A 57671-nucleotide genomic window follows, 5' to 3' on the forward strand; every position below is an offset into this window, starting at 1 on the left:
GCTCGTCGGGCTCATAACCCGAAGGTCGTCGGTTCAAATCCGGCCCCCGCAACCAACACTTCTAAAAACAATAAACACCCTTCAGGGTTTTTTTTTGTATCTGCGGTGTGTGAAACTGCCGGGCGTTTACCCGGCGCACTCAACTACCCAAGCCTTGCCAGCGTCGCCCCATCTGAGAAATACGCCCGGATCCCTGCCAGAATCGACTCTGCCACTTCCTGCTGGAATTTTGCCGTCCTGAGCTTACGCTCCTCTTCCACGTTACTGATAAACGCGGTCTCGACCAGAATCGACGGAATATCCGGGGCCTTCAGCACCGCGAACCCGGCCTGTTCAACGCTGTTTTTGTGCAGCTTATTAACATTGCCTAGCTTGCCCAGCACCGCTTTACCAAATTTCAGGCTGTCAGTGATGGTCAGCGACTGCACCATATCAAACATGGTGTGGTCGACATAGCGGTCGCCACTTTTGCTCACGCCGCCAATCAGGTCCGAGGCGTTCTGAGAGTCAGCCAGGAATCTTGCGGCGGTGCTGGTTGCCCCTTTAGTCGAGAGCGCAAACACCGACGAACCGCTCGGCTGGCGGCTGGTAAACGCATCGGCATGGATCGAGACGAACAAGTCTGCACGCTGCTTCTGGGCTTTCGCCACGCGGACTTTCAGTGGAATAAAGACATCTTCGTTTCGCGTCATATAGGCGCGCATATTGCCTTCTTTATCGATCAGCGCCTTCAGCCGGCGGGCGATTTGCAGCACCACATCTTTTTCCCGGGTACGATATTTCCCCACTGCGCCCGAGTCTTCGCCGCCATGGCCAGGATCAAGCATGATCACAATCGGGCGATCGCGCCCTGCTTTTCCGGGCTGCGGACCGCTCTGGGCCGGTGGCACCTGCTTCTCCAGGTTGCCCTGGTTGTAGTCTTCCAGTAATGCCAGCAGCGGATCCTGAATATCCGTCGCATTCGCCGGATAGAGATCCATGACCAGACGCTCTTTGAACGTCGCAACAGGTGCCAGGGCAAACAGCTGCGGTTTAACGTTTTGCTTCAGCTCAAACACCATGCGCACGGTTTGCGGATCAAACTGACCCACGCGCGCCGATTTGATAAACGGATCGTCGCCGCGGATCTGCGCCGCCATTCCCTTAAGCACAGAGTTGAGGTTAACACCTTCGAGATCCACCACCACACGCTCAGGATTGCTGAGGGCAAATTGCTTATATTTCAGCACCCGATTGGATTCTACCGTGACACGTGTATAGGTCGACGACGGCCAGACGCGCACCGCCACCACCTGACTGGTGGCGGCAAGACCCACCTGGCTGACGCTAAGCAACCACATCGCCCCTGCCCCTTTTAACAACCGGCGGCGGCTTATTGCTGAATTGGATCCCGACATGCTTCTCCCGAGCAAGAAAAGTGACTGATTTACAAAATCGCTAAATTGACCGAAAACTTTAACGAATGACGCATAAACTGTCATCTATAAAAGGGTAAACATTCATACGCTAACGCACGGATTACTTATCAATTTCTGTGGGTCGCAGAAAATTTAGGCTTGCACACACGGCCACAATCGAATAAAAATACAGAAATTACGAATAAACATTCATTAAGGGTTGTGTCATGGTGAAGGAACGTAGAACCGAACTGGTCCAGGGATTCCGCCATTCTGTTCCCTATATCAACGCCCATCGGGGAAAAACGTTTGTCATCATGCTCGGCGGCGAAGCCATTGAGCATGAAAACTTTTCCAGCATCGTCAATGACATTGGCCTGCTGCACAGCCTCGGGATCCGCCTGGTTGTGGTGTATGGCGCGCGCCCGCAGATTGATGCCAACCTGGCCGCGCATCACCACGAGCCGATTTACCATAAACATACCCGCGTCACGGATGCGAAAACCCTTGAGCTGGTGAAACAGGCGGCGGGTCTGCTGCAGCTGGATATCACCGCTCGCCTGTCGATGAGCCTTAACAACACACCGCTGCAGGGCGCGCACATCAACGTTGTGAGCGGCAATTTTATCATCGCTCAGCCTCTCGGCGTGGACGATGGCGTGGACTATTGCCATAGCGGACGTATTCGTCGTATCGATGAAGAAGCCATTCACCGCCAGCTGGACAGCGGTGCCATCGTGCTGATGGGGCCTGTGGCAGTGTCCGTGACCGGTGAAAGCTTTAACCTCACCTCAGAAGAGATTGCCACTCAGTTGGCCATCAAGCTGAAGGCGGAGAAAATGATTGGGTTTTGCTCTTCCCAGGGCGTCGTGAATGATGAAGGGGTGATTGTGCCAGAGCTCTTCCCGAATGAGGCCCAGGCTCGCGTGGAAGCGCTGGAAGCCGAAGGGGATTACCACTCGGGTACCGTGCGTTTTTTGCGCGGTGCCGTGAAGGCCTGCCGCAGCGGCGTGCGTCGTAGCCACCTGATCAGCTATCAGGAAGACGGTGCCCTGCTGCAGGAACTGTTCTCCCGCGATGGTATCGGCACCCAGATTGTGATGGAGAGCGCGGAGCAAATCCGTCGCGCCACCATCAATGATATCGGCGGAATTCTGGAGCTGATTCGCCCACTGGAACAGCAGGGCATTCTGGTTCGGCGCTCCCGCGAACAGCTGGAGATGGAGATCGACAAATTCACCATTATTCAGCGCGATAACCTGACCATTGCCTGCGCCGCCCTCTACCCGTTCCCGGAAGAGCAGATCGGAGAAATGGCCTGCGTGGCGGTGCATCCTGACTACCGGAGCTCTTCACGGGGTGAAATGCTGCTTGAGCGCGTGGCGGCTCAGGCGCGTCAGATGGGGCTGAACAAGCTGTTCGTGCTGACTACGCGCAGCATTCACTGGTTCCAGGAGCGCGGATTTACACCGGTGGACATTGAATCACTGCCGGAGAGTAAGAAAGAGATGTACAACTATCAGCGCCGATCAAAAGTGCTGATGGCCGATCTGGGATAATACGAAGCCCTCACCACCCGGTGGGGGCTATCGCTTAAAGGGATTCAAATATCGCGCTCAGGCCGCTTCGACGTTCCGTGCGGGTGGCAATCGCCTGTAGCAGCACACGTTCATCGGCATACAGCGACAGGCGCTGACGCGCGCGCGTAATGGCGGTATAAATCAGTTCGCGGGTAATGACGGGCGAAAGCTGTGTCGGCAGGATCAGCGCCGCATGGTTGAACTCGGAGCCCTGAGACTTATGCACCGTCATTGCCCAGGCCGTTTCATGTTCAGGCAGACGGCTGGGCTGAACGGATTTCACGCTTCCATCCGGCATCTGGAACCAGACGCGCAGCCCCAGTCCACGATCGAGGGCAATCCCGATATCCCCGTTAAACAGCCCCAGCGCGCTATCGTTGCGGGCGATCATCACCGGGCGTCCCTCATACCAGCGCGAGTGCGGGGTGCGGTGGATTTTGCGTTTCTGGCCCAGGAGCTGTTCGAACCTGTCGTTCAGACCGCTTACGCCAAATGGCCCTTCCCTCAGTGCGCACAGTAGCTGATACTCGCCAAAGGCGGCGAGCGCCTGTGCCGGCGTGCATTGCTGTTGTACACCCGTCAGGAAATGCTGATACCCCTGCAGGGCGTCATCAAGCATCGCCTGATACTCTTCCCCGGTTTGCAGCGATTTTTTCTCGATATCGGTGAATTGACCGTCAAATACCGCACAGGTCGTCTGCCGGTCGCCTCTGTTCACAGCCGAAGCCAGCTGACCGATGCCCGAGTCGCTGCCGAAACGGTAGCTTTTTTGCAGCAGGCACAGGCTGTCGCGCAGCGCCCCCGCCAGGGAATGGTTTTCACTGGCGAGCGAACAGCCGGTCAGACGGGACAGCTCCTCAGCGCGTTCAGCGGTATATCCCAGGCTTGCATAAGTGCAGATATCTCCCAGCACCGCCCCGGCTTCCACCGAGGCAAGCTGGTCGCGATCGCCCAGGAAAATGACGCGGGCGTGCGCTGGCAGAGCATCAATCAACCGCGCCATCATCGTCAGGTCGATCATTGACGCCTCATCCACCACCAGCACATCCAGATGCAACGGATTACCGGCGTGATAGCGCAGACGCTGACTTCCCGGCTGAGCGCCCAGCAGCCGGTGCAGCGTGCTGGCTTCGTTTGGGAAAAGGGCAAGCTGCTCCCCGGTGAGTGGCAACTTCTGCAGCGCACCACCTAACGACTCGGTCAGGCGCGCCGCCGCTTTGCCGGTAGGGGCCGCCAGACGAATACGGCACTTTTGCTCACCCGATAACTGAATCAGGGCGGCAAGCAGTTTGGCCACGGTGGTGGTTTTACCGGTTCCCGGGCCGCCAGAGATGACGGAGATCCGCCGTGTTAAGGCCACGGCTGCCGCCACTTTCTGCCAGTCTGTCGCCTCAACAGAGGTAAACAAGGTATCCAGCGTTTGCCGCAGTTGGGCTTCATCGCAGGGAAGAGGCGCATTGGTCTCGCTGAAAAAACGCGCGACCGCCAGTTCATTACGCCACAGTCGGTTGAGATACAAACGATCGCCCGTCAGGATCATGGGTGTCTGGCTATCGGCTGCGCTGACGGCAGGCGAACGGTGCAACACCGTCGGCCAGTCCACGGATTCTCCCAGCAGTGCAAAACAGGACTGCAGGGCCGCGGGCATTTTCTCATCCATCACCAGACGCGAAAGCGGCAGGCAAACGTGCCCTTCCCCTGCGTCTTTACTCAGGATGGCAGCGGCGAGCATCACGGCAGGCTCATCACCGGACACCATCATGGCGAACTGTACGTCCAGGTGGCGCAGTAGTCGCTGTTCTACCGCTTCCAGCAACAATTCCTGCATCGTCATGCCACTTCCTCCGTGTTTGCTGCAAATAAGTTATCCATTTTCTCAATCAGTGCCGCATGCGGGCGTGTGCTAAAGATGCCTGAACGCGGGTCAGCCGCATCCACACCGCGCAGGAAAAGGTAAATCACCCCACCAAAGTGCTCTTCGTAACGGTAGTCAGCAATGCGATGGCGCAGATAACGATGCAGCGCCAGAGTATAGAGCTGGTACTGCAGATCGTAGCGATGCATTTGCATGGCGGATGCCATCGCCTGCTGGGTGTAGGCTTCGCTGTTCTCACCCAGCCAGTTTGATTTGTAATCCAGCAGGTAGTAGCGCCCTTCGTGACGGAAAACCAAGTCGATAAAGCCTTTTAACATCCCCTGCACCTGGCGGAAGTTCAGCGGCGGGCAACCGGCGGACAACGGGTCATACTCGCGGATCACCGCATCAAGCGCGTCAGCCCGCAGCGGGCTGACGATGGGAAGGTAAAACTCCATCTCCACCTGTTTATCTTTGGCGGTCAACTGGCTGAGAGAGAGGCCCTCTGCCGTGAGCGGGGCGTGCAGAATAGCGCGGATCCACTCGGTGAGGACCGGCTGCCATTGTGCATCATAGCCCCCACTCTGTAACATCTTCAGGACCCATTCGTCAGAGACCGGCTGGGTAAAATCCAGCTCTTCAAACAGGCTATGCAAAAAGGTTCCCGGTGACGCGCCGCGTGGAAATTGATGCGGCGTAAGCGCAGGCTCAACCGGCACGCTACCGGCTCCGGCGGCATCAATATCCAGCTTTGGCATCAGGTCCTGCGCAATGCTCTGCCCGTGCTGCTGTAACCCGGAGTAGCTGGTAACGCGCCAGTCGTCGGCAATGGTGCGCAGAATCTGCCGGACTTCCAGTTCAGATTCCCGCCAGTCCGGCATCTGCCAGCGGCTGTTATCGGGTGGCGACGGAATGTGCAGGGCAACATGCTCGCCGCACAGCGACTCGATGCACTGGCGCAATCCGGCAGCATCTTTGGGCTCGCCGAGCTGAATGAGTCGCCCCAGCGCGCTCAGGTGGAAATCGCTCTCCCCCGACTTGTCGCCACGACGGCGGAACAGCGGCGCCACGCCCAGGCTGCAGTGCCAGACCGAACGGGTCAATGCCACGTAGAGCAGGCGTAAATCTTCCGCCAGACGTTCGGCCTCGGCCAGCTCAACGCTGGACTCCGCTTTACTGAGATCGAGCACCGCGTCGAACGACTCGCGATCGTGGTAAAAGGCCTGATCCTGCACGCGGTAATTGGCGATAAACGGCAGCCAGACCAGTGGATACTCCAGGCCTTTCGACTTGTGAATCGTGACGATCTGTACCAGATGTTTATCACTCTCAAGACGCATCTGCTGGCTGGAGGCGTTGCTGTTTGGGTCGGCAATCTGTTGCGCCAGCCAGCGCACCAGAGCATGTTCGCTTTCAAGCTGCGTGCCCGCCTCCTGCAACAGCTCACTGATATGTAAAATGTCGGTCAGACGGCGTTCACCGCCTGCTGTCGCGAGCATATTCTCCGCAAGGTGTCGCTTCGCCATGAGCTCACGCACCATCGCCATCACACCGCGCTTCTGCCATCGTTCACGGTAGTGAACAAACTCTTCGACGACCACATCCCATGCGGCTTCGTCATTATTGAGTGCATCAATGTCACGGGCGTTCAGACCGAGCATGGCGCTGGCTAGTGCACTGCGAAGCGTACTTTCGCGCTCCGGGGACAGCACGGCCTGAAGCAGCCACAGCATCTCCTGTGCTTCCAGGGTTTCAAAAACGCTGTCACGGTTTGAGAGGTACACGGACGGGATGTTCAGCAGGGTAAGCGCATCGCGGATCAGCGACGCCTCCTGACGACTGCGCACCAGCACCGTGATATCAGACGCCTTCACGGGGGCTGACTCATTTTCCTTCCACAACAGCGCCTCGCCACGCGCACCAGCGCTGAGCCAGTCACGGATCTGCGCGGCACAATGCTGAGCCATGGCATTTTGATAGTCCGCGACGCCACAGCCTTCACCGTCAAGCAGCCAGAAGTTCATGGCTGGCTGCGTCACCCCGTTGAATTCGAAACGCAGCGAGCTGTTTTTTGCGGCAAACTTTACCGGCTGAAAGGGGATCTCACGGAACATAAACGCCGTATCCATGCGGCTAAACAGCGCATTGACGCTTTGCACCATGCCCGGGGAAGAGCGCCAGTTGGTATCCAGCGTATAGTGCGCCTCTACCTCACTGCGGGCCTTCATGTAGGTGAAAATATCCGCACCGCGGAAGGCGTAAATGGCCTGTTTCGGATCGCCGATTAACAACAGCGCGGTGTCGGGCTGTTGTCGCCAGATGCGGCGGAAAATACGGTACTGCTGAGGGTCCGTATCCTGAAATTCGTCAATCATCGCTACCGGGAAGCGGGTACGGATCGCGCAGGCAAGGGCTTCGCCGTTTTCACTGCACAGCGCCGCATCAAGGCGGCTCAACATATCGTCAAAACCCAGTTCGCCACGGCGACGTTTCTCACGTGATACGGCTTCGCGAATTTCCGTCATGGCGCGGGTGATCATCAGGTCATTGAGCGTGAGTGGCTCAGCGAGCAGCGATTCAATCGCAACAAACAGGGGATGCTCAGGCACAATGCCGTCGGCTTTAGTCCGCTCAATCAAAAAACGCTGCGAGAATTTCTCCAGTGCGTCCGGAAGCTGATAACCGCGCGTCCCTTCCTGCGCCCAGGCGCTGATCTTCTCGATCCATTTACCCTGGTTGCCGCGGTTAAATTTACGCCTGTCGATCCCGGAGTTTTCGATGATCGCCTCAATCTCACCGACGGACGCATTCCATTGTTGCTTGAGCGCAGCAATTTTTCCGACAATCTTTTCATGACGTGAAGCCAGCGTTTCGTCTGCAGGCGGCGGAGATTTGATAACCGGCGCTTCGCCCTGAAGATAACGGTCGATAGCGCGAAGAAGCTCTTCGGGACCTTTCCACAACGCATGGACCGCTTCAGCGATATCGCGCGATAAAGGGTAACAGTGGCGACGCCAGAAATCCGCACAGGCCTGATAGCGAAGCACAGATTCATCTTCAATGAGCTGCTGTTCAAACAGCATTCCGGATTCAAATGCATTCAGGCTCAGCATGCGCTGACAAAAACCATGAATGGTGAAAACGGACGCTTCGTCCATCTGCCGTTCCGCCAACAGCAGCCACTGGGCGGCCTGTTGCTTATCTGCAATCTCTTCAAGAAGGCTGGCGTAGAGAGGGTTATCCGTGGTCTGGCGCAGGCAGGCGATGCGCAGCTCATGAATATTGGCACGAATACGACCGCGCAGCTCAGCGGTAGCAGCCTCGGTGAAGGTGACCACCAGCAGCTCTTCCACACTTAACGGACGTGGAAAAGCGGCGTTACCACCAAGCCCTAACAGAAGACGCAGATAGAGCGCGGCAATGGTGAAGGTTTTTCCCGTTCCCGCTGAGGCTTCAATCAATCGTTCACCCTGTAGAGGTAAACGTAAGGGATTAAGGGGCTCAGCGGTATCGGTCATTCTTTCTTACTCCAGGGCATAGATTGCTGCAGCGCGCTGACGCTCTTCCAGATCGTCCAGCCTTTCGGGTTAACGTAGTCCGTTTTCCCGTTCTGACTACCGGAAACCTGCGACAGAATCGCCATTCCCTGCGGTTTAACCACCGCCTGGTGGAAGAAATCAGCAACCTTCTGCGGCGTCAGCTGTTTTATCTCGGCCACTACTTTATCACGCGAATCAAATTTCAGATTACCGCGATCAAAATCTTTGCTCAGTTGTGATGCTTCTTCACCCAGCGTCTGCGGCGGCTGCATCACCTGCGCGATGACGGCCTGCTGAATCTGAGCAAACTCCTCCGGCTTCATCGCCCGCAGCTTCGCTTCCGCCTGTGGGAAGAATGCCTGATAACGCTGCCAGAGATAAGCAGGCTGTTTATCACTGCTTTGCAGCAGGAAGCCCAGCCCCCACTGGCGACCCACGTTCATGGAGAAGGCAAAGACCGCGTAACCAAGCTGCTCTTCTGTACGCAGCTGGTTGTAGAACCACGGCTGAATAATCTGCCCCAGCACAGCACTCTGCGCGGTACTGGTGAATTCATCATAACCCGTGGGTACAAACACAGCGGCCAGGGCTGAATCCGTGCTGTTACCCGCCTTTTCAAAAATCACATTCTGTTTTTTCTCAACCAGTACGTCCTGGTTGCGGCACCACTCGTCGCCTTTCGAACCAAGCTGCGTACGGACATTTTCTGCCAGTGTTTTAGCCTGTACGTCACTCATGTTTCCGACGATAAGGAACTCCGGACGCGTGTTCGTTTTCAGCGCATCACGATACGCCAGCACATCTTTTAAGGTGATAGAGGGCAGTAGCGCCCGGCGATCTTCGCGCTGGAAATAGGGAATTTGCGAAAGCATTTGCGTCGGCATGAGCGCCAGGTCATACGCTTTACCCTTCTCGGCAGAATCCATCATCTGCGCATACCAGGATTTGGCCTGCTCAAGTTGCTCTTCCGTCGGGGTATAGCTGAAATAACCTTCCAGTAACGCCTGGAACAGCTGCGGCAGACGCTGGGTGTAGCCGTTGGCATTGACCATCAGACCGTTATTGGCGTTGGTCGAGAAGCTTATCCCGCCGACGGCCGCCTGATTGCTAAGCTGATCGAGTGCGATACCGGCAAGGTAGTCATTGAGCGCAAACATCACCTGATTTTTAGCGCTGTTCATTGCTTTTGGGTTACGCAGAACCACGCTCACATCGGCTTTCGGTTCACTCGCGAAATAGCGGCTTGGCGTATACACCACGCGCAGCGTCGGCTCATCAACGATAAGTTCCGGGTGCGGATAAGCTTTCGTGGTTTTAATCAGCGAGAAATCATCCGGAATGTAGGGGTTCAGCTCCGGCAATTTAAGCGCGATCTCACCAGCCTTTTTCTGCCAGTCGGCGAAGGTCTGGTCACTGATTTTATCCACCTGGTAAGGGGCATCGACAAAATAGGCCATTTTGTTATGCGGTTCGTTCGGGCTGATATACCAGACGCGGGCATTCTGCGGCGTCATCATCGCCAGGCGGGCTTTTACCGCGTCGGCGTCATACTGGTCGGCAATATTGACCGCGTCGAGGGTATATTCCACCGGCACACGGATCATGGTATCCGCCAGCCACTCAACGTAATCCATGTCGCGGGTAATGGACGGATAACGGAAATCGAGATCCAGCACGTGCGCCAGTTCATCAAAGTAACGTTTATCGACGCCTTTATCGCGCAGCAAAGAGAGGTAGCTGAAGATAGCCGCCACGACGTCATCACGGTGAGCCAGACCTTTGTCAGTCAGGGTGGCGGAGATCGCCAGCACGCCGCTGTTGCCGTTCACAACCGGATCGGAGTCGGCACGGATACCTTCCACCAGCCCTTGTTTTTGCAGCCAGTCAGAAAGTGTTCCCGGGCTACGGTTGCCAATCAGGTAGGTGACCAGTTCATCGGTTTTGCTGCGAAACTGCGCCGTATTGTTATCAATGCGGAACTCAACGCGTAACACTTTACGCGGCAGTGCAGGAACGTAGTGGATAACGATCCCTTTTTGCGCGTCCGTGACCACAGGAACGTTTATCTGCGGCAGGTCGATATTTTTATTCGGTACCCGGCCAAACGTCTGTGCCGCCATGCTTGCCAGCTCAGGCAACGGTTTGTTGCTGTAGATGACCGCTTTCATCAGATTGGCGGAGTAGTATTTATCGCGAAAAGCATGCAGGGCATCCAGCACCGGGCTGTTCGGTTTATCGCTCAGCGTCTCCAGGTTACCACCGGAAAAACGCGATCCCGGGTGCGCCGGGTTAATGGTTTCTGCACTCACCTGCGCCATGCGCATCCCGTCTCGCGTACGGGCAAGGGTCAGTTCAGCATTAACGGCATTGCGTTCGCGGTCAGCGTATTTTTTATCCAGCAGGGGAGCCGCGATAGAATCCGCCAGACGATCCACTGCACCTCCCAGCGCATCATTCTCAACTTCGAGATAGAAGGCTGTACGGTACGGCGCCGTGCTGGCGTTGTGGCTGCCGCCATGCATTTTGAGAAATTCGGACAGGCTATCTGGCTGTGGGTATTTTTTGGAACCCATAAGCGTCATATGTTCCAGATAGTGTGCAAGCCCAGGGTGGGCTTCCGGATCTTCCAGCGACCCAACCGGCACCACCAGTGCCGACAGGGATTTTACCGCCTGCGGATCGGAAACCAGCAGCACAGTCATCCCGTTATCAAGGCGAATAGCCTGATACTGACGGGTATCTTTTTCGCTCTTACGGATAGTTTCCTGAATGGGTTGCCAACCGGAGCCTGCCTGAGTGAAAGGTGCCCAAAGGGCGACAAACAAAACAAACGCTTTGAACAAGGTGCTGCCTGGCATTACGACCTCTTTATCACGGCTACATCATTAACAAACTGCGTGCTGGACTCACCAACATCTCTTTCTTTGGGTACATCAGTCCGTGATAAGAAGTGCATCATAAATGAACACCCCATGCTGCGCAATTTTTATACAGCACTCAGGACTGATTAAATTTGAACAACGGTAACAGGTAGCGTTGTGCTTCTTCCGTGATAGCCTCGAAGTATTCAGGCTCAAGCGTTCGCCATAAACGTTGATACCAGACATCCTCACCTTCGCCGCGCACCATCATGTTACCTTCATACGCCTGCATGAATTTACTCCGTGCTTTCTGCAGTGAAGCGTCATCCGTTAACATGGCATCATTCTGTGCGTCATAACAAGCTTTTATCCAGGCGCCACCGCTCTCGGGCAGTAGCAGGAGCGGTTTATTCATTCCCCGCAGATAGCCTTCAACGTACAAGGATAAATAACGTAATGCCTGCTCTGCGTCCATCGGCGGAAAGCGCCATTCGCCCTCTTTGCGGACAAAAATACGGCTTTCGCCTTTATGGCCGCCAGCACTGTAGACAAGATGTTCGAGCCAGAGTTGCAAACCTTGTGAAACGCTAAGCATGGAAGGACGCCAGCGCAGGAGCCCATCCGGCTGTACCTGAGTTAGCCAGCCCGTGAGCTGCACACCCTGGCAGTTGAGATCGATTTCAATACTGGTTCCGGGTTGCCGGCATTCCCTCACGCGTTCTGCCAGAGCTTCCATCTCCTGGCGCTGCGCCTCCCAGACAATTTCTCCGAACGCCCCGTAGGGTAACTGCCCCGCAGCACGGTAGCGGCGGTAAAGCTTGTCGGCATCTTCCTCTTCAACCAGCGCGTTCAGCAGCTGCAGGTTTAACTGATAACGCTCCAGCCCTTCCAGCGTAAACGGCTCTGCATCAGGAATTTCACTCTCTTCAGAACGGAAATTGACCTGCAACCGTTGCTGGAAGAAAGCGCGTACCGGATGCCCCCAAAACCGCTGAAGCTGTTCAAAGGTCAGGGTGTCTATCGGACGAGGATCAAGCTCCTGAATGAAATCGGTATGCGCTCTCCCCTCTTTTTTCGCCGCAGGCAGCCATTCGTGGGCATAGCTCTGATGATCGCTGACCACGTAGTTCACCGGGTCAAACGGCATGCGGCTATGGAAGCGGGTGATATGCGCCTTCACCCGCTGCGCGCTTTCATCACAGTTACGGGCTTCATCCCCCGCCAGATAGTGGCTCTGCCCGATATAATCCGCCAGTTCCTGCACCAGAACAGAAGGAAAGCGCTCGCTGTTGTCCTGGATAGAGCGGCCGATATAGCTGATATACAGCTGACGTTGAGCCGAAATGAGCGCCTCAAGGAAGAGATAACGGTCATCGTCACGACGGCTACGATCGCCCCGCTTTGGATTCGCACTCATCAGATCAAAACCCAGCGGCGCCAGGGCGCGTGGGTATATACCGTCATTCATTCCGAGCAGGCACACCACTTTGAACGGGATAGAACGCATTGGCATCAGGGTGCAAATATTGATTGGGCCTGCCAGGAAACGCTGGCTAATTCGCTCCTGATCGAGCCGTTGCGTCAGCTCATCGCGCAGCAATGACAACGGAATAGCCTCGTTATAGTGGGAACTCACGCCCTCTTCGACGATTGCCTGCCACTGCGTTTCAATGAGCGCCATAGCGGCTTCGGTATCACTGTCCGGCAGGAAGAAATCATTGAGTAACGCCCTGCATACCGGGAGCCACGCATCCAGTGGACGCGGCTGCATCAACTCAAGCCGCCAGCGGTTAAGTTGCATCAGCAGGGAAGCTAAATGACCGACCAGTTCAGCGATCAACCCGCTGGACTCATCGTAGGGCAGGACTTCATTCCACTCGCCCTGGCTGCTTTCCATCGCATAGCCCAGCAGCATACGTGTCAGGCCAAACCGCCAGGTGTGCTGGCCGGTAGGAGGAAGCTCGAACGCCTGAACGTTGTCATCATCAATGCCCCAGCGTACGCCGGACTCGTTAACCCACTGACGAAGGTAACGCAGCCCCTCTTCATTAATATTGAAACGTGCGGCCAGGACTGGGACATCCAGTAATGCCAGGACATCTTCGGAGATAAACCGGCTATCCGGTAATGAAAGCAAAGTAATAAAGGCCTGCAAGGCCGGATGAGACTGGCGGGCCCGTCGGTCAGAAATGGCGTACGGCAGGTAGCGTTCACCTGTCGCACTCCCAAAAACAGCCTGAATAAAGGGACTGTAACTGTCGATATCCGCCACCATCACCACAATGTCACGTGGCGTCAGCTCAGGATCGTCCTGCAGCATCGCCAGCAGTTGATCGTGAAGGACTTCAACCTCGCGCTGCGGGCTGTGGCAAACGTGGATCGTGACGCTGCGATCGTCGCCGTCCAGCTTGCGCTTACTGTCGCTGCGCTCAAATTCTTTCGCCGTTACGCCCATGACGGCGCGGTTTTCGAGATCCAGAATGTCGAGCTGGATATTATGCAGCAGGCTATCCGGAGCGATCTCGACGAAGGCATCCACATCCCCTTCGCCTGACGACGTGATGTCTGAGAGCATGTGAATGTAGTCACGGCCCAGCTTTCCCCAAGAGGCAAGCAGCGGGTTCGGCAGATTTTGAATGCCGTGCTCATCAAATAGCTGTGCGGCAGACGCGCTGTCTTTAAACAGTGGCACGGTACGCTCTTCAAACAGGCGTCGTCTCTGACGAGACACCAGCCGCGAAAGCCAGCGTTCATCCTGAATGTCGCCCCAGTACTGGCGACACGGATTGGTAAAGAGGATATGTATGTCGATGTGTTTACCCAGCGCACTCAGCGCCTGCAAATACACCGGTGGCAGCGCCGAGATGCCGCAGATAAACACGCGAGAGGGCAGCCGGGCTGGTCGCTCAGCGCTGTTTTCCAGTATGGAGATAAACCGCTGGTAGAGGTTTGCACGGTGCCACTTCGGCTGGCCGAGTTTCTCAGTGTGTTCCACCAGCGCTTTCCAGAGCGGTGCCTGCCAGACTTGCGCCTCCGGTAACCCGTCGACCCGCTCGCCCGCTTCCCAGCGAGTCAGCCATTCCGGGCGATACACCAGATACTGGTCATAGAGATCGGCGGTGCGTGATGCCAGCTGGAACAGCTTGCGTTTATCGGTGTCGTCATTGAGGTAGTGGCGTAGCATGACGAATTCATCATGCTGCAGCATGTCCGGCAACAATGCCATCAGCTTCCAGCTCATGCTTTGCTTGTTGAAGGCACTCTGTTCCGGGATGTCCGGCAACACGCGGACAAACATCTCCCAGATAAAACTCGCGGGCAGCGGGAAATCGATATTTGCGGCAATGCCGAATTTACGCGAAAGCGACATCTGCAGCCACTGTGCCATACCGGTGCTCTGCACCAGCACCATTTCTGGCTCAAAAGGATCGTCAAGCCGCTCGCGCTCAACGATAAATTCCATCAGCGCTTCCAGCACATCCAGACGATTTGAGTGGTAGACCCTTAACATAGACGCTCCCGACTACTGGCTAACCGGGCAATGCAGACGCGTCATCTCGCCGCGCCGCCCCAGAGGAGAAATAAGTGTAACCGTGATGCTGACACATCCAGAGAGTGTTGTCTGCCCCCGACTGACCTGCCAGCCTGCCGGGAGAGCAATTGTTGAAAGCTGAGACTGATTCCAGGCATGGTGCCAGAGCTGACGATACTGATTAAACATAGAGAACCGCGTCGCCAGTGCTCGCTGATAACCCGACAGTGCCGTGACGATCATCACCAGCAGCATCATCGCCAGTAATACCTCAACCATGCTAAAGCCTTTTTCTCTGCTCACGGCAGCTGGCATAACGCATTCTCCTTAAGCGGACAAAAATCACTCCAGCCGTGTGGCGAGAAATAGATCTTACCGTCGATGATTTCGCCTCTGCGCCATAGCAGCAGGTCATCACTCCCGGCGATAAGCAGCACACGCGCTTCATTCAGTAGTCGCAGGCAAACTCGCCACGCCGATACCTTTTTGCACTGGATCTCAGGCTCAGATAACCAGCTCTGAACGCGTCCCCATTCAAGCGCTGACTGCACGGATGCCTGCTGTTGAACCGAGCGGCTCTCACCGCCCACCAGTGCGCTAAACGTGGTCAGCTGCTGATTGAGGCCGGTGAGGATCAGCGTGCCCAACACCAGTAAAAGTAATACCAGCGCCAGCGAGGACATCCCGCGCTGCCGGTTCACAGGTTGTACCCCGTGACGCCATAAAAAGCCTGACAGGGGGCCCCCTGCTCGCCCTGACGAAGGGCGGTCATTTCAATATTCAACTGGGGGGCAAACCCCGCATGCTCAACTTGACTCACCACAAAGTGCTGGATGAGAAGCCTGTTGGGGTCAGTGAGTTTCTCCCATCCTTTACCCTCACACGAGGTCGCCCCATGCAGGATCTCCAGTGCACCTGATTCCAGACGAAAACCTGTGCTGTCGTTTTCCGAAGACGAGCTATCCCAGTTACCGTTACTGTTTGCATCCCACCGTACAATGACACAGCGACCTTGCCTGCCGATCGTCAGTCCCTGCCCCGCACAGTTTCCGGCGCAATACCCCGCACGCTGAAGCTGTTTGCCAAGGGAAAAAAGGCGTTGCCACACCTCCTCCTCAAGCTCCCGCTGACCGGATTGCTGTAAAACAGCCCGCTGCAAGCCCGGTAAAAAGCGCGAGGCGCTTATCAGTAAAAGACTGCTGATCGCCGTGGCAATCAAAACTTCCATCAGTGAGAAACCCTGCTGGTTTAGGGACATGAACCTTCTCCTGTGACATTGCACATCCTGATTCGCCCTCCATTCGAGACAATGACGAGCCATTCTCCTGCACGACTTTGCAGGCGTATTCGCCCTGCCCATGCCGTATCCCTGAGTCCATAGAAGCCAAATAACGGCGTTATTTCACTTACCGTGACCTCCGGCCACAGGGGAATAAATACAAACGGACTGCCCTTATCACAGCCCTGCACGAATGCGCTCATCAGACAGGTGACGCCCCTGTCGCGCCGCAGTGTGACCTGGTGGTCACGGTTGTGCCGGTTTGCGTCATTGCGCAGAAATGCCAGGTAATCGCGCACCTGCCCGGCGGTTTGCCAGAGCCGTTGCTGCCGTTGCCAGTTGTCCCAGCCGTATAGCCCGGAGGCGCTGAGAATGACCACCAGCGAGATAGCCACCAGGGTTTCGATAAGCGTAAAACCGTTCTCTTTTTTCATGCCGGGAGTGTGGCGAAATGGCCTGGAATTGACGAGCAACGGAGGAGCGTTTTACGAGCCCTTATCAAGGAAAGTTAAGCGGTTGCAGTGTGTTGCATACGTTCTGGATAACGCGTCGGAAAGCGGGAAGAAGGCGAAAAAAAACCGGCGCTAAACAGCACCGGTTATGTCACGATTGACGGCCTCAGATAGCGACGGGCGCTTTGATGCCTGGATGAGGGTCATAACCCTCAATCTCAAAATCGTCAAAGCGGTAATCAAAAATGGATTCCGGTTTGCGTTTGATAATCAGCTTAGGCAAGGTGCGCGGTTCGCGGGTCAGCTGGAGATGCGTCTGTTCCATATGGTTGCTGTAGAGATGGGTATCCCCACCGGTCCAGACGAAATCGCCCACGTCCAGATCGCACTGCTGCGCCATCATATGCACTAACAGCGCATAGCTGGCAATGTTGAACGGCAGGCCGAGGAACACGTCGCAGGAGCGCTGATAGAGCTGGCAGGAGAGCTTGCCGTCTGCCACATAGAACTGGAAGAACGCATGGCACGGTGCCAGCGCCATTTTATCCAGCTCGCCGACGTTCCAGGCGGAAACGATAATACGGCGCGAGTCCGGATCGTTTTTCAGCTGGTTCATCACGGTGGTGATCTGGTCAATATGGCGGCCATCCGGCGTAGGCCATGCGCGCCACTGCTTACCGTACACCGGGCCCAGGTTGCCGTTTTCATCTGCCCATTCGTCCCAGATAGAGACGTTGTTTTCATGCAGATACGCAACGTTGGTATCGCCTTGCAGGAACCAGAGCAGTTCATGAATGATCGAGCGCAGGTGGCAGCGCTTTGTCGTCACCAGCGGAAAACCTTCCTGCAGATTGAAGCGCATCTGGTGGCCAAAAATGGAGAGCGTGCCGGTACCGGTACGGTCATTTTTCGGCGTGCCCTCATCGAGCACTTTTTTCATCAGTTCAAGATACTGTTTCATGGTTCCTCAGGAAAGTTGTTGCTGTGGACGACGACGATACGCCCAAATCATCATAATGACACCCGCGACAATCATCGGAATGGAGAGGATCTGCCCCATGCTGATGTACTGTACCCATTCGCCGGTGAACTGTGCATCCGGCTGGCGGAAGAACTCGACGATGATACGGAATGCACCGTAGCCAATCAGGAACAGACCGGAGACAGACCCCATCGGACGCGGTTTACGGATAAACAGATTCAGGATGATAAACAGCACCACACCTTCCAGCGCCAGCTCGTAAAGCTGAGACATGTGGCGCGGCAGAACACCGTAAGTATCGAACAGGGATTGCCACTCAGGATGAGACGGCAGCAGCGCCATGTCCTCTGCACGCGAGCCCGGGAACAGCATGGTAAAGGAGACACTCGGGTCGACACGCCCCCAGAGCTCACCATTGATAAAGTTGCCCAGACGTCCTGCTCCCAGACCAAACGGGATCAGTGGCGCGATAAAATCTGACACCTGGAAGAAGTTGCGTTTGGTGCGTTTGGCAAAAATCACCATCACCAGGATCACACCAATCAGCCCGCCGTGGAAGGACATGCCGCCATCCCAGACGCGGAACAGGTAGAGTGGATCGTTCAGGAATACCGGGAGGTTATAGAACAGAACATACCCAATACGGCCGCCCAGGAACACGCCAAGGAAGCCTGCATACAGCAGGTTCTCGACTTCGTTTTTGGTCCAGCCACTGCCGGGACGACTGGCGCGACGGCCAGCAAGCCACATGGCAAAAATGAAGCCGACCAGGTACATCAGACCGTACCAGTGAAGCGAAACAGGTCCTATTGAGAAAATGACCGGATCAAATTCCGGAAAATGCAGATAACCACTGTTCATCTGTCACCACAAGATGTTGTTATTCCGCTGAAAGTGGACAGCGGTAGAAATGCGATTCTGCTGTTAGCAGAGGCTCCAAAGTTGCGAATCATAGCATAAGGCGGACGCGGAGGATGCGCCAGAGATGTAAAAGATGTGTATAGAGGAGTGTGTTATATCCTCACCTCCGCCCTGTCACAAAGGACGAGGACGGAGTGAGGGGAAAAGTACGTCTTAGCGACCGCCGCGAATCAGGCCGCCCATACCGCGTCGTTCCATGAAGGCAGCCACCTGATGACGCACTTCGGCGGCCAGCTGCGCTTCAAGACTGCGTTCAGCCAGCTCGCGGGCATCCTCAATATCGATATGCCGCAGCAGGTACTTCACGCGGGCAACCGCACGGCCGTTCATGGAGAGGTGGCGGTACCCCAGCCCAATCAGGATTGCAACGCACATCGAATCTCCGGCCATTTCACCACACAGGCGCAAATCAATATCGTGCTGTTCGGCTTCTCGCGCGATCATCGCTAACGCCCGGATCATCGCAGGGTGCAGGCTGTCATAAATGCTGGCAACACGCGTGTTGTTACGGTCGACGGCCAGAATATACTGCGTCAGGTCATTGGTACCGACCGAGATAAAGTCGACACGGTTAGCCAGCTGCGGCAGCATAAAGACCATTGACGGCACTTCAAGCATCACCCCAATTCGTGGTTTGGGGATCGCATAGCCAATCATCTCTTCGACTTCACGGCCGGCACGCTCAATCAGCCGCCGCGCCTCGTCAATCTCATCAATGCTGGTGACCATCGGCAGTAAAATGCTGAGGTTACCCGTCGCCGCATTCGCGCGCAGCATGGCACGCACCTGGATCAGGAAGATCTCAGGCTGATCGAGCGTAATGCGTATCCCACGCCAGCCCAGGCACGGGTTTTCTTCACTGATCGGCATGTACGGCAGCTGTTTATCTGCCCCGACATCAAGGGTGCGCAGGGTGACCGGTTTGTCGTTAAACATCTGCAGCATGCCCTGATACTGCGCGACCTGCTCCTCTTCAGAGGGAAAGCCACTTTGCAGCATGAACGGGATTTCGGTGCGGTATAAGCCGATACCGTCGATGCGGCTGCCGAGCTTCTCTTCATGCTCGGGGCTTAAACCTGCGTTGAGCATGACTTTGATTCGCTCGCCGCTTTTGAGCTGCGCGGGCAGATTAACGTCATCCTCTGCCAGCTTGCTTAATTCATTCTCTTCGCTGATAAGGCGCTGGTATTCCTGAAGCAGAACCGGCTCAGGATCAACCAACAGCTCACCGCGATAACCGTCGACCACCAGGGTGCGTCGGTGCAGCACCGATGGCTGGATATCCGCCCCCATAACGGTGGGAATTCCCAGCGCGCGCACCATAATGGCCGCGTGCGAGTTCGCCGCGCCATCGCGTACCACCACGCCCGCCAGGCGGTCATGAGGCAGTTCAGCCAGCGTTGTCGCGGAGAGTTCATCGGCAACCAGCACAAAACGTTTTGGCCAGGCATTCGCGCCCTGAATAGTGTCATCAAGATGGAACAGTAAACGCTGCCCCAGGGCGCGTAAATCACCGGCCCGCTCTTTCAGGTAACCGTCGGTCAGTGCCGCAAACTGCTCGGCAAATTTTTCGATGACCTTTTTAACCGCCCACTCCGCAACCGCACCTTTGTCGACTTCGTCAAAAAGCTCGCGGCGCAGACGTGCATCGGAGAGAAGGTGCGAGTAAAGGTCAAAAATGGCCGCCGTCTCTTTTTGCGCCCCAGCGGCAAAGCGCTTGCTGTAGCGACGAAACTCATTCGACGCCTCTTCCAGCGCGGCGGTGAGACGCTCACGCTCAAGCGCTTCATCAAGCGTTGAGGCTTCGTACACCTGCTCCATTAACGGCAGAGTGGCGTCCATCCAGCCTTCGGCGATAGCAACGCCCGGCGACGCCGGAAGCGCGCGAATACGCGTATGACGATACTGACCAAACAGTGCCGTCAACTGGGACTGGGAGAGGATCGCGGCCATCTGCGTGGCCAGCGTGACGAGGAAAGACTCTTCGCTTTCATCGTACTGACGCAACTCACGCTGCTGTACCACCAGCACACCAAGCAGCTGACGGCGCTGAATAATCGGCACACCCAGGAAGGCGCGGAAACGATCTTCTTTTACGGAGGGGATATATTTAAAGCTGGGGTGTTTTTGCGCGTCGGCAAGGTTGATAGGTTCGGCGAGTCGCCCAACCAGACCAACGATACCTTCATCAAACGCGAGCGTTACGGTGCGTCCACGTGGCTTTTTCAAACCACGGGTCGCCATCAGGTAATAGCAACGCCGATCGTGGTCGGCCAGATACACCGAACAGACTTCGGTCTCCATCGCAAGACAGATGTCAGTAACCAGAATGTTCAGCGCCTCATTCAGACGCGGCGCACTGGCCACCTTCTCGACTATTTCTCGCAAGCGGGTGAGCATGATTTGCGTAGCTTAACCTCTTTTACGTCGCCAGGCAGGTGCGCTCTGCGGCTTAGGCGGGATCTCCTGAAGCTGCATGACAACACTTGCGAACTCTTTCATCACCCTACGGTAAACATCGCGTTTAAATGACACGACCTGACGAACAGGATACCAATAGCTCACCCAACGCCAGCCATCAAACTCCGGCGTACTGCTGGTTTGCATATTGATATCTGAATCGTTGCCCACCAACTGCAGTAGAAACCATTTTTGTTTCTGGCCGATACAAACCGGCTTTGTGTCCCAACGCACCAAACGTTTCGGTAACTTGTAACGCAACCAGTTGCGGGTCGAAGCCAGGATGCGAACATCTTTTCGGCTTAAACCAACCTCTTCAAACAGCTCCCGGTACATCGCTTGTTCTGGGGACTCTCCCGGGTTGATCCCGCCTTGCGGGAACTGCCAGGAGTGCTGACCATATCGACGGGCCCACATCACCTGGCCCTGACGATTACAAATTACTATTCCTACGTTCGGGCGGTAGCCATCGTCATCAATCACCGGACTACCCCAAACTAAACCTTATATATGAATGATTGTTTCACACTACAGGGAGGCGGTAAACCACTCTCTTACAGGGCTGCAACCTAATAACATTTGAATAACTCACAAATACAGGCAGAGTTATAAACAGATGAGCGGCTCTGAGGGGAATTTTATTCACCTTTTCTGTGGATATAGTTGTGAAGAAGTGTCTGATTACCGATGAACAACCTCAGCCGCCGTCAATCCCTCTCCATTACCGAAAGAAAATAAAATCATTATTTTCATAAAGTTAATCACCATAAAACCAACCCACACCGCTTAATCGTGACGTTCGTCACATCAGGGATCGTTGTGCTGATGAAAGATCGAACAGCGTCGGTTTTATCCACAGATTGTGCCAATAAGTTAGGCACAATTTGTTTGAAAATTGGATTTTCGTCGCACGTCAAGGCTGTAAATTGAAACAGTAGTCAGGGTTATGCCCAGTTATCCCACTTTTCTGTGGATAACATGGTGTAAGATCCTGTTCATTGTCAGTGACCAGAATTGAACAACCGAATTTTTGTCCCTCGCCATCCATTTTTAGCGTACTAAAAAAACCTATAAATCATGCACATGGCATATTCGTACAGAAAAAGTTAAACTCTATCCACAGGGGACAATTTCTTAGTGTATTTTTTAATCAAAAGGTTACCTTCATGCATTCGCTTTTACCCTTGCTTTCACCGCCGTCCAGCGAAATCCAGTTGCTACAGCAGGCGCAGCGTCTGGCTGGCTTTTCGCTTGGCGAGCTGGCGGCAATGGCTGGCCTGCCGATCCCTCAGGATCTGAAGCGGGACAAAGGCTGGATCGGCATGCTGCTGGAGCTGTGGCTGGGTGCAAGCGCAGGGAGTAAACCGGAGCAGGATTTCGCCGCCCTGGGCGTAGAGTTAAAAACCATTCCCATCGATAGCCTTGGGAAGCCCCTGGAAACGACATTTGTCTGCGTTGCACCGTTAACCGGGAATACCGGTGTGACGTGGGAAACCAGTCACGTTCGCCATAAACTGAAGCGCGTGCTTTGGGTCCCCGTAGAAGGAGAACGTCAGATCCCGCTGGCTGAACGCCGGGTTGGCGCACCGCTGCTGTGGAGTCCGGATGAAGATGAAGAGCATCAGCTGCGTCTGGACTGGGAAGAGCTGATGGATATGATTGTCCTCGGTCAGGTTGAGCGCATCACCGCCCGACACGGAGAGGTGTTACAGCTGCGGCCAAAGGCGGCGAACAGTAAAGCGCTCACGGAAGCAATCGGTGCCCGGGGCGAGCCGATACTGACATTGCCACGCGGTTTTTATCTCAAAAAGAACTTTACCGGGGCGCTCCTTGCTCGCCATTTCTTACTCAAAACGTAGTTTTTTACTTATTTTGAGAGCTCTCAAACATAATCACCTGGTTTTTAAGATTTTACCGCTTCCTCCTGTCGAAATATCGGGTTATTACTACACTATGATTTGATACGAGCCAGGTGAGGACGATAACGATGAAAAAATGGGCAGTGTTAATTTCAGCAGTCGGATTAGCGTTTGCAGTATCGGGCTGTAGCAGCGATTACGTGATGGCGACAAAAGATGGCCGGATGATCCTGACAGACGGCAAGCCGGAAGTCGATGATGACACTGGTCTGGTCAGCTACCGCGATCAGTCCGGGAATAAAATGCAGATCAATCGCGACGAAGTCTCGCAAATTATCGAGCGATAAACAGAGAGAGGTCAGTACCTTGCTGGCCTTTTTGATTTTTTTCTTCCCCTTTTGCTTCCCCTCTGCCATGTTTATATTCCTTTGTCGGGAGGTTCCTGACGCGGTCTACATGTCTATTGAAGGAAGCCGGCTATGCATTATCACCGTATCCCCCACAGCTCTCTGGAGATAAGCCAACTGGGGTTGGGCACGATGACATTTGGTGAACAAAACAGCGAAGCCGATGCCCATGCACAACTCGATTATGCCGTCAGCCAGGGCATTAACCTGATTGATGTCGCAGAGATGTACCCTGTTCCTCCACGCCCGGAAACGCAGGGGCTTACCGAAACCTACGTCGGCAACTGGCTGGCAAAACGCGGCAACCGAGAAAAACTGGTTATCGCCTCGAAAGTCAGCGGCCCTGCGCGTAACAGCGATGCCGGGATCCGCCCAAACCAGATCCTCGATCGCAAGAATATCCGTGCCGCGCTGGATGCCAGCCTGAAGCGCCTGCAAACCGATTATCTTGATCTCTACCAGGTACACTGGCCGCAGCGTCCAACCAACTGCTTTGGTAAGCTCGGCTACAGCTGGAACGAAAGCGCTCCCGCCGTTACGCTGCTTGAAACGCTGGAAGCGCTGACCGAATGCCAGCGAGCGGGCAAAATCCGCTACATCGGCGTGTCTAACGAAACGGCTTTTGGCGTTATGCGCTACCTGCACCTGGCTGATAAACACGATCTGCCGCGCATTGTCACCATCCAGAACCCCTACAGCCTGCTCAACCGCAGTTACGAAGTGGGTCTGGCCGAAGTGACGCAATATGAAGAGGTTGAGCTGCTCGCCTATTCCTGCCTGGGCTTTGGTACGCTGACGGGTAAATACCTGAACGGCGCGAAGCCAGCCGGCGCGCGTAATACGCTCTTCAGCCGCTTTACCCGCTATAGCGGCGAGCAGACGCAGAAAGCCGTCGCGGCCTACGTTGATATTGCGAAGCGTCACGGGCTCGATCCTGCCCAGATGGCACTGGCCTTCGTACGCCGTCAGCCGTTTGTGGCCAGCACCCTGCTGGGCGCAACGACGATGGAACAGTTGAAAACCAACATTGAGAGTTTCCATCTGGACCTGAGCGAGGACGTGCTGGCGGAGATTGAAGCGGTGCATCAGGTTTATACCTATCCGGCACCGTAAAAAAAACAAAACGGCAACCTCTGTTGCCGTTTTTAATGTTTGCACCCGCTTGTGAAAAGGCGCTGAAGACGACCCGAATCAGCGGCGGCGCTGCCAGACCCACAAGCCGGCAATCGCCAGCGCGAACAGTCCACCGAACCCGACGCCAATCCCCACCACAGGCGCACCGGCTTTAACCGCCAGCGAATACAGGCCCAGCATCAGCAGCATCGCCAGGTTTTCACCGAGGTTTTGCACCGCAATAGCATTGCCCGCCCCGACCGTCTGCTTGCCACGCTCCTGTAATAGCGCATTCAGCGGCACCACGAAGAAGCCCCCCAGAATACCAATCAGGATCAGCAGTACGTAGGCTGGCAATAACGCGTGTTGCAGTGCGAAAAAAAGCACCGCAACGCCAATCAGGATCCCTGCCGGCATGCAGCGAGCAACGGTGTCGAGCGTCACCAGTTTTGCCGCTGCCCCCGCGCCCACCACAATCCCGATCGCCACCATCGCATTAAGGTAGGTTGGCGTCGCGTTGTCCGTGATCCCCAGCGCCACCGGCACCCACAATACCAGCAGGAAGCGCAGCGTAACGCCAGCGCCCCAGAACATACTGGTGCCCATCAGAGAGAATCGCGTTTCACCATTACGCCACAGCACGCGGCAGGCATTGAAGAAGCTGCCGGTCATCGGCTTAAAGCGCCAGGATTGCCCCGGACGCGCCACCGGCAGTTTTGGAATAAACAGGTTAGCGACTACCGCACCACCGTACACCACGGCACACACGCCGAGGGCCGCCAGCACGTGCCAGTCAGCGAGGACACCGCCTGCGACGGAGCCAAGCAGGATTGCCGCAATGGTGGAGGACTCCATCAGCCCATTGGCTTTCACCAGCTTGTCACCGGTGGTCAGCTCCCCGAGGATGCCATACTTCGCCGGGGAGTAGGCTGCGGCGCCAATGCCGACCAGCGTATAGCCAATAAACGGATTGAAACCAAAACAAATGCTGGCGGCTCCCAGCAGTTTCAGGCCGTTGGCAAACATCATTACCCGGCCTTTCGGGAAGCTGTCCGCAACCTGTCCGACAAACGGTGCAAAGATAATGTAAGCGCCCACAAACACCATCTGCAGAACCGGCTGACTCCAGTCGGGGTAAAACTCAGCCTTGAGCAATGCCAGCGTGGCAAACAGCAGCGCGTTATCGCCAAAGGCGGAAAGGAACTGGGCGGCAATCACCGCCATCATGCCTTTTGAGCGCAGAGAGGTGTTAGTGTGTACTGACTCACGCATTATGTTGTTCCGCCTGTTCAACCATGCCCTTGAGGGTCACGAAGTCGGGCTTACCGCTGCCGAGCACCGGAAGCTGTTTCAGGTAGCGAATATCACGAGGTACCGCCAGCTCTGGGATGCCGTGCTCGCGGGCATAGCTCAGTAACTGGTCGCGCTTAAGCTCGCTGTCGGTGGTGAACAGCACCAGCGCCTCGCCTTTACTTGCATCACTCTTCACAACCGTGGCATGCATCTTGTCGGCGGAGACGCCCGATGCCAGCTGTTCAACCATCTCAAGCGAGACCATTTCACCCGCAATCTTGGCAAAGCGTTTTGCACGCCCCTGGATCTGCACAAAGCCTTGCTCATCGAAACGTACAATATCGCCGGTGTCGTACCAGCCCGTTTCAATCTCGCCATTAACGTTTTCTGCGGTCGGTGCTTCCAGCACGCCGGGGTTTTCCACGCGCAGATAGCCGTTCATCACGTTTGGCCCTTTCAGCTGCAGCCGGCCGCCGTCTTCAATACCAGGCACCGCCAGCAGACGAGCATCCAGCCCAGGCAGAATTCGGCCTACTGTCCCCGGTTTCGCCGCCATTGGCACGTTGATAGAGACCACCGGCGCACACTCTGTCACGCCATACCCCTCAAGGATACGCAGACCAAATTTGTCCTGCCAGATCTGTCGCGTGCTCTCCTGCAGTTTTTCCGCACCCGCAACCACGTAGCGCACGCGGAAGAAGTCATACGGATTGGCGAAACGCGCGTAGTTCCCGAGGAAGGTTGAGGTTCCAAACAACACGGTACAGTTACGGTCATACACCAGCTCAGGCACAATGCGGTAATGCAACGGGCTTGGATAAAGGAAGACTTCGGCACCGGTCAGCAGCGGCGTGAAAAGCCCCACCGTCAGACCAAAAGAGTGGAACAGCGGCAGCGCTGACATAAACCGGTCTTTCGCGGTAAAGTCGGCAATGCTTTTGATCTGCTCAACGTTCGCCAGAATACTCTTGTGACTGTGGACGACGCCTTTCGGGTTGCCTTCAGAGCCAGAGGTGAAGAGGATAATCGCGTCGTCTTCCGGCTGCTGTTTCACCTGGGCCAGACGCGGCATCAGCAGATGAGCAAAAATCCACAGTTTGTCGCCTGTCGTCACGTCCGCTTTAAGATCTTCCAGAAAGACCCAGCGTACCTGGGTAAGCTGTTCAGGAAGATGCCACAGTTTGCCTTTGTCGAGGAACTGGCGGGAGGTAAAGACGGTTTTGATTTGCGCTGCCGTGATGGCGCTGGTCAGCCCTTTCACGCCCGCCGTGTAGTTCATCATCGCCGGAATACGGCCACGGGAAACGGCACCAAAAATCACCGCCGCGCTGATGCCTGCGTTGGGCAGCATCAGGCCAATCTTTTCGCCCTGCTGACTGTACTTCTCAAGAATACGGCCCACGAACAATGTCTTGGTCAGCAGCTTGCGATAGGTATCCGGGGTAAAGTTGATGTCTTCGATGCAGTTTTTCTTCGCGCCGTAGCGGTGCTGTGCCGACAGCAGGGATTCATACAGCGTCTCGCGCGGGCGGACCGCCATACGCGCTTCCATCATAATCTGGTGCAGCATCTCTCCGGCAATTTTACGGCGATCGCGTGCACGGGGCGCGTCAGGCATCGGTAACGACGTTGGCGGCAGGATATGCAACGTAATTTTTGGGAACACGCGCTGCTTTACCAGCCCTTTCAGACGGCTGAAATAGGAGCGCTCCGCCCCTTCAATACGCAGTGGCACCACGGTTGCTTTTGACTTCGCCGCGACAAACCCGGCGCCGTCGTAGATTTTCATCAGTGAACCGGTCACCGAGATGCGCCCTTCCGGGAAAATAACCACCGGACGCCCCTGCTCCACCAGACGCACCAGATGTTTAATCATCATCGGTTTGGTCGGGTCGAGCGGCACAAAATCAATCAGCGGCGTGAGCCAGCGCATGTACCACTGCTGGCTGATGGAGGTATAAACCGCAAACACCGGACGCACGGGCAGAAATAGCGCCAGCAGAATGCCGTCGATAAAGGAAACATGGTTTGGTGTGATAAGAACGCGTTCGCCGCGAAGCGCCTGAGCATCGCCAGTGACGCGAATGCGAAAGAGAATACGGAAGAGTGTACGGAAGAACCCAAAAAGCATCTCAACTCCCTTTGCCAGCCAGTGTGAAGGGTTGATAGTAAATGGTGGCAGATTACACGAGAAGTGATACGGGAGCGACTGCAAAGTTGAGGCGAAAAAAAACCTGCGCATCCGCGCAGGTTGGTGCAAGAGAAGAGTACGAAACCGTACTAAGAATTCTCACCAATCAATACCTCTGGGATCTCGACTCTATCAATCTCCCCCTCATCCTCGCCATCGGACAATCGCAACAGCCTGAGGCAAAGTGTAACTAAAGGTTCAGATTGACATTATTCAGACATGACTGGCCGTGTAACGATTACACGGCCAGGGTTGTGCTGCGTCACGTTTGTGGAGGGCGAACCCCCGCGCCCCTTGAATGCACGGCGCTTTTCCGCAACACTATTTCGTGTGTAAACGCTTACCCCCACTAAGAAGGTATGTAATGGCGACAATAAAGGATGTGGCCCGTCTGGCTGGTGTTTCCGTGGCGACCGTCTCGCGCGTGATCAACGACTCCCCTAAAGCCAGTGACGCATCACGCCAGGCGGTGCAAAACGCCATGGAATCATTGAATTATCATCCGAATGCCAACGCCCGCGCCCTTGCCCAACAGTCTACTGAAACCATCGGACTGGTGGTGGGCGATGTGTCTGACCCGTTTTTTGGCGCCATGGTAAAAGCGGTTGAACAGGTTTCTTATCAGACCGGCAATTTTCTGCTGATCGGCAATGGCTATCACAACGAACAAAAAGAACGCCAGGCTATCGAACAGCTGATGCGCCACCGCTGCGCTGCGCTGGTTGTTCACGCCAAAATGATCCCCGATGCTGAACTCATTCATCTGATGAAGCAGATCCCCGGCATGGTGATCATCAATCGAATTATTCCCGGTTTTGAGAAACGCTGCGTGGCACTCGACGACCGCTACGGCGCCTGGCTTGCTACCCGCCATTTGATTCAGCAGGGCCATACCCGCATTGGTTATCTCTGCTCCAATCACCCGATTTCCGATGCCGAAGATCGCCTGCAGGGCTACTACGATGCCCTGCGCGAAAACGGTTTGCCGTGTAATGACCGGCTGGTGGCCTACGGCGAGCCGGATGAGAGTGGCGGCGAACAGGCAATGACAGAACTGCTGGGGCGTGGACGGAATTTCACGGCGGTTGCCAGCTATAACGACTCGATGGCCGCCGGGGCAATGGGGGTGTTAAATGACAACGGAATCGAGGTGCCGGGAGAAATTTCACTCATTGGCTTTGATGATGTGCTGGTGTCCCGCTACGTGCGTCCCCGCCTGACCACGGTACGTTACCCGATTATCACAATGGCAACGCAGGCTGCGGAGCTGGCACTGGCGCTGGCCGAACAACGCCAGCCACCGGATATCACCCACCTGTTCAGCCCCACCTTAGTCCGCCGTCACTCTGTAGGTTCGCCAGCAGAAGCGGGAGAGGAATAGCGATACAGATGTACCGTTTTGTTCGGGTATTCGAGCGCATCGCCAATGTACTGCCAGCCGTAACGTTCGTAGAAGTCGCGGCAGGCAGACCACAGATGCAGTTCGTGATACCCGGCCTGTGCGGCATAGGCGATAACATGCTGCTGCAGTTTTCCCGCCAGTCCGTTACCACGCGCCGCTTCATCAACGTACAGCGCAGCCAGCCACGGACAAAGATCCTGTCGGGTGATTAAATCGCAGCGCCAGATCCCAACCGTACCCAGAAGCTGTTCGCCCTCCAGAGCAATAAAGGTCAACGGTAACGCGCCCGGCGTCTGGCTATGTTCAACGATGCTCTGGAAAAACGCCCGCGTAAGCCCGTCACCGAACGCCTGCCAGATCCAGTCAGTTACCTGTTCCGCATACTGAGGCGCGGCATAGAGAGGCAGAATAGTCACACCAGCTTCCCCTGAAACACGGGCACAGATTCAAAAAGATAACCGTCAAAATCCGGCGCATCTTCATCGGAGAGTTCAAGTAAGCTCTTTTTCACATTTTCCAGATGCTGGAACATCGCCTGCCAGGCACCCATCACGTCACGACGACGAAGCGCCGCGAGGATAGTTTGCCTGTCGCCCAGCCATTTCAGGCGGTATGCACGGCTGGCGATATGCCCATTGAATTGCTGCCACAGCGGGCTGCTGTCCATGTGGTGCCAGATACTTTCTACCGTTGCCAGCAGCATCTGGTTTTGCGTTGCCCCCGCCAGCACCAGGTGAAACATTTTATTATTGTCCTGGCTGTTATCGTTGGCGGCAATGGCGCGCTGCTCCTGCTCAATAATACGGCGCAGATTGTCGATGTCTGCGCGTGTCGCCATTTTGGCAGCAAACGCGGCGATGTTGCTTTCGAGAAGCTGGCGCGCCTGCAGGATCTCAAAGGGGCCGACGTCGCTGTTCAGAAAACGTTCTTCTTCGTTTTCGTGTTCTTCAGGAATGCGCATCACATAAACGCCAGACCCCTGGCGGATATCCACCGTGCCCTGCAGCTCCAGCATCAGCAATGCCTCACGCACGATGGTACGACTTACGCCGTACTTCTCAGCAATATTACGCTCGGGCGGCAGACGGGAACCTACGGGATAGCGCCCCTGGATAATTTGCGCCCGTAAATCCTCGCCAATTTCCTGGTACTGTTTTTTTTCCGGCAGGATGACAGCCTTATCCACGTTTTCACCTGTTTTTTCAGTTAATGCGCAGGCCGGGCGTCCTCCCGGCCAGTTTGTGCGCTATTTTACCAGAACCAGCATGGTTTTCGCTTACTTCCATTCATCATCGACCGGGAGCGTGAGCGCGCACGCATCGCGCAGCTGCCGGAACCAGCTCGCCGACCTTTTCGCCCGCCTGGCGCGATTGTTATTAAGATCGATCTCAATCAGCCCGTAGCGGTTTTTGAAGGCGTTCATCGGCGATACGTTGTCCGTGAAGGCCCACAGCATATAGCCATGACAGTTTGCCCCCTCCTCCCGCGCCAGCAGCGTGTAATAGAGGTGCTCGCGAATGAACGCAATGCGGTACTCGTCGTCAATGACCCCGTCACTGTTGCGAAATTGCGCTTCGTTCTCCACGCCCATCCCGCTCTCCGCCACGAACCAGTCGATATTGCGGTAGTCATTTTTTATCCGCATCGCCATATCGTAGATAATTCGGGGGTAGATTTCCCAGCCGCGGGATTTATTCATTCGCCGTCCTGGCAGTTCGAACGGTTCGTAGTAGTACGCCGGGTGGAACGGTGTCTCCGGGTGCCAGGCACGAGACGGCGCTTTCACTCGATGCGGGTAATAGAGGTTTATCCCCAGCTCATCGACGGTGTTCTGCGCAATCAGTTCCAGCTCTTCTGCGGTGTAGTCCCACGCCACCTGATGCTGTTCCAGCAGCGTAAACAGTTCTGGCGGGTAGCGCCCGTGCACCAGCGGATCGAGAAATACGCGGTTATAGAACAGATCGTACTTCTCTGCGGCGTTAACATCGTGCGGTGCGCACGATCGAGGATAGGTGACTTCGGGGTTGAGAATACAGCCAACCGAGCCAGGGTAGCCTTTGGCGCGAAACAGCTGTACAACCTTTGCCGTCGCCAGAACCTTATGGTGGTTCCACTGCATCCATTTACCGGTATTCTGCTCGTAGGGCCAGCGCAGCGCATCGAGATAAACGCGGGTCTGTACCACGATCGGTTCATTGAAGGTAAACCAGCGGGTGACTTTACCGTGGTAGCGTTCAAAGACTTTTTCCGCATAGCGGACAAACAGGTCGACAACCTGCTTGGAAGCCCAGCCGCCGTAAGTGTCAAGCAGCACGCCCGGCAGCTCGTAATGCTCAAGGCAGATCATCGGCTCAATGCCCTGACGGTGCATCTCATCGAACAACGCGTCGTAATAGGCGGCGTACTCCTCGTCCACCGTCACTTTTTCATAGTCGGTTAAAAAACGTGACCAGTTAATCGAGGTTCGGTAGTGCGTCAGCCCTGCCTGCTTCATCAGCGCCACATCCTCGCGAAAGCGGTTGATAAAGTCGGTCGCCACCGCCGGGCCATAGCCGTTGTGCCAGACGTGGCGATCGTTTTTGTACCAGAGATCGATCCACGAATCCTGCCCCGCCTTTTTGCCGCTCCAGCCTTCGGTTTGCCAGGCTGACGCAGCCGCGCCCAGAATGAAATCCTGCGGAATGGTTATCTGTTTTGTCGTCATCACATCCTCATGCATTGTCGGTCGCCTGTTGCAGCGCGGCCTGTTCGGCACGTCGTGAAGCAATCTTCACAAACGGCAGGTAGATAATGACGGCAGTCACAATGCAGATAAGCTGAGTGATGACCGCCCCCATCGATCCGGCGGTGGAGAGCCAGGCGTTGATCAGCGGCGGCGTGGTCCACGGCACCATCACCACGGCTTTACCGGCAAAGCCGGTCACAGTGGCAAAGTAACCGATAGAGCCGGTCACCAGCGGCGTGATAATGAAAGGAATGGCGAGGATCGGGTTAAGCATGATTGGCATGCCGAAGATCACCGGCTCGTTGATGTTAAAGAGCCCCGGACCAATGGAAAGCTTGGCGATCTCTTTCATTTCTTTGCGTTTGGTGGCAATCATGACCGCGATCAGCAGGCCGATGGTCAGCCCCGACCCGCCGATGCTCATGTACACATCCCAGAACGGCATGGTGATGATATTCGGCACCTCTTTGCCCTGCTCAAAGGCGCTCATATTAACGGTGATGGCGCCTAACAGCAGCGGCTCGCGGATCGGCTTGATCATCTGGTTGCCGTGAATACCAATCACCCAGAAAAGCTGTGCGACAAACATCAGCAGCAGAATGCCCGGCAGGCTTTGCACCACGCGCTCCAGCGGCTGTTGCACCACCTGATAGACCGCGTCATAGAGATACATGCCGGTGAGTTGATGGAAGACGAAACCCAATGTGGCAATCGCGGTAGTGGTGATGATCGCCGGGATCAGCGCGGAGAACGATGCCGCCACGTTTGGCGGTACGGTGTCCGGCATCCTGATCTTCAGCCCCTTGCGGTTTTCCAGCCAGCAGTAAATTTCTACCGACAGAATCGCGATAAACATACCGAGGAACAGGCTGCGGGTATCAGAGAACTGACGCAGCAGCACGTCTTTCACCACGTGCATTTCACCATCCACCAGCATCTCAACGGTTGTCGGCGTCACGCAGATAAAGCAGATCACCGCCAGCAGGCCAGGGAATAAGGATTTGATCCCGTTGATGCGGCCCAGTTCGATGCCGATTAAGAACACCGCGCCAATGTTAAGGAAATTCAGGGTGGCGTAATTGAGCGCGCTGGTGATGGGTTTTAGCGTGGCGAGAAAAGAGAGGGACTGGAAGCTCGCCAGGCCATTTTTCGGATCCAGTACCATATTGGAGATCAAGACAGAGAATGCCCCAACGATGATGACCGGCATTAAGGTAATAAAGGCAGACTTGATCGCCATGATATAGCGATAACTGTTGAATTTTGTGGCAAAACTGCCCAGAGCGTCGATCAGTTTTTCCTGTAATGCCATAGGGTAATACCTCAGTAAAAGGGCTTTTATTGGATAAGGTGTACAGCCGGATACTATTGGCATACCAAAAATAGCTACATGTCGGGTTTTGTTCTGTGATTAAGCTCTCAACGACGTAACAGGTATTCCAAAATGCGGTTTATATCGATTTTGGCATACCACTTAAAACCCTGTATGTCGAACTGACCGCTCGTTACCTAAAAGCGTGATCATGCTGGAAGTTTTGCCCTTCCCGCATCGCTTATGCACCGGATGGTCTGTGTTAAACTGCAGATCGTTACGTGGAATCAGGAATGTCTAATGGCAACAATGCTGGATGTCTCATTGCGCGCGGGCGTGTCGAAAGCCACGGTATCGCGCGTGCTGAACGGCACAGGTCAGGTTAAAGAGAGTACGCGTCAGCAGGTGTTTAATGCGATGGAAGAGCTGGGCTACCGCCCGAATTTTCTCGCGCGTTCGCTGGCGAACCAGACCAGCAACAGCATTGGTCTGGTGGTCTCTACCTTTGATGGTTTTTACTTTGGTCGTCTTCTTCAGCAGGCCTCCCGACAGACGGAAACACACGGCAAGCAGCTGATCGTCACGGATGGTCACGACGCCCCGGAGCAGGAAGAGCAGGCGGTACAAATGCTGGCCGATCGCAAATGCGATGCCATCGTGCTTTACACCCGCTACATGAGCGAAAAAGCGATCATGAAGCTGATCCATTCGGTGCAAACCCCGCTGGTGGTCATCAACCGTGAAGTCAGCCAGGCGCCCGATCGCTGCGTGTTCTTCGAACAGCAGGATGCCGCCTTTAAGGCCGTGGATTACCTGATCAACCAGGGCCACCGGGAGATCGCCTGTATCACCGTCCCGATCCACACGCCAACCGGGAAAGCGAGGCTAATGGGCTACCGTAAGGCGCTGGAAAAGCACGGCATTCGTCTGGACGAGCGGCGGATAAAGTATGGCGATGCGGGAATGACGCGAGGATATGAGCTCTGCAAAGAGCTGATTGCCGACGGTATAGCGTATAGCGCTCTGTTTGCCTGTAACGATGATATGGCGCTGGGTGCGTCCAAGGCGCTACACCAGGCGGGGCTGCGGATCCCACAGGATATTTCCCTGTTTGGCTTTGACGATGCCCCATGCGCGAAATGGCTGGAGCCAGCGCTCTCGTCGGTTTACCTGCCTATCGACAATATGATCGTTACGGCTATCGATCAGGCGATCCGGCTGGCAAAAAACCAACCGGTCGATGCGATCCCGCCGTTCACCGGTACGCTGGTATTACGCGACTCGGTCACGACGGGGCCGTACTTCACTCAGACGAGTTCCAGCGCCAGCAGTTCCTGAATGGTCTGGCGGCGGCGGATCAGCCGCGCCTTGCCGTTATCAAACAACACTTCTGGCAGCAGCGGGCGGCTGTTGTAGTTTGAGGACATTGACGCCCCGTACGCACCGGTATCGTGCAGCACCAGATAGTCGCCTGGTTTAACTTCCGGCAGCGCGCGGGTTTCCACTTTCCCCCCTTCCTGCTGGGTAAAGACATCACCAGACTCACACAGCGGGCCCGCGACAACCGTCTCGATACGCGGCGCGTGAGTTAAATCGCGGCCATCGGCAGCCAGAGCCGAAATGTGGTGATAGCTGCCGTACATTGACGGGCGCATCAGATCGTTAAAGCCGGCGTCAATCAGCACAAAGTGGCGCGAGCCCATCTCTTTCACGCTGCGAACCTGCGCCACCAGCACCCCGGATTCAGCCACCAGGAAACGACCCGGCTCAATTTCCAGCTTCACGGCATGACCAAGATGCGCGGCGACCTGGTCACGCGCGGCGCTCCACAGGCCGTAATAGTGATCGGTGTCGATCGCCTCTTCCCCTTCACGGTAAGGAATGGAAAGACCGCCCCCGGCGGAGATCGCCTCCAGATCCTGACCAAACTCGATCACCTGGCGCACCATTGCGCCACAGACCTGCTCAAGGTGCGCGTAATCCACGCCGGAGCCGATGTGCATATGAATCCCCACCAGCTTCAGATTGTAACGCTGCAGTACGTCCAGGGCAGCGGGCATATCGGCATACCAGATACCGTGCTTGCTGTTTTCGCCCCCGGTATTGGTTTTTTGGCTATGACCGTGACCAAAGCCAGGGTTCACGCGCAGCCAGACGCGGTGGCCCGGAGAAACTTGCCCAAGCTGTTCCAGCATATCCACGGACCCGGCGTTTACCGGCACCTGCAGCTCATGGACGCGAGCAAGCGTGGCGTCGTCGATCACATCGGCGGTAAATACAATCGCGTCAGGATCGGCTTTCGGATCAAACCCGGCCGCCAGCGCGCGCTCAATCTCCCCCAGGGAGACGGAGTCAACCTTCACGCCCTGCTCACGCATCAGACGCAGAATGTGGATATTGGAGCACGCCTTCTGGGCAAAACGCACCACGTCAAACTGATGCAGGGCAGCAATCTTCTCGCGAACAATCTGCGCGTCGTAGACCCACACCGGACAGCCAAACTCGGCAGGCAGGCGTAGCAGGTTTTCGGCATTCAAATCAGTATCAGTCTGGTTAAGCGGGCGTGGCATGGTCTTTCTCCGGGGTGATATTTTTTTATGATTACGCCACAGCAGGAAGAGAATAAAAAATATCGTTTTATCGCGAGTCTATGCAAAAATGATATGGACAGTTCTTTGTATTCAGGTGACCTATGCCCGCCGTCAATTTACGCCATATCGAGATTTTTCACGCCGTGATGACCACGGGCAACCTCACCGAGGCTGCGCAGATGCTCCATACCTCGCAGCCAACGGTCAGCCGCGAGCTGGCGCGATTCGAGAAAGTGCTGGGACTGAAGCTGTTCGAACGCACCCGCGGCAGGCTTCACCCGACGGTACAGGGGCTGCGCCTGTTCGAGGAAGTGCAGCGCTCATGGTACGGCCTGGACCGCATTGTCAGTGCGGCGGAAAGCCTGCGCGAGTTTCGGCAGGGCGAGCTATCGATTGTCTGCCTGCCCGTCTTTTCGCAGTCTTTTTTGCCGACGCTGCTCCAGCCTTTTCTGGCCCGATATCCGGAGGTGAATCTCACGATTGTCCCGCAGGAGTCACCGCTGCTCGAGGAGTGGCTCTCCGCACAGCGCCATGATTTAGGCCTGACCGAAACCCTCTCTACGCCCGCGGGAACGGAACGCACGGAACTGCTCTCTTTAGATGAGGTGTGCGTGCTGCCAGACGGGCACCCGCTTGCCCGCAAGCAGATTCTGACGCCAGCGGATTTTCACGGTGAGAACTACATTAGCCTGTCACAAACCGACAGCTACCGGCAGCTGCTGGATTCACTGTTTGCCGAGCATCAGGTGAAGCGCAGGATGGTGGTCGAGACCCACAGTGCGGCCTCCATTTGCGCCATGGTGCGCGCCGGGGTGGGCGTTTCGGTGGTGAATCCACTGACGGCGCTGGATTACGCCGGGCGCGATATTGTCATCCGCCCGTTTAGCCTGTCAGTCCCGTTCACCGTGAGCCTGATCCGCCCCCTCCATCGCCCGGTCTCAGCGCTGGTGGAGGCGTTTACGGAACACCTGATAGCCCATGCCCGTCAGGTGGCGCTTCGTTTATCCGATCGGCAAAGTTTATGACAGCATAAACTCCACGGCATCGGCGGCATGAATCGCGGCGGTATCGAAGACCGGAATCGGGCTTTGCTCAACCGGCACCAGTAAACCGATTTCCGTACAGCCGAAGATCACCCCTTCCGCCCCCTGCTGCGCGAGTTTTTCAATCACGCTGACGTAATATGCCCGGGATGATTCGCTAAAGGTGCCGAGGCAGAGTTCATCAAAGATAATCTGGTTGATGCGGGCCCGGTCTGCCTCATCCGGGATCAGGCTTTCAATGCCAAACTGGCTGCTCAACCGACCGCGGTAAAAATCCTGCTCCATGGTGTAGCGCGTTCCCAGCAGCGCCACACGACGTAACCCGGATGCGGTGATGGCCCGCCCGGTTGCATCGGCAATGTGCAGGAAGGGCAGCGAACAGCGCGCTTCGATATGGGACGCGACTTTATGCATGGTGTTGGTACAGAGCAAAATCCCCGCTGCTCCCGCACGCTCCAGCCCCAGCGCGGCCTCGGCCAGTATTTCCCCGGCTTTATCCCATTCACCGCTCGACTGGCAGGCTTCGATTTCATGGAAATCTACGCTGTGCAGCAGCAGGCTGGCAGAATGCAGGCCCCCCAGACGTTGCTTCACCCCTTCATTAATCAGGCGGTAATAGGGGATTGTCGATTCCCAGCTCATCCCCCCTAACAGGCCGATCGTTTTCATCATCCCTCCTTATGTGTTTATCCCAGTGAAGCAAACTTGTGATCGTGTTTCCAGTTCTTTGTCACGTCGTTTCTTTTTAACCCATGGTGATATAAATTAAATGAAACATTGTTTTAATGCATTCTGGGGTGACGATATGTTTATTTTCCACAACGAGACCACGCTTGACGATCTGGGGAACGGCGTGACGCGCCGTATTCTTGCCCATGCCGGTAAAATGATGGCGGTGGAGGTGAATTTTGAACAGGGCGCGACAGGCCCACTGCATAACCATCCTCATGAACAGTTAACCTATGTGCTGTCCGGCGAGTTTGAGTTCACGATTGGAGATGAAAAACATGTGGTGACGGCCGGGGATACCCTCTACAAAAAGCCACATGTGATGCACGGCTGCGTGTGTCTTAAACCCGGCACGCTGCTGGATACCTTCACGCCGGTACGTGAGGATTTTTTGAAATAAAAAAAGGGCGCTGATGACAGCGCCCTTCTCGTCTGCGTTTTTTATTCCGTTACAGGCTCGACCAGAGGATTGCGGCTGAGCATGGCCTCGCGCAGTAATACGCTGCCACAGGCAAACAGCCCGCCCAGCAGTCCCGCCAGGATCACAATCAGGGCTTTGCCCGGACCGTCTTTTTTCACCGGCATGGATGGAGAGAGCTGATACTTGAACGGTTCAAGTTTGACGTCTTCGACAGACAGCTTTTTCAGCTGCGCCAGGTAGTATTCCCGGTTCTGGAAGTCCGCGTTCAGCTCAGCGATGTCCTTGAGATTTTTTTCAATCTGCAGTTTTTGCGCGATACCGTCGGCACCGAGCGCGACGGAGTAATCCGGATCGTCTTTAACCGCCTGACCGTTGCTGTAGACCGGCTTTTTGATACCCGCCGCGTTGGCCACTTCCAGAGAATAGTTAAGACGCTGCAGATTGGTGTTGTGAACATTCGTCAGACGTACCCGATCCAGCTCCAGCTGTTGCTCCACCACTTTGGTTTTCAGGGTGATCTGGTTACGGATATTCTCCATGGTTTCCTGCTCAACAATCTGCGAGATGTAATCCACGTAACCTTTAAGAACCGTTTGCGCATCCCCCGCCGTCGGCGCGGTGAAGCTCAATGTCCACGAGACGTACGGCGCTTTATCCGCGTCTTTTGCCAGAGTGTTATCTACCGCTTTCATCTTTTCGGAGATATTGACCACCGCACGATGCAGCTCAAGCGGATCCACATCAGTGCCTTCCAGCTGTGCCATCACGTAAGGTGAGGATTTCATGTACTCCTCAAGCAACGACTGCGACTGGAACTTTTTAATAAACTGGTTAAACACGTCCGGACGGGTAATTTTCACGTCCACGTCGAGCACCTGCAGGGCGACCATCATCTGGCGCAGCGGGTTCCACTGCGTCTGTTCCGCCGGTGTGATCACCGCTTTACTGGTCCATTTTTGTGGCAGTAAGAACGCGATGGCCAGTCCAACCAGTGCGAATGCGAAGGCAATCACGACGATACGTTTTTTTGCCGCCAGAAGAACTTCTAACAGTCCCAGAAGGTCAATTTCTTTGGAACTGACTGCCGGGGCCGCGTAATGGGGGAAGTCGAGATCCGTATTTTTTTTGAAATCCATTGCTGACATAGCCATTCTTCTTTTGAGGGTGCAGACCATTTCTGCCTGATTGGTTACAGTGGTCCGATGATACAAGAAAGTAAGAATTATCTGAACGAAAGAATGATCCAGCTGTAGACCTGCTATCAGAATTAGTAGTTAGTTTCTCCACGGTATTGTCTTTATTAATCATCCAGTTCTTTCCGCCCGCCCTCCTCTCTCTTCTTTGAACGCCTGAAATAGCGCAAAAATGCCATCCTCATCACCTTATTGAAACACCGTTTCGACTTTGATCACATTTCCGCTATTAAGCGAATGACGCGGAAACAAATAGCAATAATATAAAATAAAACGGCGTTTTATTATCCAGGAACACGAGTTCTACCGTATTGAAACCCAGGCGTTTCGCTCAACGATGAAATCGAAAAAAGTATTATAAAACAAAGTTAAATGAAGTAACCGTGACACGTATTACCCAGAACATCGCCGTTCAGGCTCGGTTTCGACAGCCTGAAAGGTTGTTACAGACGCAGATTCCGTTTTAAACCATTGATTACCAGGTAGGTAAGTATGAATGAAAACAAGCTGCTGGGGCTCGCGTGGATATCACCCTACATCATTGGGTTGATACTCTTTACGGCTTTCCCCTTCGTCTCATCGTTTTTCCTGAGTTTTACGGATTACGACCTGATGAGCCCGCCGGTATTTAACGGCATTGAAAATTATCGCTACATGTTTACGGAAGACACGCTCTTCTGGACATCAATGGGAGTGACGTTTGCGTATGTATTTCTGACCATCCCCCTGAAGCTCGCCTTTGCATTAGGGATTGCGTTTGTTCTGAACTTTAAATTACGCGGTATTGGATTCTTCCGTACCGCCTACTATATTCCGTCGATCCTCGGCAGCTCCGTGGCCATTGCTGTTTTGTGGCGCGCGCTCTTTGCCATTGATGGTCTGCTGAACAGCTTTATTGGCGTATTTGGTTTTGACCCGGTGAACTGGCTGGGGGAGCCCTCGCTGGCCCTGATGTCGGTCACCCTGCTGCGCGTCTGGCAGTTCGGTTCCGCGATGGTCATCTTCCTGGCCGCGCTGCAAAACGTTCCGCAGTCGCAGTATGAAGCGGCGATGATCGATGGGGCATCCAAATGGCAGATGTTCACGAAAGTGACCGTGCCGCTGATCACGCCGGTAATTTTCTTCAACTTCATTATGCAGACCACCCAAGCGTTCCAGGAATTTACCGGACCGTATGTCATTACCGGCGGCGGGCCAACGTATTCCACTTACCTGTTCTCACTCTACATCTACGACACCGCGTTTAAATACTTTGACATGGGTTACGGCGCAGCACTGGCGTGGATCCTGTTCCTGGTGGTGGCCATTTTTGCCGGTATCGCCTTTAAGTCATCGAAATATTGGGTGTTCTACTCCGCCGATAAAGGAGGCAAAAATGGCTGATATCCAACAACTTTCCACAGCGAGGACGATTGCCGAGCGTGAAGTCGCCCGCACGCTGCGCAGAGAGAAAATTAACGCCGCTGTGCGCTACGTGATCCTGCTGTTTGTCGGCCTGCTGATGCTTTATCCGCTGGTGTGGATGTTCTCGGCGTCGTTCAAACCGAACCACGAGATTTTCACCACTCTCAGCCTGTGGCCTGCCCATGCGACCTGGGACGGTTTTGTGAATGGCTGGAAAACCGGCACCGAATACAACTTCGGCCATTACATGCTGAACACCTTTAAGTATGTGATCCCGAAAGTAATCCTGACCATTATCTCCTCTACCATCGTGGCGTACGGCTTTGCGCGCTTTGAAATCCCGTGGAAGAAATTCTGGTTCGCCACCCTCATCACCACCATGCTGCTCCCCAGCACCGTGCTGCTGATCCCGCAGTACCTGATGTTCCGTGAAATGGGCATGCTCAACAGCTATATGCCGCTGTACCTGCCGCTGGCCTTCGCCACCCAGGGGTTCTTCGTCTTCATGCTTATCCAGTTCCTGCGCGGCGTGCCGCGTGACATGGAGGAGGCGGCGCAAATTGACGGCTGTAACTCGCTTCAGGTGCTGTGGTACGTGGTGGTGCCGATCCTGAAACCGGCCATTATCTCCGTCGCCCTGTTCCAGTTCATGTGGTCAATGAACGACTTTATCGGGCCGCTGATTTATGTCTACAGCGTGGATAAATACCCGATTGCACTGGCGCTGAAAATGTCCATCGACGTCACCGAAGGGGCGCCGTGGAACGAAATTCTGGCAATGGCGAGCATCTCCATTCTGCCATCCATCATTGTCTTCTTCCTGGCACAGCGCTACTTCGTCCAGGGCGTTACCAGCAGCGGAATTAAAGGTTAAGAGGGAAATATTATGGCTGAAGTTATCTTCAACAAACTGGAAAAGGTCTACTCCAACGGCTTTAAAGCGGTACATGCCATTGACCTGAAAATCGCTGAAGGAGAGTTCATGGTGATTGTTGGCCCCTCCGGCTGCGCCAAATCCACCACCCTGCGCATGCTGGCTGGCCTGGAAACTATCAGCGGGGGTGAAGTCCGCATCGGCGATAAGATTGTGAACAACCTCGCGCCGAAAGAGCGCGGGATTGCGATGGTGTTCCAGAACTACGCGCTCTATCCCCACATGACGGTGCGCGAAAACCTGGCCTTTGGTCTGAAGCTGAGCAAACTGCCAAAAGATCAGATTGAATCTCAGGTCAACGAAGCGGCCAAAATCCTTGAGCTGGAAGAGTTACTCGACCGCCTGCCACGCCAGCTTTCCGGCGGCCAGGCACAGCGCGTGGCGGTAGGCCGTGCGATTGTGAAAAAGCCGGATGTATTCCTGTTCGACGAACCGCTGTCAAACCTCGACGCCAAACTACGCGCCTCAATGCGCATTCGTATTTCCGACCTGCACAAGCAGTTGAAGAAATCCGGTAAACCGGCGACCACCGTCTACGTCACCCACGACCAGACCGAAGCGATGACCATGGGCGACCGCATCTGCGTGATGAAGCTCGGCCACATCATGCAGGTTGATACCCCTGACAACCTCTACCACAAGCCGAAAAACATGTTCGTGGCAGGCTTTATCGGCGCGCCGGAGATGAACATTCGTCAAAGCCAGCTGGTGGAAAGCGCCGGGAAACTGCACATCGCCATCGGCAATGAAACCATGCCGCTGAATGCCGGGATGCAGGAGAAAGTCTCCGCTTATGCCGGGCAGGCCATTTACTACGGCGTACGTCCGGAATTCGTTTCCCTCTCCGACGCACCATTCGTTGACGGGGGCTGCAGTGGCGAAATGGTTCGCGTGGAAAACATGGGCCACGAATTCTTCGTCTATCTGAAGGTTGCGGACTACGAACTGACCGCCAGAATTCCTTCCGATGAAGCTAAGCCCATGATTGATAAAGGCCTTCATCGCAAGGTGTATTTCAGATTTGATATGAATAAATGTCATATTTTTGACGCAAAAACTGAACAGAACCTCTCTCTCTGATGGAGTTTATAAAAATGAAAAAAGTGCTTTTAAGCGCAGCAATCTCCGCGACGCTGGGCCTTACCGCTTTGCCATCGATGGCGAAAGATGTCGAATTACGCATGTCCTGGTGGGGTGGTAATGGCCGCCATCAGGTGACGTTGAAAGCGCTGGAGGAATTCCATAAGCAGAACCCGGATATCAACGTTAAAGCAGAGTACACCGGCTGGGATGGGCACCTCTCCCGCCTGACCACTCAAATTGCGGGCGGCACCGAGCCGGATGTGATGCAGACCAACTGGAACTGGCTGCCAATCTTCTCGAAAACCGGCGACGGGTTCTACGACCTGAACAAAATGAAAGACGTGATCGACCTGACCCAGTTCGATCCCAAAGAACTTCAGTCCACCACCATCAACGGCAAGCTGAACGGCATTCCGATCTCCGTCACCGCACGCGTGTTCTACTTCAACGACGAGACCTGGAAAAAAGCCGGTATTGCATACCCGAAAACCTGGGACGAGCTGATGGCGGCGGGTAAAACCTTCGAGAGTAAACTCGGCAAGCAGTACTACCCGGTCGTGCTGGAGCATCAGGACACGCTGGCATTGCTGAACTCGTACATGATTCAGAAGTACAACATCCCTGCCGTGGACGAGAAAACCAAGAAGTTCGCTTACAGCAAAGCGCAGTGGGTGGAATTCTTCCAGACCTACAAAACGCTGGTGGATAGCCACGTCATGCCGGACACCAAATACTATGCGTCGTTTGGTAAGAGCAACATGTATGAGATGAAGCCGTGGATCCAGGGAGAATGGGCGGGAACCTACATGTGGAACTCCACCATCAACAAGTATTCCGACAACCTGAAGCCACCGGCAAAACTGGTGCTGGGCAGTTACCCGATGCTGCCGGGCGCAACCGATGCGGGCCTTTTCTTCAAACCGGCGCAGATGCTCTCGATTGGTAAATCCACCAAAAACCCGGAAGCGGCGGCGAAACTGATTAATTTCCTGCTGAACAGCAAAGAGGGTGTGGATACGCTGGGTCTGGAGCGTGGCGTGCCGCTGAGTAAAGCCGCGGTGCAGTTCCTGACCGAAGACGGCACCATCAAAGAGAGCGATCCGTCGGTCGCGGGGCTGCGTCTGGCGCAGTCTCTGCCGGCCAAACTTTCCGTGTCACCTTACTTTGACGATCCGCAGATTGTGGCCCAGTTCGGCACCTCTCTGCAGTACATCGATTATGGACAGAAATCCGTGGAAGAGACCGCCGCTGACTTCCAGCGTCAGGCTGAACGTATTCTGAAACGCGCGATGCGCTAACAAAAAGCCGGGTGGCCTCTTCGCCACCCGGCAACAGATTACACGCCAATATTACGCAGCTTCTCGCCGGACATCAGCCTGCGCTCGATATGCTCCAGCGTGACACCTTTGGTTTCAGGGATCAGCCAGAACGTGACCCCGATAAACGCGACGTTGAGAACCGTATAGAGCCAGAAGGTTCCTGCCGCGCCAATTGAATCCAGCAGCGTCAGGAAGGTCGCGCCGATGATCATGTTCGACACCCAGTTGGTGGTCGTGGAACAGGTGATGCCAAAGTCACGGCATTTGAGCGGCTGAATTTCGGAACACAGGATCCACACGACGGGCGCAGCGCTCATCGCATATCCGGCAATACACATCATGGTCATGCCAACAGAGAGCCAGGAAAGACCGCTTGAGGCCGTGCCGTTATCAAACTGCATCAGGCAGTAGCCAAGGATCAGCGTACCGAGCGCCATGACGCTAAAGCCAATCTTGAGTGCCGGTTTACGTCCGGCTTTATCCACGGTGAACACCGCGATAAAGGTGGCGAACATAAAGGTCAGCCCCACGACCAGCGTGGCAACCATTTGTTGTTCCGTGGTGGTGAACCCCGCCATTTTGAAGATACGTGGCGCGTAGTACATGATGATGTTCATCCCGGTGAACTGCTGCATCGCCTGCAGCAGCATGCCGAGGAACACCGCGCGGCGAACGTTACGGTTGATCTTAAACAGCGCCCAGCCCCCCTGCTTCAGCTTCAGGCTTTCACGGATCTCGTTCAGCTCTTCACGTGCTTTTTCTGAGGTATCACGCAGCATCCGCAGCACCTCTTCCGCTTCCACATGACGACCCTTTTGCGCCAGCCAGCGCGGACTGTTTGGCAGGAAAATCACCAGAACAATCAGCACCAGCGCCGGGAGCGCCAGCACGCCCAGCATCGCGCGCCAGTTGCCGCTGTAGCTGAAATAAGTGTCAGACAGAAACGCCAGCACGATGCCCAGCGTCACCATCAGCTGGTACATACTGATCATCTTGCCGCGCACGTTCTCGCTCGCCATTTCGGAGAGGTACAACGGCGCAGTGTAAGAGGCAATTCCCACCGCCACGCCGAGCAGCACGCGGGAGAGCAGCAGCATTTCCACGTTCGTGGCAAATGCTGACCCAATAGAGCCGGCGACAAACAGAATCGCCCCCACCATCAGGCTGTATTTTCGCCCGAGGCGGAACGAAAGCCAGCCGTTAAACAGCGCGCCGATGGCCGCACCCAGCATCATGCTGCTGACCACCCACTCCTGCAGGCGGTTACTCAACGTAAAGTGATCGGTGATAAAGGGCAGCGCCCCGGCGATCACGCCAATATCCAGACCGAACAGTAAACCGGCCACTGCAGCCGCGATGGAGACAAACTGATTCATGCGTCGGGTATCACGCAACGCGGCGGGCATAAGGGTAGAGTCATTTATAGATGTCATATTTTCCTGCCTGAACAGCGAAATTCGTTAACTGAAATTACGAGATAGCGCGGAAAAGTGTCAGGCCGTAATTCGCGAAGATATGGATTATTTCGCTGTGGCATAGCGATCTGTGATGGACATTACAATTTCAACTAACGATGAATTACCGCCAGTTTTTATTAATCATTTAATTTTTAAGCAATAAAACTGTGATGCATATCATTTATGATTTTTTAGTATGGATTTTTCGTCTTGAGCCATATGGATAATGGCAATTTTTGAGCAAAAAAAACCTCCACCCACCGGCAGAGGTTTAAGACGGAATACGCAATTAACGCGCCAGCCAGCCGCCATCGACCGCCACGGTATAGCCGTTGATGTAATCGGATGCCGGAGAGGCCAGGAACACGATCGGCCCCTTAAGATCGTCCGGAAGGCCCCAGCGGCCCGCCGGGATACGGTCGAGGATTTCCGCGCTACGCTGTTCGTCAGCACGCAACTGCTGAGTATTATTCGTCGCCATGTACCCCGGCGCAATCGCGTTGACGTTGATGTTGTGCTTCGCCCACTCGTTTGCCAGCAGACGGGTAACGCCCATCACCGCGCTCTTGGATGCGGTATAAGACGGCACGCGGATACCGCCCTGGAAGGAGAGCATAGAGGCGATATTAATGATCTTGCCGCCTTTCCCCTGGGCAATAAAGTGTTTCGCCGCCGCCTGGGACATAAAGAACACGCTCTTAATGTTCAGGTTCATCACGTCGTCCCAGTCGCGCTCGCTGAAATTAATCGCGTCTTCACGGCGAATCAGTCCGGCATTGTTCACCAGAATGTCGATATGGCCGAATTCCGCCACCGCGCGATCCAGCAGTTCAGGGATGGCGTCAATTTTACGCAGATCGGCGGTCAGGCTCAGAAAACGACGCCCCAGCGCGGTGACGCGCTCGATGGTTTCAGTAGGCTCAACAATGTTAATCCCGACGATATCGCAGCCCGCTTCCGCCAGCCCTAACGCCATACCCTGGCCCAGTCCGGTGTCACAACCGGACACCACAGCCACTTTACCCTGCAGAGAAAATGCATCCAGAATCATGTTTGTTCCTTAATCTTTCAGCGCCTGTCACCAACAGGCAGGTTTATGCTTAACTGCCTGCGGCTAGCGCAGCTCGTTAACCGCGACGTGGTCCATGTCATCAAAGACCTGGTTTTCACCGACCATACCCCAGATGAAGGTGTACGCTTTCGTGCCTACGCCCGAATGAATAGACCAGCTCGGCGAAATAACCGCCTGCTCGTTATGCATCACGATATGGCGCGTTTCCTGCGGTTGCCCCATCATGTGGAATACGCAGGCGTCCTCGTCCATGTTGAAGTAGAAATACACTTCCATACGGCGCTCGTGGGTATGGCACGGCATGGTGTTCCACAGGTTGCCCGGAGCAAGCTCGGTCAGCCCCATGCTGAGCTGGCAGGTTTCCAGCACATCCGGAACAAAGTATTTATTGATGGTGCGACGGTTGCTGGTGAGGTTGTCACCCAGCGTCACCGGGGCGACATCCGCCGGGGTCACTTTTTTGGTGGAGTACGGGGTATGTGCGGGCGCACAGTTGTAGTAAAACTTCGCCGGTTTACCGCTGTCGATGCTGGCGAACACGACCTCTTTCGCCCCTTTACCGACATACAACGCGTCGCGATGACCTATCTCATAGCACTGTCCGTCTACGGTGATGGTGCCGGGGCCACCGATGTTAATCACGCCCAGCTCGCGACGCTCAAGGAAATAGCTCACACCAAGCTGTTTACCCACTTCTCCGCCCACGGAGACGGTCTGCGTCACCGGCATAATCCCGCCAACGATAATACGGTCGATATGGCTGTAGACCATGGTGTACTTATCGGCCTCGAACACCTGCTCGACTAAAAACTCATTGCGCAGCCCCTGAGTATCCAGCGTTTTGGCGTGCGCACTGTGGATGCTTTGTCTGACGTCCACCGTAACCTCCAGAAATGATCGTGCCCGCAGGCAGAAAATTAACGAAACGACGTTCCGTTTTCATGATAAGCACAGTCTAGCCCCAGAGAAGGGGGTTTTCAATTACATTTAAAACAACGTTTCATTTTTTCTGTTTGTTTATACCAGAAATGGCGTTCGGATCACGATAAAGAGAGCCAGACATTAATCTCGCCAATGAAACAGACAAAGTGCGCCATCAGTCACACATAGTGAAACATTGTTTTGATAATTTAATACTCACTTTTTAATCTACTTTTATCGTTCAAAGGAGTGCATTATGGCTAAAGGTATGCGGGTCAAGCTGAACTACGAGGTCAGCCACGATCCGGATACAGGCGTGGAAGTCACCCGCCTGACCCCACCCGACGTGACCTGTCACCGCAACTACTTCTACCAGAAGTGCTTCTTTAATGATGGCAGCCACCTGCTGTTCGCAGGGGCGTTTGACGGTCACTGGAACTACTACCTGCTGGATCTGCAGAAGGCCGAAGCGGTACAGCTGACGGAAGGCGCAGGGGATAATACCTTTGGCGGGTTCCTCTCTCCGGATGATAAATCCTTCTACTATGTGAAGAACGACCGCACGCTGCTGGAGGTGGATCTCCATACCCTGGTAGAACGCGAGGTGTACCGTGTCCCCGATGACTGGGTCGGTTACGGTACCTGGGTCGCCAACAGCGACTGCACCAAACTGGTTGGGATAGAAATCGCCCGACGTGACTGGACGCCGCTCAACGACTGGAAAATTTTCCACGACTTCTTCCATAAGGGGCCGCACTGTCGACTGCTGCGGGTGGATCTGAAAACCGGTTTAAGCACCACAATCCACGAAGAGAAAAACTGGCTTGGCCACCCTATCTATCGTCCGTTTGATGACAACACGGTGGCGTTTTGCCATGAAGGGCCGCACGACCTGGTCGACGCCCGCATGTGGCTGGTCAACGAAGATGGTACGCACGTGCGCAAAGTGAAAACGCATGCGGAAGGCGAAAGCTGTACCCATGAATTCTGGGTGCCGAACGGTTCTGCCCTTGTGTATGTCTCTTATCTGAAGGGCCAAAAGGGCCGCACCATCTGCAGCTTCAATCCGGATACGGGCGTCAATGACGCAGTCATGCCAATGCCCGCCTGTTCCCATCTGATGAGCAACGTTGACGGCTCCCTGCTGGTGGGCGACGGTTCAGGCACGCCGGTTGATGTGAAGGATACGCACGGTTACACCATCGATAACGATCCTTATCTGTACGCCTTTGACGTGGCGAAAAAAAGCTACTTCCGCATTGCCCGTCACGACACCTCCTGGGCAACGGTGGCAAATAGCCGCCAGGTCACCCACCCGCATCCCTCCTTTACTCCGGACGAGAAAGCGGTGCTGTTCAGTTCCGATAAAGACGGTCAACCCGCCCTCTATATCGCGAAACTTCCTGAGCAACCTGAAATGTTGCATGCATGATTTGAGTTTGTGTTTCTGTAACTGGCCTTGCCCTCCGTTTCGGAGGGCTTTTTTTTCAGTGGGCTTTTGCCCGCTGGGCGGCGCTTATCAGACATGGGAAAGCCGGGTAGGCACTGGCGCTACCCGGCAATGTTCAGCGGAATAACGTGATATCAGAAAGAATAGGCCATGCCTAAACGAAGGCGGGTCTGGCGTTCATCGGTATCTTTCACGCCGATGTTACCCACTTCAACATACGGTGCCCAGTTTTTATCCCATTTATACGCCAGCTTGGCGTTATATTCGTTGGAATAATCTTTGTTATTATTACGAACCATACCTTCAGAACTCTTCGCATAAACATAATTGAGTTCGGTACGCCAGTCACCCATTACCCAGCCAACCCAGGCATCACCACGGTTAACTTTGTCGTCATCTTTATTCGAGCTTGACGGGTAGCGGGTATATTCATAACGATAACGCGCGGCAACATAAAAGCCATTGTCGAAACTATATTGCAGATGCAGATTCGGTTTATATATTGTGCGGCTGTCGTTACTTTCAAGGGTAAACGCCGGCGTCAGTGCAATATTCTCAGTCGCTTTCCAGCGCCAGCTAATTTGATCTTCATGCCCGTTACCCACCACATCCGCAAACGGCTGGTCGGCTTTATCACCACCGGATTTCCATTTAGCTTCTACAGAAAAACCGACCCCGTTAGCAAAGCGATGTGAGACCGAGACACGGTCAGCATTGGCACCACTGTCGATATATTCATGGCGCAGATCGACGGTAACGGCCTGAGCCATGAAGGACGTACCGATAAGGGAAGTAAGGACCAGAGATTTCTTAAACATGAAAAAACCCTCAACTGAAATAATGTTTCTTATTTATGAAACTGCAGTTTATTTTTTAAAGAACATTATTTTAGTGACAAAGATCGTAATTATTTGTTTCATTTTTTTTGGCAAAGATGGACGTGACACCCATCAACAAACAGGGTGTATTAACGTGAAATTACCGGAGGGGGATCACACTAAGATGTTAACAACGATAATAATTAAGGCCGTAATTATTCAATAACAGAGTGAGAGTGTGCTAATAACGGTTAATTCGTCATACGTTATGTAAAAAAAAACCTCCTGAAGGGAGGCTCTTTTATGCGGGCGGGATTTTAGCGTTCAATGGCGAGGGCGACACCTTGTCCACCACCGATACAGAGCGTCGCAATGCCTTTGCGGGCATTGCGCTTTTTCATCTCATGCACCAGCGATACCAGAATTCGACAACCGGACGCGCCGATAGGATGACCCAGTGCGATTGCCCCACCGTTCACGTTTACCCGCAGGGGATCCCATTCCAGCATTTTGCCAACCGAGATTGCCTGTGCGGCAAAGGCCTCGTTGACTTCAATCAGATCCACATCAGAGAGTTGCCACCCTGCGCGTTCCAGGCAGCGACGGGTAGCATAAACCGGGGCGATACCCATTAACGCAGGATCAACACCCACGCTGGCAAATGCCTTAATGCGGGCCAGAACGGGCAGATCCAGCTCGAGGGCTTTGCTTTCACTCATCATCATCACGGCCGCAGCGCCATCATTAATGGAGGAGGCGTTTCCCGCCGTCACTGAGCCCTGAGTTTCAAACGCAGGATTGAGCCTCGCCAGCCCTTCAGCGCTGGCGTCGGTGCGCGGCTGCTCATCGGTATCCACCACGGCAACCTCACCGTTCTGACGCTGCGTGCTGACCGGGACGATTTCATCCCGAAAGCGCCCGGCATCAATCGCCGCGCGCGCTTTTTGCTGCGAGCTTAACGCGTAAGCGTCCTGCAACTCACGGCTGATACCATACTCACGTGCCAGATTTTCCGCCGTCACGCCCATATGATAGTCATTGAACGCATCCCACAGACCGTCATGCACCAGACTGTCGAGCAACTGGCTGTTGCCCAGCTGCGCGCCGGTACGGCTGTCGGTCAGCACGTGTGGTGCCCGGCTCATATTTTCTTGTCCGCCGGCAATCACGACATCCGCTTCACCACACTGAATGGCCTGCGTCGCCAGATGCAGCGCTTTTAACCCTGAGCCACAGACGTCGTTGATGGTGATAGCGGAGACGGTATTGGGCAGGCCGCCCTTGAGCGCCGCCTGACGGGCAGGGTTTTGCCCGGCACCGGCGGTCAGCACCTGTCCCAGGATCACCTCATCAATTTCATGTGCTGCAATCCCGCTGCGTTCCACCAGCGCTTTCACCACTACGCTGCCCAAATCAACAGCCGAGTGGCGTGCAAGCGCCCCCTGGAAACAGCCGATAGCCGTACGCAACGCACCCACTATAACGACATCTTTCATCACAACCTCTGTGTTAAATGACATGACGATAGTAGTGGATTGTTATTGGCAATTATCTTAATTGTTTAAAAATAGTGAGTTTAATCACAAGGATTAGCGCGCATCCTGCAGATACTGCCGCAGCCAGCTTCCGGCAACGCCGGGCGGGGATCGTTTATTCCAGAGCAGATCGATACCGATCGCCCGTGGCCAGCCGGGGACATTCAGCTGCACCAGCGATTTCGCGGCGGCAAATTCATCCACCAGCGCGCACGGCAGCACGCACCAGCCAAATCCCTGCACCGCCATACTCAGCAGTAACAGGTAGTTGGGTGCCGACCAGACGGGTCCACGTGCGAGCGTTGCCTCCCGCTCCAGATAGGTGCTGAGCCGCAATTCCCGCCAGCCGTGCAGCTCATCGGCCTGGATTTCTTGCTGCCCGGCCAGAGGATGGTTGGTCGCGACATAGATTGCCATCCGGGTCTGTATCGGCAACCGGGTAAACCCAATATCGGTCGGATAACTGTCACGCGCTTCCGTGAGACCAACCTGCGCACGCGACTTCTGCAACAGATCGATAACGTCCTCTTCCTCGCCAATCAGGCATTCAAATTCGGTATGGGGAAAGCGCTGGTCGAACTGGTTCATCAGGTCTTCCAGCACGTCCGGGTTGAGGGTATCGGAAAGAACAAACGTCAGGCGCGCCTCCGTTTGTGCCGTTAACGACACCGCCAACTCGTCAAGCCGCGTGCTGGCCGCGAGGATCGCCTGCACATAACCCAGTACCTGTTCGCCCTGCGCGGTTAACACCGGCTGACGGGCCGAACGGTCAAACAGATCGAAGCCCAGATCGGCTTCAAGATTGGCGATGGATGTGCTCACGGTCGACTGGCTTTTACGTAACCGACGCGCGGCGGCAGAAAAAGAGCCCGCCGCGACGGTCTCAACGAATGCGGTAAGGGCTTCAGGTGAATAACGCATGCACTATCTACTTTATCGATGGATACCATCTTTAATATATCACCTTTAGCGATAACAATAGGCCGCATCAACGCCAAAATGCGTATTCACGAGGTCTAAAACTATGCAACATCAGGATGCACTCCAACGTAAACTGCCGGAGCGGATCTTTCATGCCGTCTGTTTCGAAGGGATTGCCACGGCGATCCTCGCCCCGACGGCGGCGTGGCTTATGCAACGTTCCGTGGTGGAGATGGGTGGGTTGACCATTATCCTGGCAACCACGGCCATGCTCTGGAACATTATCTATAACGTCGGCTTCGACCGTTTCTGGCCGGTTCATCGCATCACACGCACGGCAAAAATCCGCGCACTGCATGCGCTGGGATTCGAGTGCGGGTTTATTGTGATCGGCGTGTCGATAGTCGCCGCGGTGCTGGGCGTCACGCTGCTGCAGGCATTCACACTGGAAATTGGTTTCTTCCTGTTCTTCCTGCCGTACACCATGTTCTATAACTGGGCTTACGATACGCTGCGCGAGAAATTCCTTAAACGTCGCCAGCAGCGACGCGCCCTCGCAGGCTAATTCCCTCTGGCCGGACGCCCGCTCCGGCCAAACTCCTTCGAAGCAACTGCGCTCTCAACCCATAATTATGGTAAATTGCGCTCCATTCTGTTGGTTTGATAGTTGATACGTTGCTCTAATGTCGAAAATTTGGTCAAAAGATGAGACTCTCTGGAGTTTCGCTCTCTATGGCACGGCCGTGGGCGCAGGAACGCTGTTCTTGCCCATACAGCTGGGCTCCGCAGGCGCTATCGTCCTGTTTATCACTGCCCTTGTGGCCTACCCATTAACCTACTGGCCGCACCGCGCGCTGGCACAATTCATCCTGTCGTCGAAAACAAAAGGCAATGAAGGGATCACCGGCGCCGTCTCCCATTATTACGGCAGGAAGATAGGCAACCTGATCACCACGCTCTATTTCATCGCCTTCTTCGTGGTGGTGCAGATTTATGCAGTGGCCATCACCAACTCGTTAACTGAGCAGCTGGCAAAACACATGACGGTGGATACCGCCGTTCGCGTGCTGGTCAGTTTTGGCGTGGTGCTGGTGTTAAATCTGATCTTCCTGATGGGACGGCATATCACCATAAAAGTGATGGGCTTCCTGGTGTTTCCGCTGATCGCCTACTTTCTGTTTGTCTCGCTCTATCTGACCGGAAGCTGGCAACCCGCGCTGCTCACAAGCCAGATGGCATTTGACCGCCATACGCTGCATCAGGTCTGGATTTCGATCCCGGTGATGGTATTCGCTTTCAGCCATACGCCGATTATCTCGACGTTTGCCGTTGACCGCCGTGAGAAGTTTGGCGACGCCGCCATGGACAAGTGCAAGAAAATCATGAAGGTGGCGTACCTGATTATCTGCCTGAGCGTGCTGTTCTTCGTGTTCAGCTGCCTGCTCTCTATTCCACCATCCTATATCGTTTCGGCAAAACAGGAAGGGGTAACCATTCTGTCGGCGCTGTCGATGATGCCCTCTTCTCCGGCATGGCTGGGGATTTCCGGGATTATTGTGGCGATTATCGCCATGTCGAAATCGTTCCTCGGCACCTATTTTGGGGTGATCGAAGGGGCGACGGAGATTGTGAAGTCATCGCTGAACCAGGTGGGCGTGAAAAAGAGCCGCGCCTTTAACCGCGCGATCTCCATCATGGGGGTGTCGTTAATCACCTTTGCGGTGTGCTGCATTAACCCGAATGCCATTTCGATGATTTATGCCATCAGCGGTCCGCTTATCGCCATGATCCTGTTTATCATGCCGACGCTGTCGACGTACCTGATCCCGTCCCTGAAACCGTACCGATCTGTCGGCAACCTGCTGACGCTGATCGTTGGCGTACTGTGCGTGTCGGTGATGTTTGTAGGCTAAACGCCCCTGCGCCCGGCGTTCTGCCGGGCGCGTTATTCGTCACGCCCTGAGATGTCGAGCGGAAACGGCCTGTCCTGCACGACCGTTTTCATGACCAGCGTTGAGCGAAGATGCTGAACGCCGGGCATCGCAGAGAGCTTCTCATCATAGAGTTTCTGAAAAGCCGGCAGGTCGCGGGTCACGACGTGCATCAGATAATCAGGATCGCCAAACAAACGCTGCGCCAGCACAATTTGCGGGATCTCTTCCACCGCCTCCTCAAAGGCGCTCACCGCCTTTCTGTCGCCCTCTTTTAGCGTCGCAAACACGATCGCCAGAAAGTTAAACCCCATTTTGGCGGGATCGAGACTGGCCCGGTATCCCGTAATGGCCCCGCTCTGCTCCAGTGCCCGCACGCGCCGGTGACACGGCGAGAGGCTCAGGTTCACCCGTTCAGCCAGCTCCGTAAGAGATAAACGGCCATCCGCCTGCAACTGCGCAAGAATTTTTCGATCGATGCTGTCCATGTGGAAGATTTTGTCAATTTCACCGTCTTTTGAGCATAACATTGAAAACTCATTTCGTCCGGATACCGATATGCTTTCTCTCTGTTGACGGGTGAAATTCTGGAGTTTTACAGACGATGGAAATGAGTATTGTGGCTGGGTTTTGGGTGGTGTCTTTCCTGCTCATCATGACGCCGGGCGCCGACTGGGCTTACGCCATTAGCGCCGGCATCCACGGGCGGCGCGTGGTACCCGCAGTGATGGGCCTCATGTCCGGGCATCTGCTGGCGACACTGATTGTGGTCGCGGGCGTGGGCGTCATGATGGCGCAACATCCGCTGGCATTATCCGGGCTGACGATAGCGGGAGCACTTTACTTGCTGTGGCTTGGTATCTCACTGTTACGCGCTCCTGGCGCACCGGAAAGCGCCACAACCTCGGCGGCAAACTGGAAACAGTGGGCGGTGAAGGGATTATGTATCAGCGGCCTTAACCCGAAAGTTTTTTTGCTGTTCCTGGCCCTGCTTCCACAATTTACTGACCCGAAGGGAAGCTGGTCGGTTGCGATGCAGATGTCCGCGCTGGGCTTGCTACACCTCATCACCTGTACGCTGGTCTATCTGCTGGTGGGATACGGTTCAAAAGCCATCCTGGCCACCCGCCCGCAGGCCGCGCGTCTGGTGAGCAGAGCATCAGGGGGAATGATGGTAGTGATTGCGGTGGTGCTGCTGTTTGAACAGATCAGATGAAAAAACACCGGCCATTGCCGGTGTGTTTCTACGCCCGAATATCGTCATATTCCCGTGTATTATCAAACTCATGTTTGGCAAACGGGCATAGCGGGATAATTTTTCGATTTTCACCGCGCATCTTCGCGACCACTTTTGCCACCAGCTGTTTACCCACACCTTGCCCTTTCAGGCTCGGATCCACATCGGTGTGCTCGATAATGCTCAGATGCTCACCGGTCGGTACGAAGACAATCTCTGCAACCTGGTTACCGTCAGCATCGTTGACGTAAAACTTGTTATGGCCTTCCAGAATATCCATGGTTCCTCGCTTATTTTTGGCGATACTTCAGCGCACCGCTCGGGCAGGTATCAATCACATGTACAACCGTTTCGACGTCCACTTCATCCGGTATAATCCACGGTTTACGTTTCAGGTTGAAGAGCTTAGCGCTCCCGCGCACGCAATTTCCTGAGTGTTTGCAGATCGCGGTGTTGAAGTAAACGTCAATTTTCTCTCCGGTATAGGCCCGGTAGCCTGCATCCAGTAGCGCTTTATCCACGACATTGCCTCTGTAATTATTCGGGTGCTGAATGAAGCATAGCCTTACGCGATCCTGATAGCTATAACCCCCAAAACGAAAAGCCAGGTCACAACTCTGTTTTCGCCAGATTGCATCCCCCATTTCCTCATGTCAGTCTGCGCAGACCGCTCTAATCAGACTCCCCGCATCAGGTCGTATGAAACGCAGACTCTCTTTTCAGGTAAAACTTTTTTTAGCGCTGGTGTGCTTCTCCTGCCTGCTGTTAGTTCTGCTGGGAACCATCCTGTTTCATTTTATTGACCGGCAATTACATCACGATCTCGGCCAGCGCGCCCGGGTTCAGGCCAGCGAAATCGCGTTGATGCCGGGTCTGGCGGAAAACGTCGCGGCCAGAAATATCCCCGCCATCGCCCGTTTAATTCAGCCTATACGGGCCGAAAGTGATGCCAGTTATATTGTCATTGGCGATACCCGGGAACAGCATCTCTATCATTCAGAATCACCGGAGCGCATCAATTTACCGATGATCGGCGGGGATAATGCGGAGGTATTACAAGGCAAAACAATTATTTCGGTGCGTAAGGGTGGGATTGGGGTTTCACTGCGCAGCAAAGCGCCCATCTTTAATGCGCAGCATCAGGTGATTGGGATTGTCTCGGTCGGTTATTTGACGTCGTACATTGCGAATATCAATGCGCGTATTCTCTGGCAGTCCGGGTTATACGGTATGGGTCTGTTGCTGTTACTGTTTATTTTTTCCTGGTTGTTTACCCGCAATCTTAAAAAGCAAATGTTCCGCCTTGAGCCAAAAGATATTGCGCAACTGGTCTTACAGCAACGCGCGCTGCTGGAAGCAATGTATGAAGGGGTATTTGCCGTCAATGAAGAAAAGCAGCTGATTTTAATTAACCGTGCCGCCAGAGAGATGCTGGATATTCATCAAAGTGAGAAAGCGCTTATCGGCAAACCGCTGGAAGACGTTCTGCAAACGTCCCCCGGTTTTTTATCGCAGCGCTACGCCTCGGTTAGCCGCGGCAGCCACGACCAGATTGCGGTGCTTAACCAGCGCGAGGTGATTGTGAACCGCGTGGCGATTGAGGTTGAACCTGGTGTTGAAAGCGGTTGGGTTTATAGCTTTCGCGACAAGAATGATATCAACACTCTCAGCAGCCAGCTAAGCCAGATTAAACGCTATGCGGATAACCTGCGCATTATGCGTCATGAACAGCTGAACTGGACCGCCACGCTGGTGGGGTTGCTGCAGATGAAACACTATGACGAGGCGATCCGTTACATCCAGGCACAGTCAGAAGGGGCGCAGCGCGTGCTGGACTTCGTCTCAGCCCATTTTGTCTCGCCGGCCCTGTGCGGATTGCTGCTAGGGAAATATGTCAGCGCCCGGGAAAAGGGCGTTGAACTGCAATTTGATCCCGCCTGCCAGCTCACCCGCATGCCTGCCAGCATCACGGAAACGGAGCTGGTATCGGTGATTGGCAACCTGCTGGATAACGCCGTTGACGCCACCCTGAAAGCCCCGGTTCCCGCAGCTGTAGAGCTTTACATTTCCGATCGCAACCAGGAGTTGCTGATAGAGGTGGCCGATCGGGGTTGCGGGGTGGATGAGGCGATGAAACCGCATCTCTTTCGCCAGGGATTCAGCAGTAAGCCGGAAAGCGAGAACGACATTGTGGGCACAGAGCACGGTATTGGCCTGTTTCTGGTGGCAGGCTATATCAACAAGGCGGGCGGCAGCATTGAGATAACGGATAACGCTCCTCAAGGCACGATATTCTCTGTGTTTATTCCCAATCCACTCCCCGTTCGACAGGGCTAACGCATGACCACGACCCGAGCACTTGATGTTGTGATTGTTGAGGATGAGCCGCACCTGGCGGAACTGCATCGCGAGTATATCGAGCAAAATTTCCATTTGCGCGTGGTGGGCATTG

Annotated in this window: 49 protein-coding genes and 1 pseudogene (1 of these 50 running past the window's edge); 19 read left to right on the forward strand and 31 right to left on the reverse strand. The window is 54.8% G+C overall.

All coding sequences use genetic code 11. The features are described from left to right. Positions 1-143: 143 nt before the first annotated feature. A complete protein-coding gene (gene amiC / locus AAIR21_RS13860; protein WP_020883787.1) occupies positions 144-1397 on the reverse strand; it encodes an N-acetylmuramoyl-L-alanine amidase AmiC in 1254 nt (417 codons plus the stop codon). 227 nt (positions 1398-1624) lie between these two features. On the opposite strand from amiC, the gene argA reads away from it, so the two are divergent. Next, complete coding sequence (argA, locus tag AAIR21_RS13865; protein WP_020883786.1) at positions 1625-2956, forward strand: amino-acid N-acetyltransferase; 1332 nt, start codon at positions 1625-1627, stop codon at positions 2954-2956. A gap of 34 nt (positions 2957-2990) precedes the next feature. On the opposite strand, the gene recD is transcribed toward argA, so the two are convergent. The 12 genes from recD to rppH all read right to left on the reverse strand — a co-directional run bounded on the left by recD (position 2991) and on the right by rppH (position 21341). Next, positions 2991-4811: an exodeoxyribonuclease V subunit alpha gene (recD, locus tag AAIR21_RS13870; RefSeq protein ID WP_020883785.1), complete on the reverse strand. Its 1821-nt coding sequence runs from the start codon at positions 4809-4811 to the stop codon at positions 2991-2993. Continuing rightward, the gene (gene recB / locus AAIR21_RS13875) at positions 4808-8350 is read right to left on the reverse strand and encodes an exodeoxyribonuclease V subunit beta (protein WP_183516688.1); all 3543 of its coding nucleotides are present in this window, start codon (positions 8348-8350) and stop codon (positions 4808-4810) included. The genes recD and recB overlap by 4 nt, the downstream gene beginning before the upstream one ends. After that, positions 8347-11229 carry a pitrilysin gene (ptrA, locus tag AAIR21_RS13880; protein WP_183516689.1) on the reverse strand — a complete coding sequence of 961 codons (2883 nt, stop codon included), beginning with the start codon at positions 11227-11229 and terminating at the stop codon, positions 8347-8349. Before ptrA ends, recB begins: the two co-directional genes overlap by 4 nt. 139 nt (positions 11230-11368) lie before the next feature. Further along, positions 11369-14743: an exodeoxyribonuclease V subunit gamma gene (recC, locus tag AAIR21_RS13885; protein ID WP_020883782.1), complete on the reverse strand. Its 3375-nt coding sequence runs from the start codon at positions 14741-14743 to the stop codon at positions 11369-11371. 12 nt (positions 14744-14755) lie between these two features. Continuing rightward, positions 14756-15079, reverse strand: a complete 324-nt coding sequence (locus tag AAIR21_RS13890) for a prepilin-type N-terminal cleavage/methylation domain-containing protein (RefSeq protein ID WP_014171443.1) — start codon at positions 15077-15079, stop codon at positions 14756-14758. Then, positions 15064-15465, reverse strand: a complete 402-nt coding sequence (locus AAIR21_RS13895) for a DUF2509 family protein (protein WP_020883781.1) — start codon at positions 15463-15465, stop codon at positions 15064-15066. The genes AAIR21_RS13890 and AAIR21_RS13895 overlap by 16 nt, the downstream gene beginning before the upstream one ends. Further along, a complete protein-coding gene (locus AAIR21_RS13900; RefSeq protein WP_020883780.1) occupies positions 15462-16022 on the reverse strand; it encodes a prepilin peptidase-dependent protein in 561 nt (186 codons plus the stop codon). The genes AAIR21_RS13895 and AAIR21_RS13900 overlap by 4 nt, the downstream gene beginning before the upstream one ends. After that, positions 16013-16477, reverse strand: coding sequence for a prepilin peptidase-dependent protein (locus AAIR21_RS13905; protein WP_020883779.1), 465 nt, complete (start codon positions 16475-16477; stop codon positions 16013-16015). Before AAIR21_RS13905 ends, AAIR21_RS13900 begins: the two co-directional genes overlap by 10 nt. Before the next feature lie 184 nt (positions 16478-16661). Then, positions 16662-17456 carry a thymidylate synthase gene (gene thyA / locus AAIR21_RS13910; protein WP_020883778.1) on the reverse strand — a complete coding sequence of 265 codons (795 nt, stop codon included), beginning with the start codon at positions 17454-17456 and terminating at the stop codon, positions 16662-16664. A 6-nt stretch (positions 17457-17462) separates the two neighbouring features. Next, on the reverse strand, positions 17463-18338 hold the full coding sequence (gene lgt, locus AAIR21_RS13915) for a prolipoprotein diacylglyceryl transferase (RefSeq protein WP_014171449.1): 876 nt from the start codon (positions 18336-18338) through the stop codon (positions 17463-17465). 213 nt (positions 18339-18551) lie between these two features. Then, the gene (gene ptsP / locus AAIR21_RS13920) at positions 18552-20798 is read right to left on the reverse strand and encodes a phosphoenolpyruvate--protein phosphotransferase (RefSeq protein ID WP_014171450.1); all 2247 of its coding nucleotides are present in this window, start codon (positions 20796-20798) and stop codon (positions 18552-18554) included. A 12-nt stretch (positions 20799-20810) separates the two neighbouring features. Further along, the gene (gene rppH, locus AAIR21_RS13925) at positions 20811-21341 is read right to left on the reverse strand and encodes an RNA pyrophosphohydrolase (RefSeq protein ID WP_013098553.1); all 531 of its coding nucleotides are present in this window, start codon (positions 21339-21341) and stop codon (positions 20811-20813) included. 463 nt (positions 21342-21804) lie between these two features. Here rppH and AAIR21_RS13930 point away from each other — a divergent pair. The 4 genes and pseudogenes from AAIR21_RS13930 to AAIR21_RS13945 form a co-directional block, all read left to right on the forward strand. Beyond that, positions 21805-21870 (forward strand): annotated as a pseudogene (locus AAIR21_RS13930) (hypothetical protein); the annotation flags it as partial. Between the two features lie 154 nt (positions 21871-22024). Then, positions 22025-22717: a DNA mismatch repair endonuclease MutH gene (gene mutH / locus AAIR21_RS13935; protein WP_020883777.1), complete on the forward strand. Its 693-nt coding sequence runs from the start codon at positions 22025-22027 to the stop codon at positions 22715-22717. A 128-nt stretch (positions 22718-22845) separates the two neighbouring features. Next, positions 22846-23064, forward strand: coding sequence for a YgdI/YgdR family lipoprotein (locus AAIR21_RS13940; protein ID WP_020883776.1), 219 nt, complete (start codon positions 22846-22848; stop codon positions 23062-23064). A 132-nt stretch (positions 23065-23196) separates the two neighbouring features. Next, on the forward strand, positions 23197-24237 hold the full coding sequence (locus AAIR21_RS13945; RefSeq protein WP_020883775.1) for an NADP(H)-dependent aldo-keto reductase: 1041 nt from the start codon (positions 23197-23199) through the stop codon (positions 24235-24237). 78 nt (positions 24238-24315) lie between these two features. On the opposite strand, the gene lplT is transcribed toward AAIR21_RS13945, so the two are convergent. Continuing rightward, the gene (lplT, locus tag AAIR21_RS13950) at positions 24316-25509 is read right to left on the reverse strand and encodes a lysophospholipid transporter LplT (protein ID WP_025203340.1); all 1194 of its coding nucleotides are present in this window, start codon (positions 25507-25509) and stop codon (positions 24316-24318) included. Next, positions 25502-27661, reverse strand: a complete 2160-nt coding sequence (gene aas / locus AAIR21_RS13955; RefSeq protein ID WP_020883773.1) for a bifunctional acyl-ACP--phospholipid O-acyltransferase/long-chain-fatty-acid--ACP ligase — start codon at positions 27659-27661, stop codon at positions 25502-25504. The genes lplT and aas overlap by 8 nt, the downstream gene beginning before the upstream one ends. A gap of 424 nt (positions 27662-28085) precedes the next feature. Here aas and galR point away from each other — a divergent pair, with 424 nt between their 5' ends. Beyond that, complete coding sequence (galR, locus tag AAIR21_RS13960) at positions 28086-29102, forward strand: HTH-type transcriptional regulator GalR (RefSeq protein WP_020883772.1); 1017 nt, start codon at positions 28086-28088, stop codon at positions 29100-29102. Here galR and AAIR21_RS13965 read toward each other — a convergent pair. The 4 genes from AAIR21_RS13965 to AAIR21_RS13980 all read right to left on the reverse strand — a co-directional run bounded on the left by AAIR21_RS13965 (position 29063) and on the right by AAIR21_RS13980 (position 33160). Next, positions 29063-29539, reverse strand: a complete 477-nt coding sequence (locus AAIR21_RS13965) for a GNAT family N-acetyltransferase (protein ID WP_014171458.1) — start codon at positions 29537-29539, stop codon at positions 29063-29065. The two genes, galR and AAIR21_RS13965, sit on opposite strands and share 40 nt — an antisense overlap. Beyond that, positions 29536-30309: a GntR family transcriptional regulator gene (locus AAIR21_RS13970; RefSeq protein ID WP_047743571.1), complete on the reverse strand. Its 774-nt coding sequence runs from the start codon at positions 30307-30309 to the stop codon at positions 29536-29538. The genes AAIR21_RS13965 and AAIR21_RS13970 overlap by 4 nt, the downstream gene beginning before the upstream one ends. A gap of 90 nt (positions 30310-30399) precedes the next feature. Further along, positions 30400-31827 (reverse strand): glycoside hydrolase family 1 protein, encoded by a 1428-nt coding sequence (locus AAIR21_RS13975; protein WP_020883771.1) that lies wholly within the window; start codon positions 31825-31827, stop codon positions 30400-30402. Positions 31828-31834: 7 nt separating this feature from the next. Then, positions 31835-33160 carry a PTS sugar transporter subunit IIC gene (locus AAIR21_RS13980; RefSeq protein WP_020883770.1) on the reverse strand — a complete coding sequence of 442 codons (1326 nt, stop codon included), beginning with the start codon at positions 33158-33160 and terminating at the stop codon, positions 31835-31837. Between the two features lie 300 nt (positions 33161-33460). Here AAIR21_RS13980 and AAIR21_RS13985 point away from each other — a divergent pair, with 300 nt between their 5' ends. Further along, positions 33461-34498 carry a LacI family DNA-binding transcriptional regulator gene (locus AAIR21_RS13985; protein WP_134179528.1) on the forward strand — a complete coding sequence of 346 codons (1038 nt, stop codon included), beginning with the start codon at positions 33461-33463 and terminating at the stop codon, positions 34496-34498. Here the strand turns inward: AAIR21_RS13985 and lysA are convergent. Then, positions 34468-35730 (reverse strand): diaminopimelate decarboxylase, encoded by a 1263-nt coding sequence (gene lysA, locus AAIR21_RS13990; RefSeq protein ID WP_025203335.1) that lies wholly within the window; start codon positions 35728-35730, stop codon positions 34468-34470. The genes AAIR21_RS13985 and lysA overlap by 31 nt on opposite strands. A 122-nt stretch (positions 35731-35852) precedes the next feature. Between lysA and AAIR21_RS13995 the strand changes: the two genes are divergently transcribed. After that, a complete protein-coding gene (locus AAIR21_RS13995) occupies positions 35853-36776 on the forward strand; it encodes a LysR family transcriptional regulator (protein WP_183516690.1) in 924 nt (307 codons plus the stop codon). On the opposite strand, the gene AAIR21_RS14000 is transcribed toward AAIR21_RS13995, so the two are convergent. After that, complete coding sequence (locus tag AAIR21_RS14000) at positions 36771-37463, reverse strand: aspartate/glutamate racemase (protein ID WP_049023260.1); 693 nt, start codon at positions 37461-37463, stop codon at positions 36771-36773. The genes AAIR21_RS13995 and AAIR21_RS14000 overlap by 6 nt on opposite strands. Before the next feature lie 136 nt (positions 37464-37599). Here AAIR21_RS14000 and AAIR21_RS14005 point away from each other — a divergent pair, with 136 nt between their 5' ends. Continuing rightward, positions 37600-37923 (forward strand): cupin domain-containing protein, encoded by a 324-nt coding sequence (locus AAIR21_RS14005; protein WP_063156816.1) that lies wholly within the window; start codon positions 37600-37602, stop codon positions 37921-37923. Positions 37924-37964: 41 nt separating this feature from the next. Here AAIR21_RS14005 and wzz(fepE) read toward each other — a convergent pair whose 3' ends face one another. Beyond that, positions 37965-39089, reverse strand: a complete 1125-nt coding sequence (gene wzz(fepE), locus AAIR21_RS14010; protein ID WP_032670189.1) for an LPS O-antigen length regulator Wzz(fepE) — start codon at positions 39087-39089, stop codon at positions 37965-37967. A gap of 540 nt (positions 39090-39629) precedes the next feature. Between wzz(fepE) and AAIR21_RS14015 the strand changes: the two genes are divergently transcribed. From AAIR21_RS14015 to AAIR21_RS14030, 4 genes are read left to right on the forward strand one after another with little or no spacing between them, the layout of a single operon-like run. Continuing rightward, complete coding sequence (locus tag AAIR21_RS14015) at positions 39630-40520, forward strand: carbohydrate ABC transporter permease (RefSeq protein WP_014171468.1); 891 nt, start codon at positions 39630-39632, stop codon at positions 40518-40520. Further along, positions 40513-41415: a carbohydrate ABC transporter permease gene (locus tag AAIR21_RS14020; RefSeq protein ID WP_025203331.1), complete on the forward strand. Its 903-nt coding sequence runs from the start codon at positions 40513-40515 to the stop codon at positions 41413-41415. The genes AAIR21_RS14015 and AAIR21_RS14020 overlap by 8 nt, the downstream gene beginning before the upstream one ends. Positions 41416-41427: 12 nt before the next feature. Beyond that, entirely contained in the window at positions 41428-42555 is a 1128-nt protein-coding gene (locus AAIR21_RS14025; protein ID WP_025203330.1) for an ABC transporter ATP-binding protein, read from the forward strand. Between the two features lie 14 nt (positions 42556-42569). Continuing rightward, positions 42570-43856, forward strand: a complete 1287-nt coding sequence (locus AAIR21_RS14030) for an ABC transporter substrate-binding protein (RefSeq protein ID WP_068795067.1) — start codon at positions 42570-42572, stop codon at positions 43854-43856. 38 nt (positions 43857-43894) lie between these two features. Here AAIR21_RS14030 and araE read toward each other — a convergent pair whose 3' ends face one another. From araE to kduI, 3 genes are all read right to left on the reverse strand, one after another. Next, positions 43895-45328, reverse strand: a complete 1434-nt coding sequence (gene araE, locus AAIR21_RS14035) for an arabinose-proton symporter AraE (protein ID WP_226777985.1) — start codon at positions 45326-45328, stop codon at positions 43895-43897. A 295-nt stretch (positions 45329-45623) separates the two neighbouring features. Further along, complete coding sequence (gene kduD, locus AAIR21_RS14040; RefSeq protein ID WP_014171473.1) at positions 45624-46385, reverse strand: 2-dehydro-3-deoxy-D-gluconate 5-dehydrogenase KduD; 762 nt, start codon at positions 46383-46385, stop codon at positions 45624-45626. 63 nt (positions 46386-46448) lie between these two features. Further along, positions 46449-47285: a 5-dehydro-4-deoxy-D-glucuronate isomerase gene (gene kduI / locus AAIR21_RS14045; protein ID WP_044857356.1), complete on the reverse strand. Its 837-nt coding sequence runs from the start codon at positions 47283-47285 to the stop codon at positions 46449-46451. A 298-nt stretch (positions 47286-47583) separates the two neighbouring features. On the opposite strand from kduI, the gene AAIR21_RS14050 reads away from it, so the two are divergent. Next, positions 47584-48759: an oligogalacturonate lyase family protein gene (locus tag AAIR21_RS14050; RefSeq protein ID WP_020883760.1), complete on the forward strand. Its 1176-nt coding sequence runs from the start codon at positions 47584-47586 to the stop codon at positions 48757-48759. A 152-nt stretch (positions 48760-48911) separates the two neighbouring features. Here AAIR21_RS14050 and AAIR21_RS14055 read toward each other — a convergent pair whose 3' ends face one another. The 3 genes from AAIR21_RS14055 to AAIR21_RS14065 form a co-directional block, all read right to left on the reverse strand. After that, positions 48912-49595 (reverse strand): porin, encoded by a 684-nt coding sequence (locus AAIR21_RS14055; protein ID WP_151887162.1) that lies wholly within the window; start codon positions 49593-49595, stop codon positions 48912-48914. 317 nt (positions 49596-49912) lie between these two features. Continuing rightward, on the reverse strand, positions 49913-51091 hold the full coding sequence (locus AAIR21_RS14060; RefSeq protein ID WP_020883759.1) for an acetyl-CoA C-acetyltransferase: 1179 nt from the start codon (positions 51089-51091) through the stop codon (positions 49913-49915). 93 nt (positions 51092-51184) lie between these two features. Then, the gene (locus AAIR21_RS14065; protein ID WP_014171479.1) at positions 51185-52051 is read right to left on the reverse strand and encodes a LysR family transcriptional regulator; all 867 of its coding nucleotides are present in this window, start codon (positions 52049-52051) and stop codon (positions 51185-51187) included. Positions 52052-52154: 103 nt separating this feature from the next. Between AAIR21_RS14065 and AAIR21_RS14070 the strand changes: the two genes are divergently transcribed. Beyond that, positions 52155-52616 (forward strand): multidrug/biocide efflux PACE transporter, encoded by a 462-nt coding sequence (locus tag AAIR21_RS14070; protein ID WP_014171480.1) that lies wholly within the window; start codon positions 52155-52157, stop codon positions 52614-52616. A 118-nt stretch (positions 52617-52734) separates the two neighbouring features. After that, on the forward strand, positions 52735-53964 hold the full coding sequence (locus AAIR21_RS14075) for an amino acid permease (protein WP_032678908.1): 1230 nt from the start codon (positions 52735-52737) through the stop codon (positions 53962-53964). Between the two features lie 32 nt (positions 53965-53996). Here the strand turns inward: AAIR21_RS14075 and AAIR21_RS14080 are convergent, their stop codons facing one another. Continuing rightward, on the reverse strand, positions 53997-54470 hold the full coding sequence (locus tag AAIR21_RS14080; RefSeq protein WP_032670215.1) for an Lrp/AsnC family transcriptional regulator: 474 nt from the start codon (positions 54468-54470) through the stop codon (positions 53997-53999). 116 nt (positions 54471-54586) lie between these two features. Here AAIR21_RS14080 and AAIR21_RS14085 point away from each other — a divergent pair, with 116 nt between their 5' ends. After that, the gene (locus AAIR21_RS14085) at positions 54587-55198 is read left to right on the forward strand and encodes a LysE family translocator (protein ID WP_032680350.1); all 612 of its coding nucleotides are present in this window, start codon (positions 54587-54589) and stop codon (positions 55196-55198) included. Between the two features lie 28 nt (positions 55199-55226). Here the strand turns inward: AAIR21_RS14085 and AAIR21_RS14090 are convergent, their stop codons facing one another. Both AAIR21_RS14090 and yjdI read right to left on the reverse strand, forming a co-directional pair. Then, a complete protein-coding gene (locus AAIR21_RS14090) occupies positions 55227-55499 on the reverse strand; it encodes a GNAT family N-acetyltransferase (protein WP_014171484.1) in 273 nt (90 codons plus the stop codon). Positions 55500-55509: 10 nt separating this feature from the next. Beyond that, positions 55510-55740, reverse strand: coding sequence for a 4Fe-4S mono-cluster protein YjdI (gene yjdI / locus AAIR21_RS14095; RefSeq protein ID WP_020883756.1), 231 nt, complete (start codon positions 55738-55740; stop codon positions 55510-55512). A gap of 178 nt (positions 55741-55918) precedes the next feature. Here yjdI and AAIR21_RS14100 point away from each other — a divergent pair, with 178 nt between their 5' ends. Continuing rightward, positions 55919-57556: an ATP-binding protein gene (locus tag AAIR21_RS14100; protein ID WP_014171486.1), complete on the forward strand. Its 1638-nt coding sequence runs from the start codon at positions 55919-55921 to the stop codon at positions 57554-57556. Between the two features lie 3 nt (positions 57557-57559). After that, positions 57560-57671, forward strand: partial view of a response regulator gene (locus AAIR21_RS14105; RefSeq protein WP_014171487.1) — the 5' end (the start) only. It continues 590 nt past the right edge of the window; only the first 112 of its 702 coding nucleotides appear in the window; its start codon is at positions 57560-57562; its stop codon lies beyond the right edge, outside the window.

The sequence above is a fragment of the Enterobacter sp. PTB genome (genome assembly GCF_051130085.1).
Lineage (GTDB): Bacteria > Pseudomonadota > Gammaproteobacteria > Enterobacterales > Enterobacteriaceae > Enterobacter > Enterobacter ludwigii.

Excerpts from the sequence above, each read along its gene's own strand:
- amiC (WP_020883787.1), bottom strand. The coding sequence starts at position 1,397 with ATGTCGGGATCCAATTCAGCAATAAGCCGCCGCCGGTTGTTAAAAGGG.
- argA (WP_020883786.1), top strand. The coding sequence starts at position 1,625 with ATGGTGAAGGAACGTAGAACCGAACTGGTCCAGGGATTCCGCCATTCT.
- recD (WP_020883785.1), bottom strand. The coding sequence starts at position 4,811 with ATGACGATGCAGGAATTGTTGCTGGAAGCGGTAGAACAGCGACTACTG.
- recB (WP_183516688.1), bottom strand. The coding sequence starts at position 8,350 with ATGACCGATACCGCTGAGCCCCTTAATCCCTTACGTTTACCTCTACAG.
- ptrA (WP_183516689.1), bottom strand. The coding sequence starts at position 11,229 with ATGCCAGGCAGCACCTTGTTCAAAGCGTTTGTTTTGTTTGTCGCCCTT.
- recC (WP_020883782.1), bottom strand. The coding sequence starts at position 14,743 with ATGTTAAGGGTCTACCACTCAAATCGTCTGGATGTGCTGGAAGCGCTG.
- AAIR21_RS13890 (WP_014171443.1), bottom strand. The coding sequence starts at position 15,079 with ATGCCAGCTGCCGTGAGCAGAGAAAAAGGCTTTAGCATGGTTGAGGTA.
- AAIR21_RS13900 (WP_020883780.1), bottom strand. The coding sequence starts at position 16,022 with ATGTCCCTAAACCAGCAGGGTTTCTCACTGATGGAAGTTTTGATTGCC.
- AAIR21_RS13905 (WP_020883779.1), bottom strand. The coding sequence starts at position 16,477 with ATGAAAAAAGAGAACGGTTTTACGCTTATCGAAACCCTGGTGGCTATC.
- thyA (WP_020883778.1), bottom strand. The coding sequence starts at position 17,456 with ATGAAACAGTATCTTGAACTGATGAAAAAAGTGCTCGATGAGGGCACG.
- lgt (WP_014171449.1), bottom strand. The coding sequence starts at position 18,338 with ATGAACAGTGGTTATCTGCATTTTCCGGAATTTGATCCGGTCATTTTC.
- ptsP (WP_014171450.1), bottom strand. The coding sequence starts at position 20,798 with ATGCTCACCCGCTTGCGAGAAATAGTCGAGAAGGTGGCCAGTGCGCCG.
- mutH (WP_020883777.1), top strand. The coding sequence starts at position 22,025 with ATGCATTCGCTTTTACCCTTGCTTTCACCGCCGTCCAGCGAAATCCAG.
- AAIR21_RS13940 (WP_020883776.1), top strand. The coding sequence starts at position 22,846 with ATGAAAAAATGGGCAGTGTTAATTTCAGCAGTCGGATTAGCGTTTGCA.
- AAIR21_RS13945 (WP_020883775.1), top strand. The coding sequence starts at position 23,197 with ATGCATTATCACCGTATCCCCCACAGCTCTCTGGAGATAAGCCAACTG.
- lplT (WP_025203340.1), bottom strand. The coding sequence starts at position 25,509 with ATGCGTGAGTCAGTACACACTAACACCTCTCTGCGCTCAAAAGGCATG.
- aas (WP_020883773.1), bottom strand. The coding sequence starts at position 27,661 with ATGCTTTTTGGGTTCTTCCGTACACTCTTCCGTATTCTCTTTCGCATT.
- galR (WP_020883772.1), top strand. The coding sequence starts at position 28,086 with ATGGCGACAATAAAGGATGTGGCCCGTCTGGCTGGTGTTTCCGTGGCG.
- AAIR21_RS13975 (WP_020883771.1), bottom strand. The coding sequence starts at position 31,827 with ATGACGACAAAACAGATAACCATTCCGCAGGATTTCATTCTGGGCGCG.
- AAIR21_RS13980 (WP_020883770.1), bottom strand. The coding sequence starts at position 33,160 with ATGGCATTACAGGAAAAACTGATCGACGCTCTGGGCAGTTTTGCCACA.
- AAIR21_RS13985 (WP_134179528.1), top strand. The coding sequence starts at position 33,461 with ATGGCAACAATGCTGGATGTCTCATTGCGCGCGGGCGTGTCGAAAGCC.
- lysA (WP_025203335.1), bottom strand. The coding sequence starts at position 35,730 with ATGCCACGCCCGCTTAACCAGACTGATACTGATTTGAATGCCGAAAAC.
- AAIR21_RS13995 (WP_183516690.1), top strand. The coding sequence starts at position 35,853 with ATGCCCGCCGTCAATTTACGCCATATCGAGATTTTTCACGCCGTGATG.
- AAIR21_RS14000 (WP_049023260.1), bottom strand. The coding sequence starts at position 37,463 with ATGAAAACGATCGGCCTGTTAGGGGGGATGAGCTGGGAATCGACAATC.
- AAIR21_RS14005 (WP_063156816.1), top strand. The coding sequence starts at position 37,600 with ATGTTTATTTTCCACAACGAGACCACGCTTGACGATCTGGGGAACGGC.
- AAIR21_RS14015 (WP_014171468.1), top strand. The coding sequence starts at position 39,630 with ATGAATGAAAACAAGCTGCTGGGGCTCGCGTGGATATCACCCTACATC.
- AAIR21_RS14020 (WP_025203331.1), top strand. The coding sequence starts at position 40,513 with ATGGCTGATATCCAACAACTTTCCACAGCGAGGACGATTGCCGAGCGT.
- AAIR21_RS14025 (WP_025203330.1), top strand. The coding sequence starts at position 41,428 with ATGGCTGAAGTTATCTTCAACAAACTGGAAAAGGTCTACTCCAACGGC.
- AAIR21_RS14030 (WP_068795067.1), top strand. The coding sequence starts at position 42,570 with ATGAAAAAAGTGCTTTTAAGCGCAGCAATCTCCGCGACGCTGGGCCTT.
- kduD (WP_014171473.1), bottom strand. The coding sequence starts at position 46,385 with ATGATTCTGGATGCATTTTCTCTGCAGGGTAAAGTGGCTGTGGTGTCC.
- AAIR21_RS14050 (WP_020883760.1), top strand. The coding sequence starts at position 47,584 with ATGGCTAAAGGTATGCGGGTCAAGCTGAACTACGAGGTCAGCCACGAT.
- AAIR21_RS14055 (WP_151887162.1), bottom strand. The coding sequence starts at position 49,595 with ATGTTTAAGAAATCTCTGGTCCTTACTTCCCTTATCGGTACGTCCTTC.
- AAIR21_RS14060 (WP_020883759.1), bottom strand. The coding sequence starts at position 51,091 with ATGAAAGATGTCGTTATAGTGGGTGCGTTGCGTACGGCTATCGGCTGT.
- AAIR21_RS14065 (WP_014171479.1), bottom strand. The coding sequence starts at position 52,051 with ATGCGTTATTCACCTGAAGCCCTTACCGCATTCGTTGAGACCGTCGCG.
- AAIR21_RS14070 (WP_014171480.1), top strand. The coding sequence starts at position 52,155 with ATGCAACATCAGGATGCACTCCAACGTAAACTGCCGGAGCGGATCTTT.
- AAIR21_RS14075 (WP_032678908.1), top strand. The coding sequence starts at position 52,735 with ATGTCGAAAATTTGGTCAAAAGATGAGACTCTCTGGAGTTTCGCTCTC.
- AAIR21_RS14080 (WP_032670215.1), bottom strand. The coding sequence starts at position 54,470 with ATGGACAGCATCGATCGAAAAATTCTTGCGCAGTTGCAGGCGGATGGC.
- AAIR21_RS14085 (WP_032680350.1), top strand. The coding sequence starts at position 54,587 with ATGGAAATGAGTATTGTGGCTGGGTTTTGGGTGGTGTCTTTCCTGCTC.
- AAIR21_RS14090 (WP_014171484.1), bottom strand. The coding sequence starts at position 55,499 with ATGGATATTCTGGAAGGCCATAACAAGTTTTACGTCAACGATGCTGAC.
- AAIR21_RS14100 (WP_014171486.1), top strand. The coding sequence starts at position 55,919 with ATGAAACGCAGACTCTCTTTTCAGGTAAAACTTTTTTTAGCGCTGGTG.